Source organism: Mixta sp. Marseille-Q2659 (assembly GCF_940807255.1).
Lineage (GTDB): Bacteria > Pseudomonadota > Gammaproteobacteria > Enterobacterales > Enterobacteriaceae > Mixta.
The window spans coordinates 1-57671 of sequence record NZ_CALNWY010000018.1; the positions used below are offsets into that span (position 1 = coordinate 1).

47 protein-coding genes and 4 pseudogenes (1 of these 51 running past the window's edge) are annotated in these 57671 nt (G+C 54.0%); 22 read left to right on the plus strand and 29 right to left on the minus strand.

The window, feature by feature from the left end:
- On the plus strand, positions 1 to 692 hold a 692-nt coding region (gene add, locus P3C52_RS13435), incomplete at its 5' end, for an adenosine deaminase (RefSeq protein ID WP_275555491.1).
- 70 nt (positions 693 to 762) lie between these two features.
- The gene (locus P3C52_RS13440; protein ID WP_275555492.1) at positions 763 to 996 is read left to right on the plus strand and encodes a hypothetical protein; all 234 of its coding nucleotides are present in this window, start codon (positions 763 to 765) and stop codon (positions 994 to 996) included.
- Positions 997 to 1048: 52 nt separating this feature from the next.
- On the opposite strand, the gene P3C52_RS13445 is transcribed toward P3C52_RS13440, so the two are convergent.
- Both P3C52_RS13445 and malX read right to left on the minus strand, forming a co-directional pair.
- Positions 1049 to 2224, minus strand: coding sequence for a MalY/PatB family protein (locus P3C52_RS13445; protein ID WP_275555493.1), 1176 nt, complete (start codon positions 2222 to 2224; stop codon positions 1049 to 1051).
- Positions 2225 to 2272: 48 nt separating this feature from the next.
- Positions 2273 to 3856, minus strand: a complete 1584-nt coding sequence (gene malX, locus P3C52_RS13450; RefSeq protein WP_275555494.1) for a maltose/glucose-specific PTS transporter subunit IIBC — start codon at positions 3854 to 3856, stop codon at positions 2273 to 2275.
- A gap of 162 nt (positions 3857 to 4018) precedes the next feature.
- On the opposite strand from malX, the gene malI reads away from it, so the two are divergent.
- Entirely contained in the window at positions 4019 to 5041 is a 1023-nt protein-coding gene (malI, locus tag P3C52_RS13455; RefSeq protein ID WP_275555495.1) for a Mal regulon transcriptional regulator MalI, read from the plus strand.
- A gap of 60 nt (positions 5042 to 5101) precedes the next feature.
- Here the strand turns inward: malI and P3C52_RS13460 are convergent, their stop codons facing one another.
- Together P3C52_RS13460 and manA are read right to left on the minus strand one after the other, a co-directional pair.
- Positions 5102 to 6598 (minus strand): YdgA family protein, encoded by a 1497-nt coding sequence (locus tag P3C52_RS13460; protein ID WP_275555496.1) that lies wholly within the window; start codon positions 6596 to 6598, stop codon positions 5102 to 5104.
- A gap of 73 nt (positions 6599 to 6671) precedes the next feature.
- Positions 6672 to 7847 (minus strand): mannose-6-phosphate isomerase, encoded by a 1176-nt coding sequence (manA, locus tag P3C52_RS13465; RefSeq protein ID WP_275555497.1) that lies wholly within the window; start codon positions 7845 to 7847, stop codon positions 6672 to 6674.
- A gap of 201 nt (positions 7848 to 8048) precedes the next feature.
- Between manA and fumC the strand changes: the two genes are divergently transcribed.
- Positions 8049 to 9446 (plus strand): class II fumarate hydratase, encoded by a 1398-nt coding sequence (gene fumC, locus P3C52_RS13470; protein WP_275555498.1) that lies wholly within the window; start codon positions 8049 to 8051, stop codon positions 9444 to 9446.
- Positions 9447 to 9513: 67 nt separating this feature from the next.
- On the opposite strand, the gene tus is transcribed toward fumC, so the two are convergent.
- Together tus and P3C52_RS13480 are read right to left on the minus strand one after the other, a co-directional pair.
- Positions 9514 to 10452: a DNA replication terminus site-binding protein gene (tus, locus tag P3C52_RS13475; protein WP_275555499.1), complete on the minus strand. Its 939-nt coding sequence runs from the start codon at positions 10450 to 10452 to the stop codon at positions 9514 to 9516.
- A gap of 133 nt (positions 10453 to 10585) precedes the next feature.
- Complete coding sequence (locus tag P3C52_RS13480; RefSeq protein WP_275555500.1) at positions 10586 to 11842, minus strand: MFS transporter; 1257 nt, start codon at positions 11840 to 11842, stop codon at positions 10586 to 10588.
- A gap of 94 nt (positions 11843 to 11936) precedes the next feature.
- On the opposite strand from P3C52_RS13480, the gene P3C52_RS13485 reads away from it, so the two are divergent.
- The 3 genes from P3C52_RS13485 (at position 11937) to bioD (ending at position 14998) form a co-directional block, all read left to right on the plus strand.
- Positions 11937 to 12827: a LysR family transcriptional regulator gene (locus tag P3C52_RS13485; RefSeq protein WP_275555501.1), complete on the plus strand. Its 891-nt coding sequence runs from the start codon at positions 11937 to 11939 to the stop codon at positions 12825 to 12827.
- Between the two features lie 139 nt (positions 12828 to 12966).
- On the plus strand, positions 12967 to 14184 hold the full coding sequence (locus tag P3C52_RS13490) for an ROK family transcriptional regulator (RefSeq protein WP_275555502.1): 1218 nt from the start codon (positions 12967 to 12969) through the stop codon (positions 14182 to 14184).
- Between the two features lie 130 nt (positions 14185 to 14314).
- Positions 14315 to 14998 carry a dethiobiotin synthase gene (bioD, locus tag P3C52_RS13495; protein ID WP_275555503.1) on the plus strand — a complete coding sequence of 228 codons (684 nt, stop codon included), beginning with the start codon at positions 14315 to 14317 and terminating at the stop codon, positions 14996 to 14998.
- A gap of 52 nt (positions 14999 to 15050) precedes the next feature.
- On the opposite strand, the gene osmV is transcribed toward bioD, so the two are convergent.
- From osmV to P3C52_RS13515, 4 genes and pseudogenes are all read right to left on the minus strand, one after another.
- Complete coding sequence (gene osmV / locus P3C52_RS13500; RefSeq protein ID WP_275555504.1) at positions 15051 to 16187, minus strand: osmoprotectant ABC transporter ATP-binding protein OsmV; 1137 nt, start codon at positions 16185 to 16187, stop codon at positions 15051 to 15053.
- Positions 16187 to 16834: an osmoprotectant ABC transporter permease OsmW gene (gene osmW, locus P3C52_RS13505; protein WP_275555505.1), complete on the minus strand. Its 648-nt coding sequence runs from the start codon at positions 16832 to 16834 to the stop codon at positions 16187 to 16189. The genes osmV and osmW overlap by 1 nt, the downstream gene beginning before the upstream one ends.
- A 9-nt stretch (positions 16835 to 16843) precedes the next feature.
- Positions 16844 to 17755, minus strand: coding sequence for a glycine betaine ABC transporter substrate-binding protein (locus P3C52_RS13510; protein ID WP_275555506.1), 912 nt, complete (start codon positions 17753 to 17755; stop codon positions 16844 to 16846).
- A gap of 11 nt (positions 17756 to 17766) precedes the next feature.
- Positions 17767 to 18476, minus strand: a pseudogene (locus tag P3C52_RS13515) (ABC transporter permease).
- A 357-nt stretch (positions 18477 to 18833) separates the two neighbouring features.
- On the opposite strand from P3C52_RS13515, the pseudogene P3C52_RS13520 reads away from it, so the two are divergent.
- Positions 18834 to 20279 (plus strand): annotated as a pseudogene (locus P3C52_RS13520) (MDR family MFS transporter).
- A gap of 35 nt (positions 20280 to 20314) precedes the next feature.
- Here the strand turns inward: P3C52_RS13520 and P3C52_RS13525 are convergent.
- Together P3C52_RS13525 and P3C52_RS13530 are read right to left on the minus strand one after the other, a co-directional pair.
- Complete coding sequence (locus tag P3C52_RS13525) at positions 20315 to 20608, minus strand: DUF1161 domain-containing protein (protein WP_275555507.1); 294 nt, start codon at positions 20606 to 20608, stop codon at positions 20315 to 20317.
- A gap of 52 nt (positions 20609 to 20660) precedes the next feature.
- Entirely contained in the window at positions 20661 to 21008 is a 348-nt protein-coding gene (locus P3C52_RS13530; protein ID WP_275555508.1) for a DUF1283 family protein, read from the minus strand.
- 120 nt (positions 21009 to 21128) lie between these two features.
- Between P3C52_RS13530 and P3C52_RS13535 the strand changes: the two genes are divergently transcribed.
- Entirely contained in the window at positions 21129 to 21455 is a 327-nt protein-coding gene (locus P3C52_RS13535) for a YnfA family protein (RefSeq protein ID WP_275555509.1), read from the plus strand.
- A 94-nt stretch (positions 21456 to 21549) separates the two neighbouring features.
- On the opposite strand, the gene ydfG is transcribed toward P3C52_RS13535, so the two are convergent.
- Entirely contained in the window at positions 21550 to 22299 is a 750-nt protein-coding gene (gene ydfG / locus P3C52_RS13540) for a bifunctional NADP-dependent 3-hydroxy acid dehydrogenase/3-hydroxypropionate dehydrogenase YdfG (protein WP_275555510.1), read from the minus strand.
- A gap of 381 nt (positions 22300 to 22680) precedes the next feature.
- Here ydfG and guaD point away from each other — a divergent pair.
- The 6 genes and pseudogenes from guaD to bla all read left to right on the plus strand — a co-directional run bounded on the left by guaD (position 22681) and on the right by bla (position 31721).
- Positions 22681 to 24005, plus strand: a pseudogene (guaD, locus tag P3C52_RS13545) (guanine deaminase).
- Entirely contained in the window at positions 24002 to 25444 is a 1443-nt protein-coding gene (xdhA, locus tag P3C52_RS13550; protein ID WP_275555511.1) for a xanthine dehydrogenase small subunit, read from the plus strand. The pseudogene guaD and the gene xdhA overlap by 4 nt, the downstream one beginning before the upstream one ends.
- Positions 25434 to 27800: a xanthine dehydrogenase molybdopterin binding subunit gene (xdhB, locus tag P3C52_RS13555; protein WP_275555512.1), complete on the plus strand. Its 2367-nt coding sequence runs from the start codon at positions 25434 to 25436 to the stop codon at positions 27798 to 27800. Before xdhA ends, xdhB begins: the two co-directional genes overlap by 11 nt.
- Positions 27787 to 28578: a xanthine dehydrogenase accessory protein XdhC gene (gene xdhC / locus P3C52_RS13560; protein WP_275555513.1), complete on the plus strand. Its 792-nt coding sequence runs from the start codon at positions 27787 to 27789 to the stop codon at positions 28576 to 28578. The genes xdhB and xdhC overlap by 14 nt, the downstream gene beginning before the upstream one ends.
- A gap of 49 nt (positions 28579 to 28627) precedes the next feature.
- Positions 28628 to 30781, plus strand: a complete 2154-nt coding sequence (gene dcp / locus P3C52_RS13565) for a peptidyl-dipeptidase Dcp (RefSeq protein WP_275555514.1) — start codon at positions 28628 to 28630, stop codon at positions 30779 to 30781.
- 73 nt (positions 30782 to 30854) lie between these two features.
- Entirely contained in the window at positions 30855 to 31721 is an 867-nt protein-coding gene (gene bla, locus P3C52_RS13570; protein WP_275555515.1) for a class A beta-lactamase, read from the plus strand.
- Between the two features lie 192 nt (positions 31722 to 31913).
- On the opposite strand, the gene hpxO is transcribed toward bla, so the two are convergent.
- The 3 genes from hpxO to P3C52_RS13585 all read right to left on the minus strand — a co-directional run bounded on the left by hpxO (position 31914) and on the right by P3C52_RS13585 (position 35354).
- The gene (hpxO, locus tag P3C52_RS13575; RefSeq protein ID WP_275555516.1) at positions 31914 to 33071 is read right to left on the minus strand and encodes an FAD-dependent urate hydroxylase HpxO; all 1158 of its coding nucleotides are present in this window, start codon (positions 33069 to 33071) and stop codon (positions 31914 to 31916) included.
- A 156-nt stretch (positions 33072 to 33227) separates the two neighbouring features.
- Positions 33228 to 34151: a glutaminase B gene (gene glsB, locus P3C52_RS13580; RefSeq protein ID WP_275555517.1), complete on the minus strand. Its 924-nt coding sequence runs from the start codon at positions 34149 to 34151 to the stop codon at positions 33228 to 33230.
- Positions 34152 to 34286: 135 nt separating this feature from the next.
- On the minus strand, positions 34287 to 35354 hold the full coding sequence (locus tag P3C52_RS13585; RefSeq protein ID WP_275555518.1) for an SDR family oxidoreductase: 1068 nt from the start codon (positions 35352 to 35354) through the stop codon (positions 34287 to 34289).
- 96 nt (positions 35355 to 35450) lie between these two features.
- On the opposite strand from P3C52_RS13585, the gene P3C52_RS13590 reads away from it, so the two are divergent.
- Positions 35451 to 36356, plus strand: coding sequence for a LysR family transcriptional regulator (locus P3C52_RS13590; RefSeq protein ID WP_275555519.1), 906 nt, complete (start codon positions 35451 to 35453; stop codon positions 36354 to 36356).
- Here the strand turns inward: P3C52_RS13590 and P3C52_RS13595 are convergent.
- From P3C52_RS13595 to P3C52_RS13615, 5 genes are all read right to left on the minus strand, one after another.
- The gene (locus P3C52_RS13595) at positions 36353 to 37525 is read right to left on the minus strand and encodes a nickel transporter (protein WP_275555520.1); all 1173 of its coding nucleotides are present in this window, start codon (positions 37523 to 37525) and stop codon (positions 36353 to 36355) included. The genes P3C52_RS13590 and P3C52_RS13595 overlap by 4 nt on opposite strands.
- Positions 37526 to 37767: 242 nt before the next feature.
- Positions 37768 to 38724, minus strand: coding sequence for a UV damage endonuclease UvsE (locus P3C52_RS13600; protein ID WP_275555521.1), 957 nt, complete (start codon positions 38722 to 38724; stop codon positions 37768 to 37770).
- Positions 38725 to 38978: 254 nt separating this feature from the next.
- On the minus strand, positions 38979 to 39779 hold the full coding sequence (locus P3C52_RS13605; RefSeq protein WP_275555549.1) for a MetQ/NlpA family lipoprotein: 801 nt from the start codon (positions 39777 to 39779) through the stop codon (positions 38979 to 38981).
- Positions 39780 to 39997: 218 nt separating this feature from the next.
- The gene (locus P3C52_RS13610) at positions 39998 to 40681 is read right to left on the minus strand and encodes a haloacid dehalogenase type II (RefSeq protein ID WP_275555522.1); all 684 of its coding nucleotides are present in this window, start codon (positions 40679 to 40681) and stop codon (positions 39998 to 40000) included.
- 59 nt (positions 40682 to 40740) lie between these two features.
- The gene (locus tag P3C52_RS13615) at positions 40741 to 41136 is read right to left on the minus strand and encodes a VOC family protein (protein ID WP_275555523.1); all 396 of its coding nucleotides are present in this window, start codon (positions 41134 to 41136) and stop codon (positions 40741 to 40743) included.
- Between the two features lie 218 nt (positions 41137 to 41354).
- On the opposite strand from P3C52_RS13615, the gene P3C52_RS13620 reads away from it, so the two are divergent.
- Entirely contained in the window at positions 41355 to 42284 is a 930-nt protein-coding gene (locus P3C52_RS13620) for an SDR family NAD(P)-dependent oxidoreductase (protein WP_275555550.1), read from the plus strand.
- Positions 42285 to 42768: 484 nt separating this feature from the next.
- Here P3C52_RS13620 and P3C52_RS13625 read toward each other — a convergent pair whose 3' ends face one another.
- The 4 genes from P3C52_RS13625 to P3C52_RS13640 all read right to left on the minus strand — a co-directional run bounded on the left by P3C52_RS13625 (position 42769) and on the right by P3C52_RS13640 (position 46801).
- Complete coding sequence (locus P3C52_RS13625; RefSeq protein WP_275555524.1) at positions 42769 to 44712, minus strand: CHASE2 domain-containing protein; 1944 nt, start codon at positions 44710 to 44712, stop codon at positions 42769 to 42771.
- 1 nt (position 44713) lies between these two features.
- The gene (locus tag P3C52_RS13630) at positions 44714 to 45295 is read right to left on the minus strand and encodes an OmpA family protein (protein WP_275555525.1); all 582 of its coding nucleotides are present in this window, start codon (positions 45293 to 45295) and stop codon (positions 44714 to 44716) included.
- Positions 45296 to 45307: 12 nt separating this feature from the next.
- Entirely contained in the window at positions 45308 to 45748 is a 441-nt protein-coding gene (locus P3C52_RS13635; protein ID WP_275555526.1) for a FecR family protein, read from the minus strand.
- An 84-nt stretch (positions 45749 to 45832) separates the two neighbouring features.
- Positions 45833 to 46801: a GGDEF domain-containing protein gene (locus tag P3C52_RS13640; protein WP_275555527.1), complete on the minus strand. Its 969-nt coding sequence runs from the start codon at positions 46799 to 46801 to the stop codon at positions 45833 to 45835.
- Between the two features lie 607 nt (positions 46802 to 47408).
- Between P3C52_RS13640 and P3C52_RS13645 the strand changes: the two genes are divergently transcribed.
- Positions 47409 to 49052 carry an SgrR family transcriptional regulator gene (locus P3C52_RS13645; protein ID WP_275555528.1) on the plus strand — a complete coding sequence of 548 codons (1644 nt, stop codon included), beginning with the start codon at positions 47409 to 47411 and terminating at the stop codon, positions 49050 to 49052.
- A gap of 78 nt (positions 49053 to 49130) precedes the next feature.
- Positions 49131 to 49271, plus strand: a complete 141-nt coding sequence (locus tag P3C52_RS13650) for a hypothetical protein (protein WP_275555530.1) — start codon at positions 49131 to 49133, stop codon at positions 49269 to 49271.
- Between the two features lie 19 nt (positions 49272 to 49290).
- Here P3C52_RS13650 and mqo read toward each other — a convergent pair whose 3' ends face one another.
- Positions 49291 to 50946, minus strand: coding sequence for a malate dehydrogenase (quinone) (mqo, locus tag P3C52_RS13655; protein ID WP_275555531.1), 1656 nt, complete (start codon positions 50944 to 50946; stop codon positions 49291 to 49293).
- 202 nt (positions 50947 to 51148) lie between these two features.
- On the opposite strand from mqo, the gene P3C52_RS13660 reads away from it, so the two are divergent.
- Both P3C52_RS13660 and dcuR read left to right on the plus strand, forming a co-directional pair.
- Positions 51149 to 52753 carry a sensor histidine kinase gene (locus P3C52_RS13660; protein WP_275555532.1) on the plus strand — a complete coding sequence of 535 codons (1605 nt, stop codon included), beginning with the start codon at positions 51149 to 51151 and terminating at the stop codon, positions 52751 to 52753.
- The gene (dcuR, locus tag P3C52_RS13665) at positions 52731 to 53444 is read left to right on the plus strand and encodes a two-component system response regulator DcuR (RefSeq protein WP_275555533.1); all 714 of its coding nucleotides are present in this window, start codon (positions 52731 to 52733) and stop codon (positions 53442 to 53444) included. The genes P3C52_RS13660 and dcuR overlap by 23 nt, the downstream gene beginning before the upstream one ends.
- Positions 53445 to 53497: 53 nt before the next feature.
- On the opposite strand, the gene P3C52_RS13670 is transcribed toward dcuR, so the two are convergent.
- Positions 53498 to 54520 carry an LLM class flavin-dependent oxidoreductase gene (locus tag P3C52_RS13670; protein ID WP_275555534.1) on the minus strand — a complete coding sequence of 341 codons (1023 nt, stop codon included), beginning with the start codon at positions 54518 to 54520 and terminating at the stop codon, positions 53498 to 53500.
- A gap of 245 nt (positions 54521 to 54765) precedes the next feature.
- Here P3C52_RS13670 and tyrP point away from each other — a divergent pair, with 245 nt between their 5' ends.
- Positions 54766 to 55977, plus strand: coding sequence for a tyrosine transporter TyrP (gene tyrP, locus P3C52_RS13675; protein ID WP_275555535.1), 1212 nt, complete (start codon positions 54766 to 54768; stop codon positions 55975 to 55977).
- Positions 55978 to 56203: 226 nt separating this feature from the next.
- Here tyrP and P3C52_RS13680 read toward each other — a convergent pair.
- Positions 56204 to 56942, minus strand: a pseudogene (locus tag P3C52_RS13680) (nitroreductase family protein).
- A 125-nt stretch (positions 56943 to 57067) separates the two neighbouring features.
- A protein-coding gene (locus P3C52_RS13685) for a tannase/feruloyl esterase family alpha/beta hydrolase (protein WP_275555536.1) crosses the window boundary here: on the minus strand, positions 57068 to 57671 show its end. 1157 nt of this gene lie beyond the right edge of the window; 604 of the gene's 1761 nt are visible here — the last part of the coding sequence; its start codon lies beyond the right edge, outside the window — the gene reads right to left on this strand; it ends in the stop codon at positions 57068 to 57070.

The window sequence follows — 57671 nt, forward strand, 5'->3', positions numbered from 1 at the left end:
ATATGGCGATGAACCATAATCTGCCAATCGCCGGCGTGGTGGAAGCGGTCATCGACGGCGTGCGCGCAGGCTGCCAGCAGCATGATATTGATGTGCGGCTGATCGGCATTATGAGCCGTACTTTCGGCGATGAAGCCTGCCTGAATGAGCTGGAAGGTTTGCTGGCGCATCGCGACGGCATCACCGCCGTCGATCTGGCCGGTGACGAGCTGGGATTCCCCGGCAGCGAATTCCTGAGCCACTTTAATCGTGCGCGCGATGCGGGCTTCCGTATTACGGTTCATGCGGGCGAAGCGGCGGGCGCAGAAAGTATCTGGCAGGCGATTCGCGAACTGGGCGCGGAGCGTATCGGGCATGGCGTCAAAGCGGTCGAGGATCCGGCGCTGATGGATTTTCTTGCCGAGCATCGCATCGGTATTGAGTCCTGCCTGACCTCAAATATTCAGACCAGCACCGTGGCGCACCTTACTCACCATCCGCTGGTGAAGTTCCTCGATCACGGCATTCTTGCCACGCTGAATACCGACGATCCGGCGGTGCAGGGCATCGAAATTGCCCATGAGTATCAGGTGGCCGCGCCGCAGGCTGGCCTGTCCGGCGCGCATATTCGCACCGCGCAGGAAAACGGCCTGACCATCGCCTTTCTCAGCGAAGAAGAAAAGCAGCGTATTCGCCAGCGCGTGGCGGGTTAAGTCTTCAGCGTGAGGCCACCCGCGTTCAGGCCAGGAGCTTCCTGGCCCAGCGGAAAAAGAAGAGAGCCCTTTGGTCATCAACGGGACTCTTTTCGTTTCAATGGAGCAATATGCTTTAAGCTTTTTGCGTGATAAGTTCGCGAACTCCGCGCTGTGTTTTGACACGGACGGGTTAGGCACCGGCAGGCTGTGGTCGATGGAGGCGTTGCCTGCTGATGTTGTAGCAGATCAGCAACCATTAAATCGCGCCGATGCGCTAATCGTCGTTTTTATCAGCTTAGCAAATAGCTTTTCCAGCCGCTAATCCAGCCGGAATCTGATATTTGAGCCGCTGCGTTTTTGTCACCGTGTGAATGCTATGCCATCAGCGTATTGATACCGGCAATCAGCCGCCGCAAACCTTCCTCAAGTTTTATACGCGGACAGCCCGCATTTAGCCGAATAAAGCCGTTGCCTGCCGCACCGTAAGTTTCGCCCGGCATGATCGCCACCTTCTGCTGTTCAATCAGCACCTGCTGCAAACGCTCTGTATCAAGCCCCAACGGGCGCAGGTCGATCCAGGCCAGATAGGTTGCCTGCGGCGGCTGCCAGTCAAGCTGCGGAAAGGCATGGTTCAGCTGTTGCGCTATCAGCTCAAGATTTTCCTTGAGATACGCACGCAGCGCATCCAGCCAGGGCGCGCCTGCGCGGTAAGAAGCAATATGGGCGGCAACCGCCATCACCGCGGGCGAGGAGAGGCCGTCGGCCTGCTTGATCGCGCGAAACCAGGCCTGGCGATCCTGCTCATCGCTGATAAAACCATAGGCGCCGGTCAATGCAGGAATATTAAAGCTCTTGGAGGCGGAGGTCGCTACTGCCCAGCGGCCACGCGCCACGCGCTGCCACGGCGTATGCGCTTCATCGCCCATCATCATATCCATATGGATTTCGTCGCTAATGACCTTCACCTGATGGCGTTCACAGCAGGCGGCCAGCGTTTCCAATTCCTCCTGCGTCCAGACCTTTCCGGTAGGATTATGCGGGCTGCACAGCAGCAAAATCTTGCAATCTTTTCTGGCCAGCAGGCTTTCAAGCTGGGAAAAATCACAGCGCCACTGTTGGCCCTCCTTTATCAGTGGCGAGGCCAGCAGCTGGCGCTGGTTGGTGCTGATCACCTGATAAAAAGCATCATAGGCAGGCGTATGAACCACCACGCCGTCCCCTGGCTGACTCCAGAGTTGCAGCAAACGCGCCACCATATAAATAACCGAAGGGCTGTAAACGATCTGCTGGCGATCGACCGTAAGGGCGAAGCGCTGTTGATACCAGGAAGTAATGGCGCCGAGAAAGTCCTCATGCTGCCAGCGGCTGTAGCCGAATACGCCGTGATCCAGTCGCTGTTGCAGGGCCGAGCGGATAACAGGCGCTATTGGGAAATCCATATCGGAAATGGTAAAAGGCAGCAGGTCGGCGACGCCGAAACGGTCGGCGACATAATCCCATTGCGTACACCAGCTGCCGTGGCGATCGATCGGGGTATCAAAATCAAACATAGTTTTCTCATACAGGCCGCCGGGCAGTGCCCGACGGCAAACAGGTTATCAGGCCGGACTGACATTCATTAAGGCGGAGAGCGCATCTTTCACCGATTGTACCTGCGGGCCCATGACCACCTGCAGGCTGTGCTGATTGAGATGCACCACGCCGATAGCGCCATGCGCTTTCAGGGCCGCGTCATCAACCAGGCTGCTGTCCACCACCGACAGGCGCAGACGCGTCAGGCAGTTGTCCAGCGCGGTAATATTTTCCGGGCCGCCGAGCGCGGCGAGGATTGCCGGTGTGTTGTAGCCGGAACCGCCACCTGCCGACGCCAGCGTTTTTTCAAACTGCGGGTTGTCGGTTTCTCGCCCAGGAGTTTTGATATTGAAACGGGTAATGGCAAAGCGGAACAGCGTGTAATAGATCGCAAACCACAGCGCCGCGATCGCCGGAACCCAGTACCATTTGGTACTCAGGCCGTGCAAAATGCCGAAAACCACGAAATCGATAACATTGCCGTCGGTATTGCCAATGGTGACGCCCAGCATGGCGATAACGCTGAAGCCCAGGCCGGTCAGCAACGCATGGATGACATAAAGCACCGGCGCGACAAACAGGAACAGGAATTCAATCGGTTCTGTGGTGCCGCCAACGACGCAGGCTACCACGCCGGAAATTAACAGCCCTTTAATCTTATGGCGATTTTCAGGGCGGGCGCAGTGGTAAATCGCCAGCGCCGCGCCCGGTAATCCACCGAGGAAGGCGGGCATCTTACCCTGTGACAGAAAACGTGTGGCGCTCTCGGCGAAGCCGTGGGTATCAGGGCAGGAGAGTTGCGCCTGGAAGATGGTCAGGGCGCCGCTGACGCTATGCCCGCAGACATCCAGCGTACCACCAGCATCGGTAAAGCGAATAATGGCGACCAGAATATGTTGCAGGCCGAACGGCAACAGCAGGCGCTCACCGGTACCAAAAATCATCGGGCCCCAGTCTCCGGCGCCGTTGATGATCCAGCCCAGCCCGCGAATGGCGGCGGCAAATCCCGGCCAGATTAACGGCACCAGCAGGCCCGCGACGCCCGTTGCCAGCAGCGTAACGATCGGCACAAAGCGCGTGCCGCCAAAGAAGGCCAGCGCATCGGGCAGACGAATCGTATGGAAGCGCTCATGCAGATAAAACACCAGAATGCCGATAATCACCGCGCCCAGAATACCGGTATCGATAGACTGAATACCGAGGACGCTCTGAATGTTGTTGGCTTTCAGGATCGCCGCGTCGCTGGTGGGCAAAATGCTTTTTACGGTCAGCCAGAAGTTAATCGCCAGATTCATTACGGCGTAGCCGACAAAGCCGGAAAAGGCCGCGACGCCTTTATTCTCTCGCGCCATGCCCAGCGGAATGGCGATAGCGAACATCACCGGTAAAAAGCTAAAGGCGAATGCGCCGGTTTTACTCATCCAGACAAAAATCAGCTGCAGCCATGGATGGCCCAGGATGGGGATCAGGGTAATCACATCCCGGCTGCTCAGCGAGCTGCCGATCCCCAGCATAATGCCGCAAAAAGAGAGTAGCGCGACCGGTAACATAAAGGTTTTACCTAATCCCTGGAAAAATTCCCACAGCGTAATTTTTTGCTTTCTGGCCATCTTTTGCTCCCGATAAAACAGCCGCAGTATATGAGGTAAAATAAGGTAAAACGTTTTACCGAAGATTAATGCGCAACCTGTCACAATCTAAAACGCAATGCCCATTTTGATTTACGTGGAAAAGATGTAACGTTTTAGCGGTCTATCAGAGGCAGGAGCAGTATGAGCCAGAAAAAAATCACCATTCACGATGTGGCCGAACAGGCTGGCGTATCCGTTACTACGGTTTCGCTGGTGCTGTCGGGCAAAGGGCGCATCTCAGCGGTTACTGCCCGGCGCGTGAGTGAGGCGATTGATACGCTGGGCTATGTGCGTAATCGCTCAGCGGTCAGCCTGCGCGGTGGCGAAAGCGGCGTTATTGGGCTGATCGTGCGCGATATTTGCCACCCGTTTTACGCTGAGATGACGGCGGGCCTGAGTGAAACGCTGGAAGCGCAGGGCAAAATTCTGGTGTTAACCCAAAGCGGAAACACGGGCCAGAATCTGCAACGCTGTTTTGAGTCGCTGCTGGCACAGGGCGTGGACGGCATTGTGCTGGGCGGCGGGGCAGAAAACGCCACCGGCCTGCCGTCCCAGGCGCGTGAGGCAGGCATTGCACTGGTCTGCGCCGCACGCGCCAGCAGTCTCGATGAGGTCGATTCCATTCGGCCCGATAATATGCAGGCAGCCAGGATGGCAACCGAGTTCCTGATTAAACAAGGGCATCATCGTATCGCCTGGGTAGGCGGCTCCGGCGGCTCGCTGACGCGAGCGGAGCGCATCGGCGGCTATTGTGCCACGCTGTTGCAATATGGCCTGCCTTTCCGTCATGAATGGATTATTGAAGGCGAACCGCAACATATCGCCGCGCGCACCGAGGCGCTGTTGCATGCTGCACCCTCGATAACCGCGATCGTTTGTCACAATATGACGGTTGCGCTGAGCTGTTATTTCGGCGCGCTAGGTACCGGGCGGACGCTGGGCCAGGGCGCAGTGGAAAGCTGGTATGGACAGCAGGTGGCGCTGGTGGGATTTGGCGATGCCTCACAGCTACAGATGAGCGAACTGCCGCTAACGCGCGTTTCTATTCCGGCGCGGGAAACCGGGCGTCAGGCGGCGCTGCGTCTGTTGCATCGCCTCAGCCAGCCGGAAAGCGACACGCAAAACATTATTTTGCCCGCCGCGCTGGTGGCGCATCAGCCATAAAAAAGGGCGACTTCATGTCGCCCTGATAGTAAACGCGCCGCCGAAAAGGGCGCGCCTGTTTTACTCCGGCAAATCCTGTGGCGGTGCGCCCAGCATGTAGCGGGAGAGGAAACCGTCGAGCGGCATTTTCTCGCCGTTCATGGTGACCTGCGTGCCGTTGTACTGCAGGCTGGTTACGATATTGTCATCCTGCTGCTGCGTCAGGCGGAACATTTGACCCATTGCCGCCAGGCCTTTTACCTGCTGGTCCGCCAGCTTGTCCGCATCCGACTCCTGATAGCCTTCCGCCATTGCCACCTGTTTCATCATCTCCGTTGCCATCGGCATATTGATGACCAGCTTACCGTCCAGCGTTTTCAACATACGGCTCAGCGCATCGGCTGGCGTTTGCGCCGCGCCGCTGGCGGTGGCCGGATCTTTAAAATGCGCGGCCAGGTTAAAGGTGCTTTCGCCTTTATCGTTTTTCCAGCTCAGCGGAGCAATGGTGACCACCGGATCGCCTTTCAACAACAGCGGCATATTGGCAGACAGGATCTGACGCACGCCTGCCTGGTAGCGCTCTGGATCTTGTTGAATGCCGGGCTGATTCATCAGCGCCTGCATCTGGCTGCGATAGTTATCGGAGAAGGTTTTCAGCGCCTGACCATCCAGCTGTGACAGCTTCAGGGTCATCTTGCCGGAGCCGAAATGACGGTTTTCCAGGGTTACCTTATCTACCGCATAATCCACCTGGCCGGAGACGTTGTTGCCGTTCGCGTCAAACTGCGTTTTGATGTCCATGCCTTCCAGCACGGCGGCTTCCAGGCCGTTTACGCTGGCAGAAAACTTTTTCATCTCGGCATTTTGCTCGCCGATGCGTACGCCCTGCGGGCTGAGATGCGTTTTACCGTTCAGATGCAGGCCGTTCAGCGTAAACAGCACCGGCAAATTGGCTTCGTTTCTTACTGTCAGCGCAACGCTCTCAATATCACTGACGAAATTCACCCGATCGCCGTAAGCGTCACTGTCGATGCCCAGCTTGCCGCCGTTCCAGGCATAGCGCTCGCCGGTTTGCGCATTCTGATAATCCAGCGGCAGCAGACGAATAGCGGAAGCGGTAGCGCCGCTGTAGCCAATACGCGTATCCGCTTCGATCACCGACTGGCCTTTGGTCAGCTCAAACAGCGTTTTCAACGCCGGGGTATTTTCCAGCTCGCTGTGTACCGAAGCCATGCTGGGGATCAGGTTGAATTTTTTCAGCTGGGCGAAAGGGAAAGGCCCGTGATCGATGGTCTCGTTCAGTACCACGCTCTGGCCCGGCTTCAGCAACGCGTTATCTTCCGTTTGGGAGCTGGCCTGGACAACCAGCTGCGTGCGGCTGGTAAACAGGCCGCGCTGATAGTTTTGGTAGCTGACTTTCAGACGGCTGTCCGGCGCGATTTGCGCCAGCTGCGCATTGGCGTTCTGCACAATCTGATCCATATGGCTTTCAATCTGCTTACCGGTAAGCCACGCGGCCCCCGTCCAGATCGCTCCCAGCGCAATCACTACGCCAACCGCAATTTTCGTCTTGTTCATCGATTCGTCCTTTTACCGGCATCAGTGCCTGCTATAAATTTTTGAATAATCATAGCATTCACGGGCCAAACCGTCAGCCCGGCAGGTTATAAACCTGGGCCAGACGTCCCTGACCGGAAACCTGCACTGAGGGTTCGCTGGCGGCGATAAAACAGGATTCGCCCGCGCTGAGCGTCAACTGCTGCGTATCCTGCGACAGCTGCGCCTCGCCTTCAATACAGAACAGGATCGCGGCGCTTTGCTGGCTGAGCGTGATCGGCGTTGCTTTGAGCTGATGCACTGAGAAAGCGAAATCGTCAACCGGCACCGGAAAGTCAAGCGTATCGCCATGCTGTACTGGCGTCGTTAGCAGGCTCTCCTGCGCGCGGGAGGCAAATTTCACGTTCGCCATCAGTTCAGGAACATCAATGTGTTTCGGCGTCAGGCCGGCGCGCAGCACATTATCTGAGTTCGCCATCACTTCCAGCGCGACGCCGTGCAGATAAGCGTGCGGCGTCTCGGCGAATAAAAACATCGCTTCGCCCGGCTGGAGTTCAATCACGTTTAACAGCAACGGCGAGAACAGCCCGCTGTCGTCAGGATACCAGGCGGCAATGCGCTCGATGGTCTGCCAGGGTTCGTCCTGCTGGCCGTGCAGCGTCGCCTTAAGAATATCGATGGCGCGCGATTTCTCCTTCTGCTGTAAGGAGAGCAGGGTAGAAAAGAGCGTAGCCAGGTTAGCTTCATCCGGCTGTTGTAAAAAATGCGCGATGATGGGATGCGCGCCGGCGACTGGCTGGAGCAGTGAAACGATCTCCGTTAGCGGGCGGAAGCCGTTAATCGCCAGGAACGGTGTCAGCGCGTAGACCAGCTCAGGCTTATGATTAGCATCTTTATAGTTGCGCTCCGGCGCATCGATCGCGACGCCTGCGCGATTCTCACGTTCAAATCCCGCTTCGGCGGCGGGTTTGCCCGGATGTACCTGAATGGAGAGCGGCTGTTCGGCGCACAGCACTTTAAATAAAAAAGGCAGCTCGCCAAAGCGCGCCGCCACCTTTTCCCCCAGCAGGCCGGTTTTATCCGCCTCGATAAGCTCACGCAGGCTTTGCGGCTTGCCGTTGATCTCAACGGTAGAACTGCTTTTTGGATGGGCGCCCATCCACAGTTCGGCCATCGGCTGCTGCGATGGATTCTGAATGCCATACAGCTCGGTTAACGCCGTTTTGCTGCCCCAGGCATAATTTTGCAGCGAATTGTTAAGCTTAAGCATTGTATCTCCCTTTCAAGTAGCGGCTGAACGCAGGTATTAAATCAGAAACTTCTACTGAAACCAGGATGCAAGTCAAATAAGGACGACTGGCTCGCATAATGTTAAATTATTGTATGTCACACTATGGCCCACGCCCGCTGTGCCGGATACGCACAGGTCAGGGCTTTTTAAATCATATGTTTGTGCTAAAGGAGAGAAGTAATGGCAGCCAACCGCATTGAAAAAGATTCAATGGGACCCATTGATGTACCGGCTGATAAATTGTGGGGCGCGCAAACGCAGCGCTCGCTGGAACACTTTCGCATCTCTACAGAAAAAATGCCCGTCGAACTGGTTTATGCACTGGCGTTAACCAAACGCGCTGCAGCCAAAGTGAACAGCGATCTCGGTCTGCTTCCGCAGGAGCGCGCCCAGGCGATTATCCAGGCGGCGGACGAAGTGCTGGCGGATAAGCATACCACCGAGTTCCCGCTGGCAATCTGGCAGACCGGCTCCGGCACACAAACCAATATGAATATGAACGAGGTGCTGGCTAACCGCGCCAGTGAAATCCTCGGCGGCGAGCGCGGCATGTCGCGCCTGGTGCATCCGAACGATGACGTTAACAAAAGCCAGAGTTCAAACGATGTGTTCCCGACAGCGATGCACGTGGCCGCGGTGATTGCGCTGCGCGAGCATCTGGTGCCGCAGCTGAATGTTCTGAAACAAACCCTTCAGAGCAAAGCCGAAGCCTTTAAAGACATCGTGAAAATTGGCCGTACGCACCTGCAGGACGCCACGCCGCTGACGCTGGGGCAGGAGATTTCCGGTTGGGTGGCGATGCTGGAACACAACCTGAAGCATATCGAACAGAGCGTGCCGCACGTAGCGGAACTGGCGCTGGGCGGTACGGCGGTTGGCACCGGCCTGAATACCCATCCAGAATATGCGGTACGCGTAGCGGAAGAACTGGCCGCGCTGACCCGTCAGCCCTTTGTCACCGCGCCGAATAAGTTCGAAGCGCTGGCCACCTGCGATGCGCTGGTTCATGCTCACGGCGCGCTGAAAGGTCTCGCCGCTTCGCTGATGAAAATTGCCAACGACGTGCGCTGGCTCTCTTCCGGCCCGCGCTGCGGCATTGGTGAAATTGCTATCCCGGAAAATGAGCCGGGCAGTTCCATCATGCCAGGCAAAGTCAATCCGACCCAGTGTGAAGCGATGACCATGCTCTGCTGTCAGGTGATGGGTAACGACGTGGCGATCAATATCGGTGGCGCGTCCGGTAACTTTGAGCTGAACGTTTTCCGCCCGATGGTGATCCATAACTTCCTGCAATCTATCCGTCTGCTGGCAGACGGCATGGACAGCTTTAATCATCATTGTGCGATTGGCATTGAGCCAAACCGCGATCGCATCACGCAGCTGTTAAATGAGTCGCTGATGCTGGTGACTGCGCTGAACACGCATATTGGCTACGACAAAGCGGCTGAGATTGCGAAGAAAGCGCATAAAGAAGGGCTGACGCTAAAAGCCTCGGCGCTGAAGCTGGGCTATCTGACGGAAGAAGAGTTTGATGCCTGGGTGCGCCCGGAGGAGATGGTTGGCAGTATGAAGCAGTAACTTCTGACGGGGCCAACCGGCCCCGTTTTATTGCCGCCACGCGTTCTTGCTCCTGATAAATCCACTCTTATACCGAACCCACCGGACGATCGCAGTAAAGATGCAGGCGCGGGATCAGCAGCCACAGCTGTTCCGCCTGAGGCTTATAGCGATGGGTAATATTCTCTGCATCGTAATTCAACAACTCTCCTAATACCGGCACCTGCTGACGGTTCGGACAGCGCACCAGCAGTGGAGAAGGGCAGGCCAGCTGCGTCTGTTTCTGCTGCTCTTTATCCCAGATGCGTGCAATAGGCTGAACCTTTACCGGCCGCTTAATTTTCAGTTTCGCCCCTTTCGGTAATGACTGCACCGCAATCAGCTCCTGCTGCACCTTCTCCGCCCATTGTTCGCGCGTCCACGGCGCCTGTGCGCGTCCAGCCTTCAGGCTTTTTTCCAGTTTCTCGGTAATTTCCTGCTGCGTAACATTCTTAATGATATGTTTGTTAGCCCAGCCGAAGCGCACGCTGTCCGGCGCATCAAGCAGCGTTATAGCACGGTAAGCGTTCAGCGTTAGCAGGCCGCGCAGGTGCGTATGGACAAAATCAAAGCGCGCCTCGGCTGGCAGCCCCGATTCAACGGTAATGATGTGTTCCAGCTGGGCCTTAAGCTGATTAATTTTGTCGATCTGCTGGTGGAGAAGGGCGTGCTGGTGGTCGTCCGCTTCAAAGCAGAGCGCGCCCGGCAGCCGAACAGCCGCTTTGGTGCTGATATTCTCTGACTGATGCTGGATAAACAGGCGACAGTAGTGCTGCAACGCCAGCTTGCGCGCTTCTTCGCCCAAATGCTGCGTCACGCTGATTTGGGTTACCGGTTCATGCTCAGCGCCTTTTACGATCGGCGGCAATGAGAAAACCCGTCCAACCAGCAGCGGCAGAGAAAGCAACTGATCCTGAAGCGCGCCCTGTTCATATTCCAGCTGATTCGCGCATTGACGTAAATCTTCAACTAAGTCGTAGCGGGTCATGGTTATCTCCGATAAGAAACATCTAATTAGTTACAACATACATATATCCTCTTAAAATTTCCAGCTCAGCATTGGGGAAATTATCATTCAGGCAGGTAAAAAAGGCCGCCCGGAGGCGACCCGTTATTGATAGCTACAGCTTTTTCCCATGCAGACGGCTGGCGACACCTAACGCAATAACCAGCAGCACAGCGATAAATGCGGTAATACCCGGCCAACCGTAGTTATGCCAAAAAACGCCGCCGAGCGTTCCGGCCACGCTGGAGCCGGCATAGTAGCTAAACAGATACAGCGATGAGGCCTGACCTTTAGCCCGCCGCGCGCGCGGCCCAATCCAGCCGCTGGCAACCGAATGCGCAGCAAAAAATCCGGCGGTAAACAACATCATGCCCGGAAAAATAAGCCACAACGAATTTGCTAAAGTAATCAGCAGGCCGATCAGCATCAGGGCCGTCGAAAAGATCAGCACCGGGCCACGGCCATAACGTGCGGTCATCGCGCCAGCCTTGGGCGAACTCCAGGAGCCGGTCAGATAAACCACCGATAACAAACCGACAATCGCCTGGCTGAGCGACCAGGGCGCGCTTAACAGCCGATAGCCGATATAGTTAAACAGCGTAACGAAAGCGCCCATCAGTAAAAAACCTTCGGCAAACAGCAGCGGTAAACCGCGATCGCGCCAATGCAGGCGAAAGTTAATCATCAGGCTGCGAGGTTTGAGCGAAGCAGGGCGAAAATGGCGTGAAGCGGGCAGAATTTTCCAGAACATCAGCGCTGAAGCCAGCGCAAAACAGCCGATACAGGCCACCGCTACGCGCCACGAGCTGAAATCAGTGATGACGCCGCTAAGCAGGCGACCGCTCATGCCGCCAATAGAGTTGCCGCTGATATACAACCCCATGGAAAAGGCAATCACGCTCGGATGGATCTCTTCGCTCAGATAAGTCATACCCACCGCCGCCACGCCGCTCAGCGACAGCCCAATAAGCGCGCGCATCATCAAAATGCCATGCCAGCTGCTCATGGTGGCTGAAAGCAGAGTACAAATGGCCGCCAGTAACAGCGCGACAACCATCACCGGCTTGCGGCCTATTGCATCGGAAAGCGGCCCGGTAACCAGCAGACCCAGCGCCATCAGCGCCGTTGAAATCGAAAGGGAAATACTGCTGGCCGCTGGTGATACGCCGAACTCCTGAGAAAGCACCGGCAGAATAGGCTGAACGCAGTAGAGCAGGGCAAAGGTCGCCAGGCCCGCTGAAAACAGCGCCAGCGTAACGCGCATAAACTGTGGCGTGCCGCGTTTAATATAGCTGTGCTTAGCCACGACGGCGGGTGAGACGCGCTGAACCCTGTCAGCAGGCAAGGTTGCGGTCTGAGATGAGCGGTTCACAACGGTTCCTTTATTTAAATACAGTCATTTAATTGTGAATTACAGGGATTATACTGTCTAATATATTAATAATCTGAAATGATACTTTTAACCTATGAATATCGAGTTGCGCCATCTGCGTTACTTTATCGCCGTCGCGGAGGAGCTGCATTTTGGCCGCGCCGCGCTGCGCCTTAACATCTCTCAGCCGCCGCTCAGTCAGCAAATCCAGCTGCTGGAACAGCAAATTGGGGCGCGTTTGCTGGCACGTACTAATCGCAGCGTGCAGCTGACGGCTGCCGGACGTCAGTTTCTGCAGGATGCCCGCGCAATTTTGCTGGATGTCGAACAGGCGGCCAGCCGCGCCGCGCGTCTGCATCAGGGAGAAGAAGGGGAAATCCGTATCGGCTTTACCTCGTCAGCGCCCTTTATTACCGCCGTTTCCGATGCGTTGTTTACCTTTCGCCAGCGCTTTCCCCAGGTGCATATCCAGATGCAGGAGATGAATACTCGTCAGCAGCTGACGCCGTTAAGCGACGGACGACTCGATCTTGGTGTTATGCGCAATACCCCGTTGCCAGACACGCTCGCCTGGCAATTGCTGCTGCGCGAGCCGCTCTATTGCGTGCTGCATCATGCACATCCGCTTGCCCGTCAGAAACGTATTTCAGTTACCGCGCTCGCCAACGAGCCTTTTGTTTTTTTCGATGCGCAAAGCGGGACGGCGCTGTATGGCGAAACCATGGCGCTGCTGCATCGTTATCAAATCCAGCCTTATATCACTCAGGAAGTGGGCGAGGCGATGACGATTCTGGGACTGGTTGCTACCGGTCTGGGCATCTCTATTTTGCCGGCCTCTTTCCGGCGCGCGCAATTGGCTGGCGTGGTTTGGCTGCCGCTGGAAGAGCCGGATGCCTGGTCGGAAATGTGGCTGGTCTGGTCGCGGCAGCGAGAAACCACGGCGGTAATGGCGCAGATGAAAGCGCTGTTACTGCACGAAGAATGAGCGTTAATCACGATGAATTTCATGGTTTTTGTGCAGTAAATCACATATCGAATCAAATAGTTGACGCCCATGGATAACTCATCCACCATAGCCTGAGCAGGTTTATTTTGAAGCGCGAAAATAAGTGGGAGCAGGGTGAGTGATAGCGGACAGTCAACCTGGTCATATTGACCAGATCAAGCAGACAAACGCTGGGGCTGTATATCGTCTGATCGACCAGTTTGGCCCAATATCGCGTATTGAACTCTCCCGGCGAGCGCAGCTGGCGCCAGCCAGTATCACCAAAATTGTGCGGGAAATGCTGGAAGCGCATCTGGTGCAGGAAACGGAATATCAGGAGCCAGGCAGCCGTGGCCGACCGGCGGTAGGTTTGATTCTGGACACCGTTGCCTGGCATTACCTGGCCATCCGTATCGGCAACGGCGAGATGACGCTGGCGTTGCGCGATCTCAGCAGCGCGCTGGTGATCGAAGAAACTCGCCCCCTGCCGGTAGACAGCCCAACCCCGCTCCTCAACAGCATTATCCTGGAAGTCGATCAGTTTTTTATCCGTCATCAGCGCCAGCTTGAGCGCCTTACCGCGATTGCCATCACCTTGCCAGGCATTATTCACACCGGACTGGGCATCGTTCATCGTATGCCTTTTTATGAGGTGGCGGATATGCCGTTAGGCCCGGAGCTGGCGGCCCATACCGGCCTGCCGGTTTATATTCAGCACGACGTTTGCGCCTGGACCATTGCCGAATCGCTGTTTGGCGCGTCGCGCGGTGCCAGAGACGTTATTCAGGTGGTCATTGATGATAACGTTGGCGCTGGCGTCATTACCGGCGGACGGTTGCTGCACAATAACCGTAGCTCACTGGTTGAAATTGGTCATACGCAGGTAGATGCGTACGGCAAGCAGTGTTACTGCGGTAATCACGGCTGCCTGGAAACCGTGGCCAGCATCGGCAGCATCCTGGAACTCGCTACGCAGCGGATGCAAACGGCCCTTAGCTCCAGCCTGCATCATCAGCCGCTCACCGTGGATTCACTCTGCGACGCGGCGCTGAATGGCGATCCGCTGGCGCGCGATATTATTACCGGCATTGGCAACAGCGTAGGGCGCATTCTGGCGATTATGGTTAATCTGTTTAATCCAGAAAAAATCCTGATCGGTTCGCCGCTGAACCGCGCCGCCGACGTGCTTTATCCCGCTATCGGTGCTTCCATTCGTCAGCAGGCGCTGCCTGCCTACAGCGCCAATATTCACGTCGAACCCACCGAGTTTCCTAATGTCGGCACCATGCCCGGCGCCGCGCTGGTTAAAAACGCCATGTACAACGGTGAATTGCTTGTCAAACTGTTACAGGGCTAATCATAACGCAGTTATCCACAAAAAATTGCGCTAACGCAATCCGATGAAAAGCGCAATTTTTTACACTAACCGGCACAAACCGATGATTAATGTTTAACTATTCAGGCCGTCAGCCTGCCGGAGTGTTGCTATGCTGAGTCGTCTTTTCATTACCGGTACGGATACCGCCGTCGGTAAAACAGTGGTTACCCGTGCCCTGATGCAGAAGCTGGCGGAAACGCACCCAGCTGTAGTGGGCTATAAACCGGTCGCGAAAAGCAGCCAAATGACAGCGGACGGGCCGCGCAATAAAGATGCGCTGGTGTTACAGCAGGCTTCTACGCTCAATGTCCCCTATGAAGCCATTAATCCGGTTACGCTGCTTGAAGATGAAATCAGTACCCATCGCGGCGAAACCATTAACTATGCACGTCTGAGCAGCGGTCTCCAGCTGTTGGAAACGCAGGCGGACATGGTTGTAATTGAAGGCACCGGCGGCTGGCGCAGCCTGATGAACGATCTGCGTCCGTTATCAGACTGGGTTATTCAGGAGCAGCTGCCGGTCGTTCTGGTTGTCGGCATCAAGCTGGGCTGTATTAGCCATGCGCTGCTGACCGCTCAGGCGATTATTAATGATGGCCTGCCGCTGCTGGGTTGGGTGGCAAACCGTATTAATCCCGGTCTGGCGCACTACGCAGAAATCATTGAAGTGTTACAGGAAAAAATCTCTGCGCCGCTGTTAGGCGAGCTGCCTTATCTGCCACGGGCGGAACAGCGCGAGCTGGCGCGCTATATCGACCTGTCAGCGCTGACGCTGCCGCAAGCGGTGGCCTGACACAAAAAACGCGCCTGAGGGCGCGTTTTCGTTTTCGTATTCAAGGTCCTGTTTAGCGGTTAATTGCACGGCGCGTGCGGCCAGAGCTGAGATAGTCCGCAATATAATCCTGCGAAATCTCTCCACTGTAGCGGCCATCCTCATCCACGATCGGCATCCAGACCAGGTTGTGTTCATACAGTTTCGATAGCACCACACGTAAGTTTTCTTCCGCCTTGCCGGTGACGGTGAAGCGGTGTATCAACTCTTCACAGTTGCCGCTGGCACCGCGCGCTTCACGGCGCTTCACAAAGCCGAGGGGACGGTCGTCATTGTCCACGACAGTAATGGAACGCATATCGTTGTCATCCATAATCGCAAAAGCGTCTGCCAGCGGCGTTGCACGCTGCACGGTAAAGGTCTGCTGCTGATCGGTGACATCGCCCGCCTGCACCAGCAGCAGGCGCTTCAGCGTACGATCCTGGCCAACAAAAGAGCCGACAAACTCGTTGGCCGGTTTTGCCAGCAGCTCATCGGGCGTGGCGCATTGCACAATCTTCCCTTGTCCGAATACCGCAATGCGATCGCCCAGCTTCAGCGCTTCATCAATATCATGGCTCACCAGCATCACGGTTTTCTTCAGTTGACGCTGCATATCAAGAAACTCGTTTTGAATGGCTTCACGGTTAATGGGATCGACCGCACCGAAAGGCTCATCCATTAGCAGTACCGGCGGATCGGCGGCCAGCGCACGAATTACGCCGATACGCTGTTGTTGTCCGCCCGACATCTCTTTGGGATAGCGATGCAGGAACTTATGCGGATCGAGCGCCACCATGCTCATCAGCTCGCTGGCACGCTCGCGGCAGCGTTTTTTATCCCAGCCGAGCATACGCGGCACCACGGTAATGTTTTCCTCAATGGTCATATTCGGAAACAGACCGATTTGCTGGATCACATAACCGATATTACGGCGCAGCGTCACCGTATCCAGCGTGCTGGTATCTTCGCCGTTAATGGTAATCTTGCCGCTGGTCGCCGGGATCAGGCGGTTAATCATCTTCAGCGTGGTGGTTTTCCCACAGCCGGACGGGCCGAGCAGCACGCACATTTCGCCTGCCGGCACGTGCAGGCTGACGTTATCCACCGCGTTCATTGTGGTGCCGTTTTTCTGGGTGAAGGTTTTAGTCAGATTTTCCAGTTTAATCATTAGCGAATCCCCTTCGGTGTCAGCACCAGCTGCAAGCGATGCAGCAGCCAGTCAAGAATAATAGCCAGTAAGCAGATCAGTACCGCGCCTGCGATCAGCATACGAATATCGCTGCCGCTGATGCCATTTAGTAACAGCAGGCCGAGGCCGCCAGCGCCAATAACCGCCGCAATTGCCATCACGCCGACGTTCATTACGACCGCCGTACGGATGCCGCCGAAAATTACCGGCAGCGCCAGCGGGATTTCCACCCAGCGCAGCCGTTGCCAAAAGGTCATGCCGATTCCTTGTCCCGCTTCGCGCAGGCCGGGCGGCAGGCTCTCCAGCGCAGTATGGGTGTTACGCACAATTGGCAGCAGAGAGTAGAGGAATACCGCCGTAATCGCCGGCACCACGCCAATTCCCTGACCGATCAGCGAAAAAACCGGAATCATCAGGCCAAACAGCGCAATAGACGGAATGGTGAGAACAATAGTTGCAATGCCTAATACCGGCGTCGCCAGCCATTTAAAGCGCACAATCAAAATGCCCAGCGGCACGCCCGCCAGAATGGCGCAGCCGACCGCGACCAGCACCAGCCACAGATGCTGCCAGGTGAGGGCGAGAAGATGAGGCCAGTCGTCGATCATGTAGTGAATCGTATCCATAGCGCCTCCTTACAGCATGCCTTTTGCTTGCAGAAAATCGCGGGCGACCTGCTGCGGTGATTGGTGATCGATATCGACGCGCTTGTTCAGTTCGGTAATGGCGTCATCGGTAATTAACGCAGAAAGCTGATTAAGCGCTGCCGCGAGACCCGGATTGGCCTCCAGCACCTCTTTGCGCACCACCGGCGTCACGTTATAGCTGGGGAAATAATGTTTATCATCTTCCAGAATTTTCAGATCGAAGCCTTTCACCCGGCCATCGGTGGTATAAACCAGGCCCGCATCAACAAAGCCGTCACGGACGGCGTTATAGACCAGTCCCGGATCCATCTGACGGATTTGCGGGCGATCGAGCGTTAAGCCGTAGAGTTTCTGCAGCGGCTTCAGGCCATCGGAGCGACCGGCAAATTCCAGATCCAGCCCCAGCATCCAGTTATGCTCTGGATCCGTTTTGCGGATCTGTTCAATGCGCGCCACCAGCTGGGAAACCGTGGTGATATGCTCTTTTTCCGCCCGTTTGCGCTGCATGGCGAAAGCGTAGGTGTTATTCATTGGCGCCGGATCGAGCCATACCAGACCAAGCTTTGCATCCAGCCGCCGCACGGTTTCATAGGCCTGCTTTGCGGACATCGGCTCTTTTATATGGTTGAAGATAATCAGCGAGGAGCCGGTGTATTCCCAGGTCATATCAATCTGTTTATTCAACATGGCGCTGCGGCTGATGGAGACGGGAATATTGGTTTTTGGGATCACCTCGAAGCCTTTTTTAGTCAGCCACATGGTGGTCATGGCGGACAAAATATGCTGCTCGGTAAAGCCCTTGGTCGCCATAGTAACAGGCGCGGCCTGCGCGGCATTGAAGCAGAGCGCCAGCGCCGCCAGCAAGCCACATAGCCTGCGCGTCAGGTTACGAATCATCATTAACGGCTCCTTTACAGCGCGTGCGGGCTAAGCCAGCGGCCCAGCGCCGCCAGCAACATATCGAGAATCAGCGCAAACAGCGCCGTCGCCACCGCGCCCAAAATCAGGACGGGAAAATCGTTCAGGTAGATGCCGGGGAAGATCAGCTCGCCGTAGCTACTGGCGCCAATCAGAAAAGCCAGCGGCGCGGTGCCGACATTAATCGCCATGGCGATACGAATGCCGGAGAGCATCACCGGCCAGGCATTTGGCAGTTCCACCTGGCGCAGCCGTTGCGCTTTGGTCATACCGATACCGTTCGCGGCCTCCAGCAGCGAGTCCGGCACGCCAATTAAGCCAGCATAGGTGTTGCGCACAATAGGTAACAGCGAGGCGAGAAACAGCGATAATCGCCGGACGATCGCCGATGCCGATCACCACCATCGCCAGCGCCAGTACTGCCAGCGGCGGCAGCGTATTGCCAACGTTAAAGATCTGCATAATGTATTCCGCCCAGCGGCGGGCGAAGGGGCGGCTGAGAAAACCCGCTGGGAATGCCGACCAGCAGGGCAAACAGCATCGACCAGCCCACCAGCCAGAGATGCTGTTTACCGAGGTAAAGTAAATCGACCTGGCGCGCCTTAATCACATCCAGGCCCACACCGTAAACCAACAGGGCAGCGACCAGCGCGATCACCAGTAGGGCCAGCGTGATTCGCTTAATCGTGGAAGAAACGTGCATGAACAGGGTTCTCCTGGGGAATGGCTGAGCGCATCCTAGAAGATGGCTCACTTGTTATATTAATCCTTGGGCATCACGGGGCAGAAAACGGTTTCCCACCGCGCAGCCGGACACTAAATATAAATTGCTGATTTTTACGCCTTTATCAGCAAAAAAACATGCGGCGCCTTAAACCTATAGCAGCGCGACGGCGCAGGCGCCAGTTTTTGGGCAAAATCAGCAGGATAGTTTTGGTTGCTGTCGCAGACCTTCAGCCGCTAACAACAGAGCAAGCATTTGGTGACAACGTCACAAAAAATTGCGCTACCGCTGCGTAGCGGGTGCGCTACGCTTAGGGGATTAACAGGAAGGGAAACAATGACAGCACAACATCAGCCGGTCGCGCACCGACCGTGGATTTTAGTCGCCTGTATGCTGGCGATGTTTATGGCGGCGATTGAAGTTACGATTGTCGCAACGGCAATGCCCACCATCATTGCTCAGCTGGGCGGCTTTGCGCAGTTTGGCTGGGTCTTTTCCGGCTATCTGCTGACGCAGGCGGTAAGCGTGCCGATTTATGGTCGTCTGGCCGATCTCTGGGGACGTAAACGCATCTTCTTTATCGGCACCTCGCTGTTTTTGCTGGGTTCGGTGCTGTGGTCTGGCCCAGAGCATGACATGGTTGATTGTGTTTCGTGCTTTTCAGGGACTGGGCGCGGGCGCAATGCCAGTAACCTTAACTATCGTTGCCGATATTTATTCACCACGCGAGCGGGCAGGTATTCAGGGCTGGCTTTCCAGCGTATGGGGCGTGGCGGCGATTATCGGCCCACTGACCGGTGCCTGGATTGTGCAACATTTTAGCTGGGCGCTGGTTTTTTGGGTCAACTTACCGCTGGGCATCATTTCAATGCTGATGCTGGCGCGCTGGCTGCCTGCACACCAACAAACCTCCGCGCAGCGGCTGAATATTTCCGGCAGCGCCTGGCTGATGCTGAGCGTCAGCGCGCTGTTGGTCGCGCTGCTGCAGGCGGAAGCGTTGGGCTACTGGTTGCTGCTGTTTCTGGCAGTAGCGTTGATCGCCGGGTTTATTCTGCTGCGCCACGAAAGAAATGCGGAAGCGCCGCTGTTTCCGCTGGCGATCTGGCGCAGCCGGACGATTGTTGCCGGTAACGCCGGAAATTTAATTATCGGCGCGGCGATGATGGGCATCAGCGCCTTTTTGCCTACCTGGATCCGGGCATTAACGGCGGCTCGCCGCTGCAGGCCGGAAGCGCACTGGCAATGATGTCAATCGGCTGGCCGCTGGCCAGCACGCTCTGCGGCAGGCTGATGTTGCATACCTCTTATCGCTTTACCGCTCAGCTTGGCGCGTTGCTGTTAATTGCCGGCATGGCGCTGTTGCTGATGCTGCATGCCGACAGCAGCCTGATCCAGGCGGGCTTTGCCGCTTTCGTTATCGGCACCGGCATGGGAATGACCAGCACCACCTTTCTGGTTTCGGTGCAGAACAGCGCGGATTTCTCCATTCGCGGCATCTGTACCGCCTCAATTATGTTCAGCCGGATGCTGGGTTCGGCGCTGGGGACGGCCCTGATGGGCGCGGTGCTGAACTATAACCTGCTGCTGCGTCTGCCCGATGCGCACGATCCGGTCCAGCAGATCATGTCGCCCGAACGCCGCCAGGCGCTGGACGGCGGTACGCTACAGCAGATGACGGCGCAGATTGCGGCTTCGCTGCACTGGGTATTTATTGTGTCGCTGGTGATTGCGGTGGGTAGCCTGTTTATTGCATGGACGATGCCGTCGCGCAGGCCGGAATAAAAAAGGCACCGCAAAGGGCGGTGCCTGGAGGAAGATTACTGAGGGGCGTCCTGTGCAGTGCCCGCATCGGCGGGTACATTGGTTTCACTGTCAACGCCGGTGCGTTTGTAGACAATTTTCTGGGAATCGTTTTCACAATGTCCCACAACCTGACCACCGGCGGCGTCAGCCTGATCGTTAGGCACAATATCCAGCGTAAAGCCCGATTCAGGCACGCCGTTATTGATAATCTTCTGGGTAATATCCGCTTTTACCGATTCGCATGACGCCTGGGCAGCCAGCGGAGCAACAACCAGCAGGGCGCTTAACATCCACTTCTTCGCTCTCATCACATCATCCTTTTGCAATAAAACCAGCGGTAACTATAGCAGCTAAGTACGATCAGGGCGCGACCACGCGTCCGGTACGACGATCGAGGCAGCGCAGAGTATTTGCTTCCCAGTAGGCATTGACGTTATAGCTTTTTTCGCAGGCGTCGCGAGAATCAAAAGCGCGATCGGTTTTATCAAACTCTTTCTCGACGCGGCTGTTGACCTTTTTACGCAGCATACGGGTATCATCCCACTGCTCTTTATTCTGACGCGCTTCTTCACTGCTTAACGCATTATTGCCGTTTTCAATAATCAGACGATCGGTACGTGCCTGCGCCGTAGTGGATGACAGTGCCAGCGCGCCGAACAGCGTCAACGGTAGCAGGGCGAGCGCCAGACGTTCAGATAAGGTTTTCATCTTTTCTTCCTTAGCTTTCATGGCGGGCCGCCATGAGGTGACAGTGTTTTTAGTATATCATCGGCAATTATTTGCTCACCAGCAGGCCAAGTGCTTTCGGTTGTTTCAGGCAAGGTTTCAATGATTAAAATCATACTGCTCTTTTTTCTTACCGCGCTGGCAGAAATCATCGGCTGCTTTTTGCCGTGGCTGTGGCTAAAAAAGGGCGCATCAATGCTGCTGCTGATCCCGGCGGCGTTGAGCCTGGCGGCGTTCGTCTGGTTGTTAACACTGCATCCGGCAGCCAGCGGGCGTGTATATGCCGCTTACGGCGGCGTTTATGTGGTTACCGCGCTGCTGTGGCTGCGCTGGGTGGATGGCGTGCGCCTGAGCCACTATGACTGGCTGGGCGCGGCGGTCGCTTTTTGCGGCATGCTGATTATCGTGGCGGGATGGGGCAAAGCGTAGCGTTGAACCTGGTCAGCTACTAAAAGAGTTAAAACGCCGGCTTTCAGGTCGGCGTTTTTAATGGCGCATCAGGCTTTTTATGAGTTTTCAGCCATCACGACTCTTTTGCGACTTTCAGGCCCGCAGTGGTTTGGCTCACCGGCATCATTTCCAGCGTATTAATATTGACGTGCGCTGGCAGCGTCGCCACCCAGTAAACCGCTTCGGTTACATCTTCCGGCGTCAGGGCGGTGGTGCCGGCATAAACATTCTCCGCGCGGCTGTCGTCGCCTTTAAAGCGCACGTTGGAAAACTCGGTGCCGCCCACCAGTCCTGGCTCAATATCGGTCACGCGCAGGGCGGTACCGTGCAGATCGGTGCGTAAATTCAGGCTGAACTGACGGACAAAGGCCTTGGTGGCGCCATATACGTTGCCGCCCATATAGGGCCAGTTACCAGCCACAGAACCGATATTAATAATATGACCAACGTTACGTTTAACCATCGCGGGCAGCAGGGCGCGTGTCATATAAACCAGGCCTTTATTATTGGTATCGATCATGGTTTCCCAGTCTTCAATACTGGCCTGATGTGCCGGCTCCACGCCCAGCGCCAGCCCGGCGTTATTGACCAGAATATCGATCTCCTGCCACTCAGCGGGCAGCGTGGCGACGGCGGCATCAATGGCCGCGCGATCGCGCACATCAAACTGTAGCGTATAGAGGTTTTCTCCCAGCTCCGCTTTTAGCGCGTCCAGACGATCCTGACGGCGTCCGGTCGCGATCACCTTATGTCCTGCCGCGATAAAACGACGGGCGATAGTTTGACCAAATCCGGCGGTCGCTCCGGTAACAAAAATTATCATCTCTCTGTTCCTCAACACATTTTTCAGGTCAGTCACCATAGCATTTCACTTTGCAGCTGCCCAGTGCCGATTAAAGATGCGAGCTAAAGGCACCACGCTGGTGCGCTGCACCACAGAGCTGCCTGTCAAAGGGGCAGTCCAGAGCCGACAGATTTCAGCTGAATAGTATTTCTCTTTTTTATGACTGATAGTGCTGGCGTTTTTAACAAAGCAAGCGGTTGCGCAATCGTTTAAGGAGCTATTATTAAGCCTTTCGCAAGATAACATTTTGATTTAGATGAGAATATTAAAAGTTGATGGCTGGCATAACTCTTGCAATGTTCTAATAACACAATTGCCTGCAATAACAACCAGAGCCCTTTTTGCAGTAAAGGAAGCCTTATGTCAGCGACTGAAAACTATGCCATTCGCAGCAGCTTTTTTGATATAGCCGCCACGGTTAACGATCCCTCGCTGGTCGAGCAGCAGGCGCGTTATATCGAAGATGGCCTGTTAATTATTAATGCCGGACGCGTTATCAGCCTGCGTCCGTGGCAGGAAGCAGAGGAATGCTGCCCGCCGATTGTCTCATTCTCGACCGGCGCGGAAAGCTAATCGTGCCTGCTTTATCGACTGTCATATTCACTATCCGCAAACCGAAATGGTCGGCGCGTTTGGCGAACAGCTGCTGAACTGGTTGGAAAATTACACCTTCCGGCGGAAGCGCATTATCACAATGCCGATCACGCGGCGGCGATGTCCGAATTTTCCTGCAGCAGCTGCTTAGCAACGGCACCACCAGCGCGCTGGTTTTCGGTACCGTGCATCCCGAATCGGTCGAAGCGCTGTTTCAGGCCGCCGGGCGGCGCAATATGCGCATCATCGCCGGTAAAGTAATGATGGATCGTAATGCACCGGATTACCTGCTGGAAACGCCGGAGCAGAGCTATCAGCAAACGCGCTCGCTGATCCAGCGCTGGCATAAGCGGGGCCGCCTGGGCTATGCGCTGACGCCGCGTTTTGCGCCCACCTCATCGCCGGAACTGCTGGAGAAAGTGGCGCAGCTGCATCAGGAATTTCCTGATACCTGGATTCACACCCATCTGGCGGAAAACCAGCAGGAAGTGGCGTGGGTAAAAGCGCTGTTTCCGGCACAGGCGCACTATCTCGACGTTTACCACCATTATCAGCTCACGGGCCCACGCAGCGTTTTTGCCCACTGCCTGCATCTGGAGGCGGAGGAGTGGCACTGCCTGCATCAGAGCGATTCCGCCGTCGCCTTCTGTCCGACCTCCAACCTGTTTCTCGGCAGCGGGCTGTTCAATCTGGCGCGTAGCTGGCAGCAGCAGGTCAAAACCGGCATCGGCACCGACATTGGCGCAGGCACCACCTTTAATATGCTGCAAACCCTGGGCGAGGCTTACAAAGTCAGTCAGTTGCAAAACTATAAGCTGCATGCCAGTGAAGCCTTTTATCACGCTACGCTCGGCGGCGCGCGGGCGCTGAGTCTGGATCATCTGATCGGCAACTTTACGCCGGGTAAAGAGGCGGATTTCGTAGTGCTGGATCCGCAGGCCACGCCGCTGCAGGCGCTGCGCTGGGACAACAGCCGCGATATCTGGGAAAAGCTGTTTGTACTAATGACGCTGGGCGACGATCGCACCATTGCCGAAACCTGGGTCAACGGCCAGTGCGCATGGCGCCAGAAAGATGAGGAAACGGCATGATTCATTTTCTGCTTAATCAGACGCTGGTACGCGAGCAGCACATCGATGCTAATACCACCGTTCTGAATTATCTGCGCCAGCAAAAAGGGCGCTGCGGCACCAAAGAGGGTTGCGCTTCCGGCGATTGCGGCGCCTGTACCGTTGCGCTGGGCAGCGTGGTGGAGGGCAAAATGCGCTATGAAACGGTAAACAGCTGTTTGTTGCCGATCGGGGCGTTGGACGGCAAGCAATTAATTACGGTGGAGGATCTGCGGCAGGGCGATCGGCTACACAGCGTCCAGCAGGCAATGGTTACCAGTCATGCCTCGCAGTGTGGCTTCTGTACGCCCGGCTTTGTGATGTCGCTGTTTGCGCTGCAAAAAAACAGTCAAGGCTGGGATCGTCAGCAGGCCGAAAGCGCGCTGGCAGGTAATCTCTGCCGCTGTACCGGCTATCGACCCATTGTAGAGGCGGCGCGTATCGCCTGTGAGCAGCCAGCAAGCGACAGCTTCAGCCAGTGCGAGGCGGAAACCGTGGCCCGTTTACAGGCGTTAAAGCAGGCAACAATGAGTGACATTGTCACCGAAACCAGCCGCTACGTGATCCCTAAGAGCTGCACGCAGTTGGCCAGTTTTTATCTGGCGCACCCGGAAGCGATATTAGTGGCAGGCGGCACCGATCTGGCGTTGCGCATTACCCAGCAGTATCAAAAATTGCCGTTAATGATTGCGCTGGAAAAAACAGAGGAGTTGCTGCAGTGGCAGGAGACCCCGGATGCCATTGTTATTGGCGCCGCCGTACCGCTGAGCGACTGTCAGCAGCGGCTGCAAGCATCGGTTCCGGCCTTTAGCGAAATGCTGCACCGTTTTGCCTCCCGGCAGATCCGCAATCGCGGCACGCTTGGCGGCAACATTGCCAACGCTTCGCCCATTGGCGACTGTGCGCCGATGCTGTTGGCGCTGGATGCCTCACTGATTCTCCAGCGTGGCGAACAGTTGCGTACGCTGCCGCTGCATCAGTTTTTCCTCGGCTATCGCCGTACCGCGCTGCAGCCAGGTGAATTTATTCGCGCTATTAGCCTGCCAAAGATGACGTTGTCACAAGAGTTTCGCGCCTGGAAAGTCTCAAAGCGTCAGGAAGATGATATTTCCGCGGTATTCGCCGCCTTCACGCTCACGCGCGGCGAGTCACTCATTACTGGCGCGCGTATCGCCTTTGGCGGCATGGCAGAAATCCCACGCCGGGCCGCCGCCTGCGAAACGGCATTAATCGGCCAGCCTTTATCTCCGGCTACGCTGGAACGCGCCTGTCGGGCACTGGAGCAGGATTTCCAGCCACTGAGCGACGCGCGCGCCAGCGCTGCGTGGCGTATGCAGCTGGCGAAAAACCTGCTGCGTCGTTATTTCCATCAGCTTAACGGTGAACTGGCCGTCAGCGAGGTAGCCCGTTATGTCTCATAATCACCCGGCGGTTAATCAGGAAGTGCTGGAAGCGCAATATCTTGCCGGTATGCAGAACGGCGTTGGCCGCAACCAGCGGCACGAAAGTGCGGAAAAGCATGTGACCGGCGAAGCACAATATATTGATGACCGGTTAGCCTTTCCCGGCATGCTGCATCTCTGCCCACGCCTGAGCGATCACGCGCACGCGCGCATCGTGAATGTGAATACCGCCGCGTGCTATGCCATTCCCGGCGTCATTGACGTACTGACCTGGCGCGATGTACCGGGCGAGCTGGATATTGGCCCGCTGGAGCCGGGCGATCCACTACTGGCACGCGACAGCGTGGAGTATGTCGGCCAGATTGTGCTGGTTGTCGCCGCCGAAAGCGAAGAGGCTGCGCGGCTGGGCGCGCAGGCAGCGCAAATCGATTATGCGCCGCTGCCCGCCATTCTGGATGTGGAAGAAGCGCTGGCGCAGCGACATTTTGTACAGGAGCCGCACGTGCATCAGCGCGGCGACGTCGAAACAGCGCTGGCGCGCGCGCCGCACCGGCTTCAGGGCCAGTTTCATATTGGTGGCCAGGAGCATTTCTATCTGGAAACCCAGATCGCGCTGGTTGCGCCCGGCGAGGATCAATCATTCCAGGTCTGGTCATCAACGCAAAACCCAACCGAAGTGCAGAAGCTGGTCGCTTCAGTGATGGGCATCGGCATGAATAAGGTTACTATCGATATGCGACGCATGGGCGGCGGATTCGGCGGCAAGGAGACGCAAGCGGCAGGCGTCGCCTGTCTGTGCGCACTGGCGGCCCATAAAACCGGACGTCCGGCGAAAATGCGCCTGGCGCGCCGCGATGATATGCGCATCACCGGCAAGCGCCATCCATTCTTTGTGCGTTATGAGGTCGGCTTTGATGACGAGGGGCTGTTTTGCGGCGTCAATATCGAGCTGGCGGGCAACTGCGGTTACTCGCTCGACCTTTCCGGTTCGATTGTCGACCGCGCCATGTTTCATGCCGATAACGCCTATTACCTGGGCGATGCACGCATAACCGGCTATCGCTGTCGCACCAACCTGGCCTCCAATACTGCCTATCGCGGCTTTGGCGGTCCGCAGGGCATGGTGGCGATTGAACAGATTATGGATGCAATAGCGCGGCATCGCGGGCTGGATCCGCTTGAGGTGCGCAAACGTAACTACTACGGCCAGCAGAAGCGCAACGTCACGCATTACCACCAGCGGGTTGAGGATAATTTGCTGGCAGAAATGACCGCGCAGCTGGAGCAGAGCGCCGACTATCAGGCGCGGCGCGCTGACATCCGCCAGTTTAACGCCGCCAGCCCGATACTGAAGCGCGGCCTGGCGCTGACGCCGGTAAAGTTTGGCATCTCCTTTACCTCCAGCTTCCTCAACCAGGCGGGCGCGCTGATCCTGATCTACACCGACGGCACCGTACAGCTGAACCACGGCGGCACCGAAATGGGCCAGGGACTGCATACCAAAGTGGCGCAAATTGTGGCGGAAGTGTTGCAGATCGATCTGGCCAGTATCCGCATCACCGCAACCGATACAGGAAAAGTGCCTAACACCTCGCCGACCGCCGCCTCCAGCGGCACCGATCTTAACGGCAAGGCGGCGCAGCATGCGGCGGAGATCCTGCGTCAGCGCCTGACCGAGATGCTATGCCGCCTGCATCAGTGTCATGAACGGGAGGTGAGCTTTAGCAACGGCATTGTACGGGTGAAACAGCAGCATTTCACTTTCCGCGAAGTAGCACAGCTGGCCTGGCTGAACCAGGTGCCGCTGTCGGCGACCGGTTACTACCGTGTGCCGGGCATTCATTACGATCGGGCGGCGGGGCGCGGCCAGCCGTTTTACTATTTCTCTTACGGCGCGGCCTGTAGCGAAGTGCTGATCGATACGCTGACCGGCGAATACCGTCTGCTGCGCGCCGATATTCTGCATGATGTCGGCGCTTCGCTGAATCCGGCGATTGATATTGGCCAGGTTGAAGGCGGCTTTGTGCAGGGTATGGGCTGGCTGACCTGTGAGGAACTGATGTGGGATGGTACCGGGAAACTGCTGACCGATGGCCCGGCCAGCTATAAAATTCCCACTATCGGCGACGTTCCGGCCGATCTGCGCGTCACGCTGCTGGAGAACCGCAAAAATCCACAGCAAACGGTATTTCATTCCAAAGCGGTCGGCGAGCCGCCGTTTATGCTGGGCATTTCCGTCTGGAGCGCCTTGCAGGATGCGGTTGCCAGCGTGGCGGACTACCGTCTTCATCCGCATCTCGATACGCCCGCCACACCGGAGCGGGTTTTCTGGGCGGTCAGTCGGCTGGCAGGAGAAGACTATGTCTCCCCATGAGTGGATTGCCACGCTGAATCAGCTGCAGGCCGAGCGGCAATCGTGCGTATTGATTACCGTACTTAATGAACGCGGCTCGGTGCCGCGCGATCGCGGCAGTAAAATGATCGTCACGGCGGATAAGCAATTCTTTACGATTGGCGGCGGCCATCTGGAGTTTCAGTGCGTGGAAATGGCGCGCGCGATGCTGCAACAGAAGCGCACCGCTACTCACTGTGAGCCGTTTAATCTTGGCGCCCGGCTGGGACAGTGCTGCGGTGGGATGGCGACCATTCTGTTTGAGCCACTGCTCTGTGAGCAGCCGCAGATCGCCGTATTTGGCGCCGGACACGTCGGTCAGGCGCTGGTAAATCTGCTGTCAACGTTACCCTGTCACGTTAACTGGATCGACGAACGCAATGAGATGTTTACACAGGTGCCGCCTGGCGTAACCCTTTGTTGTGAGGAAGATCCGGTGGCGTATGTTCAACAGCTGCCGCCTGACAGCTATTACATCATCATGACGCATCATCATCCGCTCGATCTGGCGCTTTGCGAGGCGGTACTACGACGCGGAGATTATCGCTATGTCGGCGTGATTGGCTCGCAAACCAAGCGCCAGCGCTTTATCTGGCGTCTGAGCGGTAAAGGCTTTAGCCAGCCGCAGCTTGATCGGTTGCGCTGTCCGATTGGGCTGCCGGAAGTGACGGGCAAGCTGCCGGCGGAAATCGCCGTTGCCGTAGCGGCAGAAATTATTGCCGTTTATCAACAGCAGCAGAACGCTGGCACCACCGGTTAACTCCGCTTATGATTCTCTCTTTACAGGCAAGGAACAGGAGAGTAAGGATATGCGGTTATCGATGTTATTTTTCGCCGTGGGCCTGGCCCTGAGCGCCTCTGCTCAGGCCGCCGATGCCACGGCAAATCACGATCGGGAGAAAACCATGTCCGGCGAACAGCAAAATCCCTTTAGCCAACCCAGTACGTTACCGTTTCAGGCGCCGCCTTTTGATCGCATAAAAGAGAGCGATTATCTGCCCGCGATTGAAGCAGGGATTGCGGAAAAACAGCAGGAGGTGGCGCGTATTGCTAACAGCGCCGACGCGCCGACGTTTGAAAACACTTACGTGGCGCTGGAGAAAAGCGGCCAGACGCTTAAGCGCGTCCTCAATGTATTTGGCGCAATGACCTCAGCCAATACCAACGATACGCTGCAAAAAATTGATGAAGAAACCGCGCCCAAACTGGCGGCGCTCGATGATGAAATTCACCTTAACAGCAAACTTTTTGCCCGCCTCGACAGCGTTTATCAACAGCGCGATAAGCTTCAGCTGGATGCCGAATCGCAACGGCTAATCGAGGTGACCTGGCAATCCTTCCAGCTGGCGGGCGCCAGCCTGAACGACCAGCAAAAAAATGAGCTGAAGGCGCTGAATCAGGAAGCGGCCACGCTCAGCACCCAGTTCACCAATCGCCTGCTGGCGGCCACCAAAGCGGGTGGCCTGCTGGTAAAAGGTAAGGCGGCGCTGGCCGGTCTGAGCGAGGGCGAAATCGCCGCCGCCGCCGAAGCGGCAGAGGCGCGCGGCCTGAAAAACCAGTTTTTGCTGGCGCTGCAGAACACTACCCAGCAGCCGGAACTGCAAAGCCTGTCAGATCGCGCGACGCGTGAAGCCTTATTTAACGCCTCCTGGAACCGGGCGGAAAAGGGCGATGACAACGACACGCGCCAGCTGATTGCGCGACTGGCGGCGGTACGTGCGCAGCAGGCGAAACTGCTGGGCTTCGACAGCTACGCCGCCTGGAAACTCCAGGATCAGATGGCGAAAACGCCGCAGGCGGCACTGGATTTTATGCGTAATATCGTTCCGGCCGCGACGGCGCGCGCGCAACGCGAAGCGGCAGATATTCAGGCGGTTATTGATCAGCAGAAGGGCGACTTCAAGCTGGCGCCCTGGGACTGGAGCTTTTATGCCGAGCAGGTGCGTCGGGCAAAATACGATCTTGATGAGTCACAAATCCGTCCGTACTTTGAGCTGAACAATGTGCTGGAAAATGGCGTGTTCTACGCGGCCAATCAGCTCTACGGCCTGACCTTTAAACAGCGCAAGGATCTGCCGGTTTATCAGCCGGACGTGCGCGTTTATGAAGTGTTTGATAAAGACGGCAGCTCGCTGGCGCTGTTCTATACCGACTTCTTTAAGCGCGACAACAAAGGCGGCGGTGCCTGGATGAGCAATTTTGTCGATCAGTCAAAACTGCTGGGCACCAAACCGGTGATTTACAACGTTGCTAACTTCAGCAAACCGGCAGCGGGTCAGCCTGCGCTACTGTCGTGGGATGATGTGATTACCATGTTCCACGAATTCGGCCATGCGCTGCACTGCATGTTTGCCGATCAGCAGTATCCGAGCCTTTCCGGCACCGAAACCCCGCGTGATTTTGTCGAGTTTCCGTCGCAGTTTAATGAACACTGGGCCAGTGATGACAAGGTGTTTAAACATTTTGCCCGTCACTACCAGAGCGGCGAACCGATGCCGCAGGCGTTACACGATAAAATCCTTAAGGCGGACAAGTTTAACAAAGGTTACGATATGACCGAGCTGCTGGCGGCGGCGCTGCTGGATATGCACTGGCACAGCATCAGCGCCGGTCAGCCGCAGCCGGATGTCGATCGGTTCGAGCAGGAGGCGCTGGCGCAGGATAAGGTCAATCTGCCGGAAGTGCCGCCGCGCTATCGTTCCAGCTATTTCCAGCATATCTGGGGTAACGGCTACGCCGCCGGCTATTATGCCTATCTCTGGACGGAGATGCTGGCGGATGACGGTTTCGAATGGTTTAAAGAGCATGGCGGGCTGACGCGTGAGAACGGCCAGCGCTTCCGGGATATGATTCTGTCGCGCGGTAACAGCAGCGATCTGAAACAGCTTTACCACGACTGGCGCGGCCACGATCCTGAAATAGAACCGATGTTGATTAACCGCGGCCTGAAAGAAGTCCCCTAAGGTTTCACCGCACACAATAAGAACAAAAAGGGCAGCAATGCCCTTTTTTACAGCTGTTAAAAAGGACGTTGCAATGCATAAAAGCTGTTTATGGCGCTGTTCGCTGCTGGCTGGATTACTTTCGCTTTGGTCAGCCGGCGCACTGGCTGATGACGCCTCGCTCACTCAAAAACTGGCCGAACTGGAGAAAGCCAACGGCGGGCGGCTGGGCGTTGCCTGGATTGATGGCGATCAGCGTTACGGCTATCGCGCCAGTGAACGTTTTCCAATGACCAGCACCTTTAAAGCGCTGGCGGTGGCGGCCATTCTGGATAAAAGCATTGGCCAGCCCGATCTGCTGGAAAAAAAGGTCATGATTAAAAACGGCGATCGCGTGCCATGGACGCCGGTAACCGGTAATTATATTGGTAAAGCGATGACCATCGCGGCCCTGTGCGCGGCGGCTATCGAGTACAGCGATAACCTTGCAGCTAACTATTTGCTTGATCAACTGGGTGGGCCGCGAGGCGTTACCGTTTTTGCGCGCCAGCTGGGCGATCCCCTTACACGGCTTGATCGTGTCGAACCGGCGCTGAACAGTGCGAGGCCAGGGGATATCCGCGATACCAGCACGCCCGCCGCAATGGCGGCCAACTTAAATAAGCTGGTGCTGGGCGATGCGTTACCGCCGCCGCAGCGTCAACTGCTGATCCGCTGGCTGAAGCAAAACACCACCGGCAATGAGAGCATTCGTGCCGGTGTGCCAGCTGACTGGACGGTGGGCGATAAAACCGGCGCCGGTGATTACGGCAGTACCAACGATCTGGCGGTGATCTGGCCCGCGCAGGGAAAACCTAAAATCCTGGCGATCTACTATACCCAGCAGCAACAGAAAGCGGCCAACAACAAAGCGGTGCTGGCAGCAGCAACCCGCGCCGTTATCAGTGAGCTTCAACCATAAGTTGCCCGTAACAGCGCTAAATTTCCGGTGAACCTGAGTTATAGGCAAACAGGCGAATCTGGCTTATCCGTTACCGTGAATCTGGGCCTTGCGTTTACAGGCGAACCAGGGCTCCATAACAAAAGCCGGGCGCTTTACCCGGTCTTGTTAAGCATATTTCCGTCGCGACGTTCGTTTTACCGCCGCGATGCTTTACCCCAGCGGGCCGCCGAGAATGGTTTCGCACATGCCGTTCAGGATACGCTCGCCGGTTTCCTGTTTTAGCTCTTCATACCAGGCCTGAGTAATGGCTGGCGCTTTGCCATGGGTAACCTCACAGCGCTTGCGCGCTTTCAGCACCAGATCCCTGACCCGATCCGCGCGACGCGCCTCATAACGCTGCAGCGCATCTTCAATGCCCAATGAATGCGACTGCAGGGTTAACGCCAGCACCACCGCATCTTCCATCGCTGCACAGCCGCCCTGACCAATATCCGGCGTGGTGCTGTGTCCGGCATCGCCCAGTAGCGCTACGCGACCTTTAACCAGCTGCGAAAAAGGATCGATATCATGGATTTCAATGCGGTTGGTGGTGTCAGGATTAATGGCAGCGATCAGCTTCTGCACCGGCGCGGCCCAGCCGCTGAAATAGCGGGTTAAGTCCGCTTTGACGCTGCTGCGATCTTCGGCCAGCCCTTTAGCTAACGGCACATCGAAGAAGAAATAGAAGCGGTTGCCGCTGACCGGCATCAATGAAACGCGTTTGCCTTCGCCGACAAAGGTCGTCCACTGATCGGCGGGCGCAATGCTTTCATCGATGGTGACCAGGCCATTCCAGTTAACGTAACCCGCATAACGGCGTTCAGCCTGCTGGCCGGTTACATAAGAACGTATTACAGAGTGAGTGCCATCAGCGGCGATCAGAAAGTCGCCGCGCGCTTCGCTGCCATCGTCAAACCAGGCGGTCACGCCCGCGGCGTCCTGTTCAACATGGCTGACGCGCTTGCCGAAGTTTACGCGCTGCGTACCGTACTGATTAAGCAGCATCGCCTGTAAATCGGCACGCGCGACCGGATAAGGGCGCTCGCCGACATTCTCCACCAGCGGTGCCATTGAAAAGCGGGTCAGGGGCTGGCCGTGTTGAAAATCGTGATAGGCCATAAACGCCATATTGCCGCCCAGCGCCTGAAGCTCTGTTTTCAGGCCCAGAAAGTTCAGGCATTTGACGCCGTTGGGCCAGACAGAGATCGCCGCGCCAACCGGACGCAGGGTTTTTACCGCCTCATAGACTTCGGTCTGATAGCCAAACTTTTCCAGCGCCAGCGCTGCGCACATACCGCCGATTCCGCCACCGATTACGATCGCTTTCATTGCCGTCTCCTTGCTGTTGATAACAGGAGGTTGCAACTTTCGTACCAGCTATAAAGGCGCAAAACCACCGCTTTTAGCGCTGCGGCTGCGCCTTTACAGGGCAAGGGGCGTTAAAAAGGCATCGTCAGAGTGCAAACTGCAACTTTCGTTTCAGCATTAAAATATCGAGCAGCCGAGACGTTCGGAGAGCAATTCCAGCGCCGCGATGCCCGCCAGCGAATTGCCAGAGGCATCGAGACCCGGCGACCAGACGGCAATCGACATCTCGCCGGGAATGATAGCGATAATACCGCCGCCAACACCCGATTTCGCTGGCATGCCGACGCGCCAGGCAAATTCACCGGCGCCGTCATACATGCCGCTGGTGATCAGCAGAGCGTTGATCTGCCTCGTCTGGCGCACCGACAGTATCGGTTCCGCCTCGCCAAAAGGTTTGCCCTGATTCGCCAGGTAGAAGAAACAGCGCGCCAGTTCAAGGCAGCTCATTGAGAGCGAGCAGTAGTGGAAGTAGGTTTGCAGCACGCTCTGTACATCGTTCTCAAAGTTGCCGAAGGATTTCATCAGCCAGGCAATAGCGGCATTACGCGCAGAGTGATCGAACTCGGAACGGGCAACATAGCGGTCATAATTCACCGTCGGCTCGCCGCACAGCTGACGCACCACTTCCAGCATACGCTGACGCGGCGCGGTCAGGCGGGTTTCCAGCATATCGCAGATCACCAGCGCGCCCGCGTTAATAAAAGGATTACGCGGCTTACCGCGCTCGATCTCCAGCTGCACCAGCGAATTAAACGGCTGGCCGGACGGCTCTTTCCCCACGCGCTGCCAGATCTCCTGCTCCTGATAACGCGTTTGCGCCAGCGTCAGGGAAAGCACTTTGGAAATAGACTGAATAGAGAAGCGAACGTCGGCGTCGCCCGCCTGGAACATGCTGCCGTCATGGGTAAGAACCGCGATGCCCAGCCCGTCAGGAGAGACCTGCGCCAGCGCCGGAATATAGTCGGCCACCTTTCCCTGTCGGGTTAGTGGACGCACCTGATGCAGGATCGCTTCCAGTAAGGCATTACTGAGTTCAGCCACGACGATATTCTCCGTTATGTTAGATGGCGCAGCATGATCGGAGGTTGCAGGCGCGTCGTCAACGGCTGAAGAGAAAAAGAGGGCACAGTTACTGGAAACAGCGAAGAACCGCCAGCGCCAGGCTGGCGGCAAGGATCAGGATGGGATAATACGGTTGGCTTTCAGCTTATCGAACAGCGAGAAGAACGCATCACGGGTGGCGCGATAGCCGGTAAAGCCCGCTTTGCGGCTCTTGCTGATATCAGTAAACACTTCCATCGGGCGACCCAGATCGGCATCGGTATGCCACCAGGAGGCGAGGCGATTAACGTCCGCTTCACGTAGCTGGTATTTTTGCGCAATCTGTTGCCAGTCGTGATCGACGCCCACCATCCGGTGTTCCAGCGGCTGCATCTCGCCGGGGAAAGGCGCAGCCTCAATACCAAAGTAATCGGCGATCTGCTGCCACATCCATTTCCAGCGGAAAACGTCGCCGTTTACCACGTTAAAATCTTCATTTTTCGCTGACGGCGACGTCGCCGCCCATTCCAGCTGCTCGGCAAGCAGCCCGGCATCGGTCATATCGGTCACGCCGTTCCACTGCGCTTCTGAGCCAGGGAAGATAAAGGGACGACCGGTCTCTTTACACAAGGTCGCGTAGACTGCCAGCGTCTGGCCCATGTTCATGGCGTTGCCCAGCGCATAGCCGATAACGGTGTGCGGACGATGCACGCTCCAGGTACAGCCATATTTTTTCGCGGCGGCAAAAAGTTCATCTTCCTGCGCGTAGTAAAAGTTATCGACCGGCTGACGGCCTTGCTCCTCGCGGAACGGCGTCATCGGCACACTGCCTTTACCATAAGCATCAAACGGGCCGAGATAGTGTTTCAGGCCAGTCACCAGCGCGACGTGGCTGCCCTGCAGACGTTCGCCCAGCGCTTCCAGCACGTTACGGACCATCGCGCCGTTAACCCGAATATTCTCTTTTTCATTGGTCTGGCGTGACCAGACGCTAAAGAAAACGCTGTCGAAGCGCAGGCCGTCCAGCGCGGTGTTTACCGACTCCGGCGAGGTTAAATCAGCGGTCAGTGAGTGACAGCCCTGCGGCACCGGCGCGCGTCCACGAGAAAGGCCGTAAACGTCCCAGCCGTCCGCCTGTAATTTTTCTGCCAGCGCGCTGCCTACCACGCCGCTGACGCCTACGATTAATGCTTTTTTACTCATTACGCCTCCTGTAACAGATACTAATAAGCATAGTGCGGAATTAAATTCATATCTGAGGTATAAATTCACAGCATTTCGGAACAGGATTCATAAATCATGATCGGCAATGATTTGCTGAAGGGAATTATGCCCTTTGTCGCAACGGTGGAGGCGGGTAGTTTCAGCGCGGCCGCCGAACGGCTGAATCTGACCAGTTCGGCGATCAGTAAAAGTATAGCGAAACTGGAGCAGCGACTGGGTTCGCAACTGTTTGAGCGCACGACGCGCAGTCTGCGTTTGACCGATGCCGGAGAAGCCTATTACCAGACCTGTCAACGCGTCGTGAATGAGCTGAGCGAGGCGGAAACGGTACTGGCGGCGCAGCGTAGCCATGCGGTGGGACGTCTGCGCGTGGCAGTGCCGATGACTTTTGGCCGCACACACGTGATGCCGCTGATTAACGCCTTTTGCCATGACAATCCCGATCTGCGAATCAATATGACCTTTGCCGATCGCTTTGTGGATCTGTTTGAGGAAAATATTGATATTGCGGTACGTATCGGCGGCCCGGCGGATTATCCCGCCTCGCTGGGGATGCGCTATCTCGGCAATGAGCAGTTAGTGTTTTGCGCCGCGCCAGATTATCTGCAGCGCTACGGCACGCCGCAGCATCTGGATGAGCTGGAACAGCATCGGGCGATTGCCTATGAACGCGTTGATGGCACCAACACGCCGTGGCGCTTTATCGCAGCCGACGGCCGCATTGCCAGCCGAACGATTAATCATGCGATGGCTATGGGCGACAGTGAAGCGCAGCTGAGCGCGGTCAGCGCCGGGTTGGGGATCGCGCAGATGGCAACCTGGTTGATCCGCGACGCCGAGCAGGCGGGCAGGGTAAAGATTATTCTGCCGCAGCTGATACTGGATGGGCTGCCGCTTTACCTGGTGTGGCCGCGCAAAAAGCAACTGCTGCCGAAGGTGGATGCTTTACTGCACGCGCTGCAGCACTTATCGATTCGCTAACAGCCGGCAGCAATAAAGTCACCGTTAGGGCTTACCGGCACCACCGACAGAAACAGAATCAATGCAAATAACAGTAGCAGCAGGCCGCCGGTAATACGTATCAGCGCAATAATGCCCTCGGTTCTGGCGGGTGACTCACGTAGCCAGATGGCGGTAACGGTATTCCGCAGGCGGCTGACCGCAATGGAGAGCAGCAGCAGGGAAAGCCCGGTGCCCAGCGCCATGGTCATGACGGCCAGCATGCCCCATTTCACAATGCCGATCGCGTTAGAGAACAGCAAAACAGTAATGGCGCCGCTACAGGGACGCAGGCCAATGGCGATAATCACGCTTAGCAGCTCTTTCCGGCTAGTGGGCGACACCAGCGGAATATGATGATGTCCGCAACCGCAGTGATCCTGCGCGTGCTGATGATAAGCGACGGAGCCAGCCTGCGCCGAAACGGCGCGCAGCGGCGAGGCGGACGCCAGCGTCGCGTAATTAATGGTATCGGCTTTCGCACGATGCGAGGTATCGGCTTCTGCACGATGCGAGGTATCGGCTTCTGCACGATGCGAGGTATCGGCTTCTGCACGATGCGAGGTATCGGCTTCTGCACGATGCGAGGTATCGGCTTCTGCATGATGCCTGGTTTGGATTGGGCCTGGTTGTGTTTGTGGCCGGAGGTGACGCAGCCCGCGCAGCAGCATCCAGCCGCCAAAGGCAGCGATCAGCAATGCGCTGACTTTTTCCATGTACCAGCGGCCCAGGCTGAGATCGCCGGCCGCCAGGTTAAAGCCCACCGCCAGAATAAAGACAAACAGAATGGCGCTTAGCCCCTGTAACAGGCTGCCGGCCAGCGGAACCGCACGCAGCGCGGGCGGCGAGTTCTGCTGTTGCGTACTCAGCCAGGTGGTGACCACAAACTTGCCGTGGCCTGGGCCAACCGCGTGCAGCACGCCGTAGATAAAGGTAAAAAACAGCAGCCACAGCCCGCCGCTGTATTGCCCGTTGTTGATTTGCAGCAGATGCAGCACCAGGTAGCGATGCAGCGTGATCTGCGTCGCCAGGCTCCAGGCAAGAAACTCGCTCCAGTGCCACCAACAGAAAGCAGCCAGCAACGCAAAAAGCGTGGCGAGAGCGCCAAGGCGTAATCTGTTGGAAGAAAAGGAAAGGGCGTAAGTAGACATAAGCGTTCCGCTTCAGAAAAATCTGTCTTTATTATACAGGCTGAGCAGCAGAGGATACCCATAAATCATAGCGAGCAGCACGCAAAAAAGCGCAATGACGACCCCCGATGTTTAAATTGTTAATTTGTAAAAGTTTCTATATCACTGCATCAACACAAAGATAAACAGGCTGAGCGGTCAGCTGTACGCCGAAGCAGCACTATTATCGGTGCGCGATAAAGGCCTGCCGGCCTTTATCTTCATTACTGTGCCTGACGATAATAATACAACCGATCTCTGGCAATATTTTTCATTTTCACTTCACACATAATATCAAAATCAGTAAAAGATAATGCCCAATCATTCAGCGTCTTATTAAAATAATAATCTGAGTGCGCGCGAAATTTCATTTTAGATAAACCTAAAACAGTTTGATCGGGAAAACCGTCTTCAGGAATTAAACCTTCCTGGGAAATGGAATAGTGCAGAACCGGCCTGACGCCGCGCCATGACGCTTTTATTTGAGCAATGCGCGGGTCGTCCGGTTTAATAAATTCATTTTCTTTTACCCAATGGTGATGAATATCTACTACGACGGCACATAATTCGCTGGCCTGTAAAACATCATCAAGGGAACAGGAGACTTCATCATTTTCTACCGTTAGCATACGTTGGGTCTCAGGGCGCAGCTTACCAAACGACTCCTTAAAACCAGCGAAACCTTTTTTCCCATTCATATGAATGTTGATTTTAAAATCCTGAAAGGTCTTGCCGTAACCCATCAAAACCGCACAAAGCGCATGATATTCAACGTCTTCGATCGACCTTTCCACCACCGAAGCATCTTCCGAAGCCAGTACGGAATATTGCCCTGGGTGGAAAGATAACCGGATATTATTTGCTCTGGCAAAATCTCCGCATTGGCTAAACAGAGGATACAAATCCGGCAGAAATTCCCGGTATAAAACCATCGCTTCAGGAACGGTATATAAAGGCAACAGATCGCTGCCTATACGCATCATCCGTAAATCGTCTGGCAATAAAGCCAATTGCTGAAAGGTTTGCTGAAGATTCACCAAATTGTTTTTAGAAATTTCATAAATGAGCTGGACTCTTTCATCATTATTCAGGCTCAGAAAGCGCTTTCTGGTCGTTGCCCTGAACGGAAAAGGCTGCTTTAAATCCGCATTAAGATATTTACATGCAAAGCCCAGTTTCATAATTTCTCCGGTTAAAGGGGTTTACCTAAGTGTAACAGTTAACTGAGAAACCGGTAGGAAAGGAGGCTGACATCGGCCGAATCGCCAAAATTTATCGGGAAGCGGGCGCGGCTATATAATGTGGGGAAATTTGAAAATGCCAATCAAGAATAGTAACTTTTTAAGCAAGCAGAAGCATAAGATAAAAATTTTAAATACACATTAATAAATAAGCCGCGCATCTTTAGAGATGGCGCGGCCATAGCTAACAGAACTTACCAGCCTTTAATAATATCGCCTTTATAAAGCTCATTGGCTTTATCAAGAACTTCCTGCGACTGGAAGGCTTCTTTGAGTTTCTGAACATTCGGGCTGTCTTTGTTATCTTCACGCGCCACGATGGCGTTTACATAAGGAGAGGCTTTGCCTTCCATAAACATACCGTCACGTGAGGCGGACAAATTAACCAGCGCCGCAAAGTTGTTATTGATAATAGAAATGTACACCTGCGGATCGTCCAGCGTACGTGCCAGTTGCGGCGTATCCACTTCTACGAACTTCAGTTTTTTCGGGTTGGAAGTAATATCCAGCGTAGTCGGCAGCAGGCCAGCTTCCGGTTTCACCTTAACCAATCCCTGCGCCTGCAGCAGCAGCAGGCTACGGCCCAGCGTAGTGGCTTCGTTAGAAATGGTGATGGTTGCGCCATCCGGCAGCTCGTTCAGCGATTTGATTTTGCGTGAATAACCTGCAATCGGGAACACAAAAGTATGGGTGACCACCGCAAAATGATAGCCGCGCTCTTTTGATTGCATTTCCAGATAAGGCAGGCTCTGGAACGCGTTGGCGTCTACATCTTTATTAAAAAGCGCTTCATTTGGCTGCACATAATCGTTAAATGCGATGACATCGACATCCAGCTTATATTTATCATGCGCCACCTGCTTAACGGTTTCCCACAGTTGCTGGTCCGGGCCGGTGTTGATAGCGACTTTGATTTTATTATCTTTATCGTTATCGCAGGCGCTAAGCAGCGTAACGGAAGCGGCCAGCAGAAGAGTGAGTATTGTGTTTTTCATCATATCGATCCCTTGTGTAGATCCCTTATTAGTATGGGAAAAGCACTATAATACACATCCAGACGTCTGTACATCCGTACGGATGGGATCGTGTTAAATTTTTGCTCCCTTTATAACAAAAGGGAAACGCAGGGAGCCGTATCGGCCAGTATGGATTTTGTAACAGAGAACAGGGCGAAAAAGCATTAGTATCCCGGCAACTCGGAATGGCTGAGGGTTCAGCCTGCGTAACGGGAGATAAGTTGCCTGCTGATCTCCGACAAATCATTACCGATAAGCGTCGGCTGAGGACCCAGCGACAGCGGTGCATTATTCGGACGTAAAACCAAAGCAGCATCCCAGCCAGCCGCTCTCGCGCCAATAATATCCCAGCTATGACACGCCACCAGGCAAAATTGTTGTTCCTTATCGCCGATCATTAACGCGATGTCCCGATAGGTTTTTAAGGCGGGTTTAAAGGTTTTGGCACGCTGGTCAACGCTGAAGGTTTCCTCAAAAAAATGTGCGATACCGGCATGTTGCAACTGAGCGTCCTGAGTAGCTGCTGCATTATTTGTCAGAGTAAACAAACGAAACCCTGTGTCCTGCAATTGGGTCAACGCTGCGGTAACATCCGGATAAAGCGGCAGCGTTTTCATTACATGCTGAAAACGCGCAATTTCCCGTTCTGTGCATGCAACATTAGCGATATCAGCCTGCATTTTCAGCGTAGCGACCCCCAGTTCACCAAATGGCTGATAATGATCGATCAGTGAAAGCGACTGAGAATAAAGAATCGTTTGTGCAAACCAATCCCGCATCGCGCGCGGTGTGCCAAATATTTCGGTAAAAAAGGGCGTTAATGCCTGGATATCCAGCAGAGTTTCATTAACATCAAAAACTAACGCAGGCAGCGTTTTCATTCAGTACTCCTGACAGCAAATTTAATGACGATCGCTGATTCCAAATCAAACCGCGCGTCTTATTTAGCGTAGTGCATGCCTTCCAGTTTCATACCGTCCGGGTCGAAGAAAAAAACCGCGTAATAGTCGGGATAATAGTAGCCTGCAGCATCAACAATGGTGACGCTGTTCTCTTCCAGCCAGGCCTGTAAATGATCCACATCCTCACGATTATTGAGTGACCAGGCATAGTGATGAAAGCCGGGGTTACCGAGTCGATAGGGATTTTTCAGACCCTGTTCATCGGCCTGATAAATCCATAAGCGGGTGGTGCCGTCAGTCCAGCCCATCGCCTGGGGTTTCTCATCCAGTACCTCAAAACCAAGAAAAGTCATCAATCCATGATAGAAGGTTCGCGACTGAGAGAAATCGCTGACCGATAACACAATATGATCCACGGCCCGTACACGTGACATGGTTTACCTCCGCAAACGCGCTACGTAAAACTTAAGCGTAGACAACGGTTGATGATCCTTCCTGAATCCACGGCTGACCGCAGGTTCGTCCTGTGCCGCAACCGGGGAAAAATGCGGTGAGTCGCATTGAAGCACATGAAATCGACCCGTTGGTTTTTCTGCTACGGCTTATAGTTAACAGAGAAATCACACACGCTAAAAAGGTGAGGGGAAATAATATGGCAGGTGGAAAAAAAAGCGTCGCAGGTACCACCATTGTTATCACTGGCGCGTCCAGCGGTTTTGGTCGCGGGGCTGCGCTGGCGCTGGCAAAGCAGGGCGCGCAGGTCGTGCTTGCCGCCCGACGCGAGGCCGCATTGACAGCGCTGGCGGCAGAGATTAATGCGGCGGGAGGAAAGGCCCTGGCCGTGCCTGTCGATGTCAGCAATGCCGCAGATATAGCGCGTTTGGCTGAGGATGCTCAGCAACACTTTGGCCATATCGATACATGGATTAACAATGTCGGCGTCGGGGCGCTTGGATATTTTTGGGATATTCCTGTAGAGGATCATGCGCGCCTTATCGATGTTAATCTCAAGGGTTTGCTCTATGGTGCCCATGAGGCGCTGCGTCGTTTTATTGCCCAGGGCTATGGCACGCTGATTAATGTAGGCTCAGTCGACAGTAAGCTGCCGTTGGCCTTCCAGAGTTCCTACGCCGCCTCCAAAGCAGCGGTTCTAAGCCTTGGCCGAAGCCTGAATGAAGAATTGCGGCTCAGCGGTCAGGGCGAAAAGATAAAAGTCGCGACTGTTATGCCCTGGGCGGTGGATACGCCATGGTGGACACACGCAGCCAACTATAGCGGACAGGCGCCTCGCATGGCGGCCATGGATGATCCTTCAAAAGTTATTGAGGCGCTGGTTGCTGCCTGTATCCATCCAGAAGAGGAAATATCCGTGGGCTGGAAAGCTCACGCCGCGAAAATCTCACATAATTTGTTTCCTGATTTAACCGAGCGGATGTCAGCCAACATTGCCGGACGCGAGATTGACAAGGCATCTCCAGTTGCGCCAAACAGTGGTGCCATTTATCAGCCGATGCAAAATACCACGACCATTGATGGCAATATTCGGGCGCGAATGAAGCAGGAAGATAGCGAGAAAAAATAACCGATGGTCTGGTGGCAACGTCTTTATAGTAAAGCGCGCGTTTGAGCCCGGCATGCCGATAGCAAGGAAGTAGGATCCGCGCATTTTACAGGGGGATCGTGAGCCACCATTTTTATGCCAGCGCGACGTCATGAAACGCGCCCAGTTTTTAAAGACAGGCGTCGCGCCAAAGACGCCATTTTTACGGCAAGATGGATGCCTGAAAGAGGCCTGATTTTACGCTCCGCAATCTTGGTTCGCATAATGTATATTATGTTAAATTAAGGAACTGATACAGAAGATGGTCTGATGTGGATGCCTCATCATGCTGATTCTTCGCAGCCCTTCTCCAGGTACAGGCCCCCGCCAACTGGGCTTTGTACTAATGGCAAACGTGATCAGTAATCATTTTTTTATCCGTTCTCCCGGCGAAGAAAATCTGTGTGACCACTCGCAGCCAGGCATTTCAGTTCATTAAAGGTTCGCATCCGGCGCTTATGACTACCTATTCATCCATAAATAAAGTAGAGATGCGTTGAAACGTTTCTCCGTTGTGTAGAAATGCTGTAACTACGGAAGGATCAAATTGTAAACCTGAATTTTCAGCAATGATGGCCGCAGCCTGTTCATGCGACATGCCTTCTTTATAAACTCTGTTGCTGATCAGTGCATCGTACACGTCAGCGACAGCCATCACTCGGGCGCTGAATGGAATATCTGTGCCTGTTAAACCTTCAGGATAGCCCTTCCCGTCCCAGCGTTCGTGATGGCTGCCGGCAATATCTATCGCGCAGCGCAAAAAAATCCCGGGCTCACGTAGCTTATCCGCCGTATCCGACAGTAGCCTTTTGCCGATGGAGGTATGAGATTTTATTACATTGAATTCTTCAACCGTTAAACGTCCCGGCTTGAGCAAAATCGAGTCTGGAATAGCAACTTTACCTACGTCATGCAGCGGCGCGGCATGAAATAAAGCATCAACAAAAAAAGGAGATTGGGCTTCTGGGTGACCTTGCTCATGTAGCCATTCCGCGAGGCATTTAACATAATGCTGCGTTCGACTAATATGCCCTCCTGTTTCTGGATCACGGGTATCACATATGGCTGCCATAGCGTGCAGTAGCGCATGGTTAGTATTTTCAAGATCTTCCTTCCAAATACTTAGATTTTTCCGCAGCACAATATATTCAATGATTTCATGAATAAAGGTCAGAATTAGCATGCCTGGAATGCAATAGATAACTGGTAGCCATATGTTATAGAAATAAAGCGCCCCGACCATCACCGCAAAAGCCAGCAAAACAGACAGCAGCACGGTAAAGGTACGCTGTGCAAAACTTACACTCTTAAAATAGAGAATATTGGTCAGGCCTAGTAGTAAAATGCACGTTAGCTCATGCCAGTTCAAAATCCAAACTGGATGTATAATTAACTGATTATTAATGATGTTATTCAGTAAAGTGGCATGTATCCCTACCCCCGGCGTATTTCGATGTGAGGGGGTCATTACGTTGTCATGCAGTGCCGCTGCGGTAGAACCGATAAGAATAAACGGCTCAGGTAACGTTATTGGCGTGCCTGCGAGGATAGCAGCCGCAGGTACGCTGACGTAATTATTATCGTTGGGATAAAAATTCAGCCAGGCCCGCCCTTCATTATCAATTGGAATTTTATACTGGCCGACATTGATTACGCAGCCCCAGAAAGAATCTTCAATCTTTATTTTGCTGACATGCTCTTTTTCCATCAACATCGCCAACGTAAATGAAGGCAGCACCCCTTCCGGGGTGTCGATTAACATTGGGATACTGTGTAAAATACCATCCTGATTGTTGAAGAAATTTACAAACCCGTTGCGGGTCAACGCGTCATTAATGATGGGGATATTTTTTATAATACTTTCAGCCTGCGGCACAATATGATTAGCCGTAACATAAGGCGGGATAAGAGTGGTGTCGTGATGATGAGCCAGCTTTAATTGCACGGAACCGACTACCGGCCTTTTATTCCGTAACACACTCGCCAGGTAAGCATCATTATCCAGCATTCCCTTCGGCACGCCAATATAAGACATATCTATGCCAAACTCGGTTTTGTAGCGCTGTCGTATATAGTCTAATGAAGTTCGATCACTTTCTGAGAAGAGAATATCCAGCCCAATGACCTGTGTCGAATGACGCCTGAGGGCATTAAGCAGATTACCTAAAATATAACGGGGCCACGGCCACTGGCCAACAGTATGCAAGCTACTATCGTCAATATCTACTACCGCCACCGATGGCTCGCCAGGTTGCACAGGAAGCATAATGCTTATCAACGACTGCAATCGATCTTCAGCGTTGATAAACAAATTTTTCGATAGCGGAATAAAGACCAGCCAGGCGACGGTGAAAGCGATACCGGCAATATACTGCGCGCGATTTTTTTCTTTAGAGCGAGTAACCGGCATATCAATGCACCATGATTTCAACCCGCCTGTTCTTCGGTTGGGGTTTTCCTGCTGATGTTTTAATCAAGGGATCAAAAGGCCCATGATAACGGACGTCAATTGCCTCCTTCTGAAACCCTCCCCGGAGAAGTATTCTTTTTACAACCAGTGCCCGACGCAATGAGAGATCCATGTTATAGCGGTTGCTTCCCATACTGTCGGTATGACCTATAATGGTGATTTGACAGGGTTCACGCTGAAGGCAATCGTTTTTAACACGGTTAATGATCTGCGATCGGGAACTCTGCGGCTTAACTGAATCGTTATTAAACCAGACAGTCTGACTGGTCAGGGGCGCGGGCTCAGCTGCAAACAGCGCCGGTTTTTCCTGGCGAGCTTCCTCGGGCGATAATTCGCTCTCATGGACTCCCAAAATGGAATCACCAATGGTTTGCCCTGATTTTACGAGCGTAACCGGCAGCCCACCGTCGTTTTTAACTATCACATTACCGACATGCCCTGTCATATCAGGTAAGAGCGTCACTTTGGTACTGCTGCAGCATGTCAGTAACATGACGACAGGTAATAAAATGATCTTTTTCATTCAAATTACCCCTTAATTTACGGTCACGAGAAAACGGGTGCCTCTGACGGCAATAATCGTTGTAGGTGTCTTAAATTTTACGGAGGATGGCGATAATTTTCCTAATCTTCCGGAGGCATAAATAGCCGAGCCCCGACTTAATAAAACATCAAATGAATAGGTGTTTTTTAGGGGGGTGTAGGTATATTTATTAATTTTAAACTGACTGTTAGCATCTAACGCAACCGTCGTACCATCGCTAAAGCTTAAACCTGCATAGCCATTTTTCCCGGTCTGTAAAATATCCCCTTCAAATACGCTGGATCCTGAACTTAGTAACTCGCATGTACTGGCCGTAACCCGACACGTATGCTCTGTTTTTTTAACCACAGCGACCTTTTCCTGAGCGGCATTAACCCCGGTTGCTAACAGCATTAGCACAAGGAAAATAAATAATTTCATTATGTTAATCATATAATCTCCGGTATTTAAGCAGTTCAAAATCAGCTTCGGTCAAACAGATTTTGTACAGGAGGACGAATAAAACAGAACGGATGCTTACTGCTCAGCCTTCAGGCCATTCTTACCGGCTTTTTTTATCTGATATACATAGGCATCTGCTCTTTTAATCGTATCTTCAAGCGAATCTCTAAACTTAGCTAAACCCGCAGAAAAACCTGGCAGGTCAAGTTTTTTTCCGCCATCGAAAATAATGCTTTTATGAGAGCCAGAGCGCAGCCGGTTAATCAACGCTTTTGCATCCTCAAATTTAATGTTATGGAGCATAATAATAAATTCATCGCCGCCAAAACGAACGATAACATCCGTCTCACGTAAAAACTGACGTAGCATTTCAGTGAATGCAATAAGAATCCTGTCACCTGTCAGGTGGCCATAGGTATCATTTATCTTTTTAAAATCATCCAGATCCAGCATAATAAGATAATCAGGCTTCTCTTCCTTAATCGCCTGTTCCAGATAACGCCGGTTATAGGCTCCGGTCAGTAAATCGATATAGAGCTTTTTTCGCTCGTGAACCAGCCGGATATAAATGACGGTACGCCAGATAGCAAACGTTAACGGTATTAGCAGCAGGAAGACTAAATTAATTCCCTGCAAAATATGAAGGTTACTTTCCAGTTCATTTATATCAGCCTCACTCTCATGCTGGGTTTTGTCTACCTCGCCGTTTTGTACTTTTATGTTGCGGCAGAGGTTTTGGTTATTCTGTAGCCCTCTTTTTTTCAACAAATTCGGACTATTTTCCTTGAGTAGGTCGGGCGTAAACCTCCCCTCTGTGTTCGGAATGGAATTCTGATAGTCAGGAATACCCTTATCATTAGCGCAAAGAATAAGTAAGCTTCTGGAGATTTCCTGTTCCAAAGACCAATGCTCAAGAAATCTTGTTTTCAATAATTTATTAATCCTCTCATGCTCACTTGCATTCAAATAAAATACGCACAATAGAGAAAGCGCCGAAATAATCAGCACGATATAGGATATAAAAATATCTTTCTGTTTTTTCATAGAGACTGAATACCATGCATTATCGTCAGCGAACCCCGACAGCCCATTTTAACGCCGCATCAAATGCAATTTACATATTTATTAATATGGTGCCATGCAACATTGATAATATTAACCTAAAGTTTTAACACCCCCATAATATTTATAGGATCTTCTTTTTTCTTATGTTTTTTAATTGCAGTATTGTAAAGCTTATAACCTCTTTTACCAGTAAAATAAGATAGTCCGCCCCTAGCTATAACCCTTTGAATAAAAAGATAAAACATGAGTATATTATTATGCACTAATGATGGATGCCAAGTTGAGCAGGTATATCCGGTTTTTTAATCTAGTTAAATTGCAATATTTGGCTTTTAATTCTAAAATTTAGCGCTCTTAGCCATATTAAACTCCAGATATGGCCATTTTTCTTTCAAGCTTGTTCTGATATTGTAAAAACCCATTATCAACACTCGAAAAAATTGTAAAAACATTAACACAACGCCATTAAAAGGCTGCGAGATATCCCTTAACGATTGTTTACCTATATTGAGCGCCATACTATAGCGGTAACATATAATTAACTTTTTATGTAAAACCCGAAAGCAACATTTATAAAGGTACCTTCGTGATTGAGCCAACCACTTCCACCAGGAAAAATACCCACTTAGTACGTTTAGCACGCCAGTACCAAAGGCTTCTCAAACAATATAAAAACAGACAAAACGAAGTATTACTACAGGATGTGGCTGATGTGCTTGCCTGTACACCGCGCTATGCACGTACTCTGCTAAAAGATATGAAACAGATGGGGTGGATTAGCTGGGCTTCTTTACCAGGGAGAGGCAAACTAAGCCAGCTACAGTGTCGACTGGATGATAATGCCCTTCAGGAAATGACGACCGATCCGGTACAACCTCTTATCAGCGCATCCTTTTCGGCCCCGCTGGATTCTGTTTCATTCCCGGAGGGCGATAGCTTTATCCTCTCCTATTACCGTTCTTTGCCTGCAATTGTCCCCTCTTTTTCTGCCATGCATGCCAGTCGCCATTTAATTCGTATGGTCCATGCAGGTTTAATGAAATACCAGGATGGCAATACCCATCTCATATTTGGACTGGCGCATCACTGTAAGACGTCCGCCGACAGGCTGACCTGGCAGTTTTATCTGCGATCCGGTCTGATTTGGCATAACGAAGAAAAAGTAAGCGCAAATCAGCTTTTGCACGGGCTGAATGCACTAATCGGGACGCCGGTTTTACCCTATGTAAAAAGCATTAGCGCAGACGAACAAAGTATTCTGTTCCATTTAACACAGCCGGATGAAATGTTAATTCATCGGCTCGCGCATCCAGCCTGTTCGCTACCTCACCCTGTTTATCCGACCGTAGGTCTTGGGCCGTTCAGAGTAGTTGAACATAGCGATCAACAGGTAAAACTGTCGCGCTTTCCATTCTGGTATAGTGAAATGCCCCTGGCGGCTACCATTACGCTGGAAACCCGGCTGCGTAAAATAGCGGACTGGGGCATGATTAGCCTGGAAACGCCACAATCAAAACGGCGTGATGAACGCATAAAAACCATTACTCTCGCCGATACCTTTTCTTTTATGGCGTTTAATCAATGCAAGAGCAATGCACTGACGCGGCATCAGCGCATGATGGTGATGGAAGTTGCACGAAGCGTCGCTCGTAGAATGATTTTGAAACAGGCGGATCTCCTCCCGCTCCCGGAATGGCTCACCATGCCTATGGATAATCCCGATCCGGTAACACTGCCGCCCACTCTTGCGATGGCCTACTTTAGTACACCCGGTACCGATAGGTTTGTCCGGTTACTGGTAAAAAACCTCAAGCTTATGGGCTGCCAGTTATCCGTGACGCCGATACACAACGCTTACTGGTTGTCGCCTGGTAAAAATTGGGAACAGATGGATATTTCCCTTGGCTATCTGAATAGTCGCCAGGAAGCGGCCTTTACCTATGAAGAACGCTGGCGTCACAGCCAAATGGCGCGGGCATTCTGGCCAGCGGAAATTCAACATCGCATTTCGGCGCTGTTAAACCGCTCGGTCAGGAGAAGCTGTGCAGACCACCAGCAATTCATAATCAATCTGATGCGTTATGCAATTCGTCATAAGCTGATAAATCCGCTTTATGAAAAAAACCACACTCTCCATTATCCTGCGTCCGTACGCGGTATTAAATGTCATCCTCAATGCTTTCCAGACTTTACCTCACTGTGGATCGATAACGCAGATCAGCGCGATTAAGTGACGGCGTCACTTAAAGATAATGGCGCATAAATTTGCAAGTAATAAACAATTGCACGAAACAATTGATAAGTGACAGTGTCACAAGAAGAGCAGCAATTTCCAGGCGAGATGTCAGAAAATGAGTTAAATGCACAAAAAGCTATCAATAAAAAGGCTGGTTTCTTACCAGCCTTTTCACCTGTGATTTCAATGATGACAAGCAATACCTATCATTGATTCACCTTCGCCGCCAACCTTACAGCGCCATATCGTGCTGAGGTTCAGCCGCTTTCTGCGCCTGTGGCTGAGCCGCCGGCGCTTCCGTGGTTTTGCCTGCCATGTTGATCACCGGCGGTTTAGTCAGCTGCAGCGTAGCTGCGGTGTCGTTCCAAACCTGCTGCGCCAGCGCCGGATCGTCATTCAGTTTCTTACCGTAGCTCGGTACGAAATGACGAATTTTCGCCTGCCATTCCGGGGTCTTAAATTGCTCCGGGAACAGCTGCTTGACGACATTCAGTGCAATCGGTGCTGCGGTTGATGCACCTGGTGAAGCGCCTAACAAGGCCGCCACGGTTTTCTGCTGATCGGTCACAATTTCCGTTCCCAGTTTCAGCACGCCGCCCTTCTCTTTATCTTTCTTGATGATCTGTACGCGCTGGCCAGCCTGGATCAGTTTCCAGTCTTCTTTCTTCGCGTTCGGATAATACTCATTCAGCGCGGCGAAACGGTCGTCATCGCTCAGCATCACCTGACCAATCAGATATTTGACCAGGTCAAAGTTATCCATACCCACATTCGCCATCGGCACCACGTTTTTGGTGGTCGTCGTACTCAGCAGATCGAACAGCGAACCGTTTTTCAGGAATTTGGTTGAGAAGGTGGCAAAAGGTCCAAACAGCACAACCTGTTTGCCATCCAGAAAGCGGGAATCCAGATGCGGAACAGACATCGGCGGCGCACCAACGGAAGCCTGGCCATAGACTTTCTGATTATGACGTTTCGCAATCTCCGGGTTTTCTGTAACCAGGAAAGAACCGCCGACCGGGAAGCCTGCATAGTTATCCGCTTCAGGAATGCCGGTCTCCTGCAGCAGCTTCAGCGCCCCGCCGCCTGCGCCGATAAAGACATATTTGGCATCAACGGCACGGGTTTCGCCGTTTTTGGCATCTTTAATGGTGACATGCCAGGAGTTATCGCCGTTACGTTTAAAGTCAGTAACTTCAGACGAGGTTTCCAGCTTGAAGTTGTCGTTCTTCTTCAGGCTGCCAATCAGCTGACGGGTAATTTCACCATAGTTAACGTCAGTGCCGACCGGCGTCCAGGTCGCGGCCACCTTCTGCTGCGGATCGCGGCCTTCCATAATCAGCGGCGACCATTGTTCGATCTGCTTATGATCGGTAGAGAATTTCATGCCCTGGAACAGAACGGTTTTCTGCAGCGCCTGATAACGGCGGCTCAGATAGTCCACGTTCTTATCGCCCCAGACAAAGCTCATGTGTGCGGTGGAATTGATAAACGAGTGCGGATTATTCAGCACGCCGTTTTTAACCTGCGCCGACCAGAACTGACGGGAGATCATAAAGGCTTCGTTAATTTCCAGCGCCTTCGTCACGTCGATTGAACCGTCTGCACGCTCTGGCGTGTAGTTCAGTTCCATATTTGCCGAGTGCCCCGTCCCCGCATTGTTCCAGCCGTTAGAGGATTCCAGCGCGACGCCGTCGAGTTTCTCAACCATGATCTGTTTCCAGTCAGGCTGCAGCTCTTCAAGAAAAGTACCCAGCGAGGCGCTCATGATGCCACCGCCGATCAGCAGGACATCGGTTTTTTCTGGTGCAGTTTCAGCGTGCGCAGCAGGAGCCACTAATAAAGCCAAAAGGGAAAGCGAAGGCAGAACTTTTGTTGATTTAATCATGCTTAATCTTCAATATATCGCGTGGTGGTTAAAAAAAGACGGCTAATATTAAAATATTGTTACTTGTTAGTTGATTTATTTTTAGTTTTTTAATTTAAAAAACAGCGCTGCCACTTTCTTTAGTTTCAAAACCTACTGCATTGAGAATTAAAGCAATCTTGTGAACCCGTCCCGGCAGTTAAAATCCGCGTCGAAGCGCCCAATGAAACTCAGCATGTTGACCGCGTTAATGATGAGCGCGGTGATATTTACCGTACTGCTTAGCGTTCATTTCCTCTATTTTATTCAGATTGATGATTTCACCCATTCGCACGTAAAAGATAAGGCCCTGGCCGTCGCGCGCACGCTGGCCGAAGATCCGCAGATTCAGCGCGGCCTGACGTTGCCCGCTACTGAGGGGCTGATCCAGCCTGTTGCCAGGGCGGTGCAAAAGCGCAACGACCTGCTGTTCGTCACCGTTACCGATATGCGCGGCATTCGTTATTCCCATCCGAACAGCCAGTTAATTAATAAACGTTTTATGGGTGACGATCTGCAGCCTGCACTGGCCGGACATGAAAACATTTCCTATAACCACGGCACGCTGGTTGAAGCGTTGCGCGTGTTTACGCCGGTATTTAACGCCCATCATCAGCAAATCGGCGTGGTGGCGATCGGAATTTCACTCAGCGATGTTACGGCGCAGATTGGTAAAAGCCGCTGGAACATTTTCTGGAGCATTCTGTTAGGCGGCTCGGTGGGATTGCTGGGCGTGCTGATGCTGGTGCGACGGTTGAAAACCATTCTGCTTGGCCTCGAACCCCATGAAATTTCCAGCCTGTTTGAACAGCGGCAGGCCATCCTCGATTCGGTTAAAGAAGGCGTTATCGCGGTTGATGCCGACGCGCGCGTCACGCTGATCAACCAGGCCGCCCAACAGCTGCTGCTGGAAACGGCGATCAAAGCCCCTGTCAGCGGCGAGCCCATGCCTGAAAACGCGCTGTTGCTGCGTTCCCTGCGCGAAGCGCTGCATGAAGGCAAAGCCCGCTACGATGAAGAACTCAACGTGCGCGGCCGCATTATGATCGGTAATACGGTGCCGGTGCGCAGCCGCGAGCAGATTATCGGCGCGGTCTGTACCTTTCGCGATAAGACAGAAATCAGCCAGCTGATGAAGCGGCTTGACGGCATGGTCAGCTACGTCGATGCGTTACGTGAACGCTCCCATGAATTCATGAATAAACTGCACGTTATTCTTGGCCTGCTGCATATGAAAAACTATGCCCAGATGGAAGCTTACATTTTAAAAACCGCCAATAATTACCAGACGGAAATTGGTTCTCTCCTGCAACGCATCAAGCCGCCGGTTATTGCCGGATTTTTATTAAGTAAAATCAACCGGGCCTCTGATAAAGGGCATCGTTTAATTCTCAGCGACGCCAGCTACCTGCCCGATAACGGCAGTGAACAACAGGTTGCAGCGCTGGTTATTATTCTCGGCAATTTAATTGAAAATGCGCTGGAGGCGTTGGATCAACAGCCGGGAGGCGAAATTCACCTTTTATTGCATTACCAGAACGGATGGCTCTCCTGCGAAGTGAGCGATGATGGCCCGGGCATTCCTGCCACGCTGGAAGCGGATATCTTCAGGAAAGGCTTTTCTTCAAAAGGCGATGAGCGCGGGATGGGACTGTTTCTGGTCAGGCAGCAAACAGAAAGTCTTGGCGGAAATATTAACGTCGAATCAGAACCGGGCGTATATACCCAGTTTTTTGTACAGCTCCCGTGGGCAAAGGAAACAGCGCATGATGAATGTATTGGTGGTTGACGATGACGCGATGGTCGCTGAGCTTAACCGCTGCTATATAAACCAGATTTCAGGGCTAACCTGCTGTGGTACAGCCTCAACGCTCCAGCAGGCAAAAGAGCGTTTACAGCAGGAGCCGCCGGTCGATCTCATCCTGCTGGATATTTATATGCAGCAGGAAAACGGACTCGATCTACTCGCTGAACTGCGCCACTCGGCTTATGCCGTTGACGTCATTATTATCTCGTCTGCGGCAGATGCAGCCACCATCAAAACCTCGCTTAACTATGGCGTGGTCGATTATCTGATCAAACCTTTCCAGTTTTCCCGCTTTGAAGAAGCCTTAACCCACTGGCGGCAAAAACGGTCGCAAATGGATAACCAGCAGTATTATCAGCAGGCGGAGTTGGATCGATTGATTCATGGCCGCGCAGCCGACGCCGGTGAACAGAAACGGCTGCCCAAAGGATTAACGCCGCAAACCCTGCGTACATTATGTCAGTGGATTGAGGCGCATCCCGACAGCGAATTTTCTACCGACGAGCTGGCCGCCGAAGTGAATATATCGCGCGTCTCCTGTCGCAAGTACCTGATCTGGCTGGCTGAAATAAACATCCTGTTCACTACTATCCATTACGGCGCAACCGGAAGGCCGGTTTACCGCTATCGTTTGCAGGCGGAATATCATTCTTTGCTGAAGCAGTATTGTTAACACGCTTACTGCCGGTAAGCCTCGCGACCTGCCGGCAGGCACACTATCAGCAACTAGCGCCAGCCCAGTTCAGGCGCAACCTGGGTCAAAATCGCTTCCAGCACATGCGCGCAATAATCGACGCCCAGCTGATTGGGAATGGTCAGCAGCAAGGTATCCGCTTCGGCAATCGCCTCATCCTGTTTCAGCTGCGCAATCAGCTTCTCCGGCTCCGCCGCATAGCTACGGCCAAAAATCGCGCGCGTTTTCTCATCCAGATAACCGACTTGATCGCCCTCCTGTCTGCTGGCGCCGAAGTAAGCACGATCTTGTTCATTCACTAACGGGAAAATGCTGCGGCTGACCGACACGCGCGGCTTACGGGCGTGCCCCGCTTCCAGCCAGGCGGCGCGATACGCGCGGATCTGTTTTGCCTGCTGAATATGAAACGCCTCGCCGGTTTCGTCGTCTTTCAGCGTGGAGCTTTGCAGATTCATCCCCAGCTTCGCCGCCCATTGCGCCGTGGCATTGGAGCCGGATCCCCACCAAATGCGGTCGCGCAATCCTTCTGAAAAAGGTTCCGGCCTTAGCAGTCCCGGCGGGTTCGCAAACATCGGCTGCGGATTCGGTTTGGCAAATCCCTCGCCGCGCAATACATCAAGCAACACTTCGGCATGACGTCGGCCCATATCCGCGTCGCTTTCGCCCTCCTGCGGCTGATAGCCAAAATAGCGCCAGCCGTCGATCACCTGTTCCGGCGAGCCGCGACTAATGCCCAACTGTAGACGCCCGCCGGCGATCAAATCCGCCACGCCCGCCTCTTCTGCCATATAGAGCGGATTCTCATAACGCATATCAATCACGCCGGTGCCGATCTCAATACGTTTAGTCCGCGCGCCTACCGCCGCCAGCAGCGGAAACGGCGCGCTGAGCTGACGGGCAAAATGATGCACGCGGAAATAAGCGCCATTGGCGCCCAACTCTTCCGCCGCCACCGCCAGCTCAACGGATTGCAATAACGCATCCGCTGCGGTACGTGTTGCCGACTGGAATGATGGCCCCCAATGACCAAATGAGAGAAAACCAATTTTTTTCATAGCGTTGCCTTTTCTGATGCCGCCGAGCCATACCGGAACCCGCTCCGGCTTTATGATTAACTGTAGCGTATCAGGCAAGCACTTTTCATCAACCTGTCTGCGCCCTTTTCATTACCGCTGTTTAACAGTAAGCCGAGGCTTACAGGCGCACGCAAACAACATGTAAGCCACATTTGACGCGCTGTAAACTTTCCCTTACCCTTCGCGCATCTTTTATAAGCGGAACCGTAAATTCAGGGGAAAGCGTGAAAAACCGCACTTTTGGCAGTGTATTTATCGTTGCCGGCACCACCATTGGCGCCGGTATGTTGGCGATGCCGTTGGCTGCCGCAGGGATTGGACCGGGTTTTACCCTGTTATTGCTGGTCGGGCTGTGGGCGTTAATGTGCTATACCGCGCTGTTGCTGGTTGAAGTCTATCAGCACGCGCCGGCAGATACCGGACTGGGCACGCTTACCCGCCGCTACCTGGGGCGTCCGGGCCAGTGGTTAACCGGATTCAGCATGCTGTTTTTGATGTATGCCCTGACCGCTGCCTATATCAGCGGTGCGGGCGAACTGCTGGCCGCCAGCCTGAGTCAGTGGTTCTCAACGCATATTTCCCCAGGCAGCGGCGTGCTGCTGTTTACGCTGATTGCCGGCAGCGTGGTCTGCATCGGTACGCATATGGTCGATATGTTTAACCGCATACTGTTCAGCGCCAAAATCATTTTGCTGGTAGTGATGCTGGCGCTGATGATGCCGCATATTCATCACACCAATCTGCTGACGCTGCCGCTGGAAAAAGGGCTGATGCTCTCCGCGATTCCGGTGATCTTTACCTCGTTCGGCTTTCACGGCAGCGTGCCCAGCATCGTCAATTACCTGCATGGCGATCTGCGCAAGCTGCGCTGGGTGTTTATTACCGGCAGCGCTATTCCGCTGGTGGCCTATATCTTCTGGCAGCTGGCGACGCTGGGTGCGATTGAGCAAAGCACCTTTCTCGCTCTGCTCGCCAACCATGCCGGGCTGAACGGACTGCTGCAGGCGATTCGTGAAGTTGTCGCCTCTCCGCACGTTGAGCTGGCAGTCCATCTGTTTGCCGATCTGGCGCTGGCGACCTCTTTCCTCGGCGTATCGCTGGGGCTGTTTGATTACCTGGCGGATCTTTGCAAGCGTAACGCTAACGTTACAGGCCGGATGCAGAGCGGTCTGATGACCTTCCTGCCGCCGCTGATGTTTGCCCTGTTCTATCCGCAAGGTTTTGTGCTGGCGCTGGGTTACGCGGGCGTCGCGCTGGCGGTGCTGGCGCTGATCATTCCCTCAATGCTGGTCTGGCGTAGCCGTCAGCAGCACGGTACAGCGCAATATAACGTGGCGGGTGGCAAGCCCTTACTGCTGGTGGTTTTTCTGTGCGGCATCGGCGTGATCGTGATTCAGATGCTGCTGGCGCTGGGCTGGTTGCCTGAAGTGGGATAATCCTGTCTCACTCAATCAACTCACCTGAAACTGACCCGCGACGGGCTTTTGGTCCCGCCCGCGGGTTAAGCAAACTGGCGCAAGCGCGCCCTCCGCGTTGCCCTGAGAAAGCTGGCGACGGGCACGCAACCATAAAAAAAGCGGCCCGCAGGCCGCTTCTTCAGGCTATCTCATGCTATCGGCTAATGACGTACCGGAACGCCGCCGCCGTGCGTGATGAAAGCGCTTATTTATCTTTGCCGAAACCCTGCTTCAGCAGCGCAGGCAAGACGTCAGGGAAATAGATGTTTTTGTAGTAGTTGCCGACGGTGTGGCTCCAGTCCTCGCCGCCGTCGCGGTTAATGGTTTTCCAGTGCTGCTCCAGCTCCACGTTGAATGCCGCGATGCTTTCTTGCAGGCCCGCCTGCTGATATTTCTCTTCATGACGGAAGGTTGAGATCGGCAGACGTGGCTTAATGTCGGCAGGCTGATCGACATAGCCCAGCGCCAGACCTACCAGTGGGAAAGTCAGCGGCGGCAGCTCAAACAGCTCGATAAACGCTGCCGGATCTTTTCATGCCGCCGATCGGCACCACGCCCAGGCCCTGCGCATGTGCGGCGGCCATGGCCGAAGCCAGCGCAATGCCAACATCGGTGCTGCCGGAAACGATACTTTCAATACTTTCATGGGCAATTTGCTGCTGATCGATCAGCGTCATCGCCTCGCGCGTTTTGTGCATATCCAGCACAAAGGTGATGAACACAGGCGCCTGTGCGATCCACGGCTGGCCGCCCGCCAGTTCGGCAATTTTCGCTTTTGTCGCCTTATCACGCGTCACAATCACCGAAACCTGCTGTGAGTGAACAGAGGTCGGCGCACGGTAAGCGGAAAGGATAATGTTATCCAGAACGGCGTCAGGGATCGCTTTATCAAGATAGCTGCGGTCGCTGCGGTGATTAATCAGTGTTTCAATAACCGGATTCATGCTCTTTCCTTTGCGATAAAAATTCGGGTGAAGTGTAGTGGAGCGCGTTTTCAACGGCTTGCCACTCTGTGCCGCACCTGTTGCAGGCCCGAACGTGCCTTCCCTGGCGCGGCTGTCAGACATTGCTATTGCACGAGTTTTTCGTCGCGCACCTGGTACATTTTTTGATTATCGGGGCCGATAAAGTCGCTGGCCGGTTGGCCGATGGTCAGATTATCAAAGGCCGTCGATTTGTCCGGCTGATAATTACTGGCGTCATCCACCGATCCTTTACCGCTATAGCGGGCGATATAAGGATACGGGAAGACCGGACGAGTCGCTTTCAGCGCGACGGCGGGGGTGGCAAACGGCTGGCTGGGTTTCTGCATGCCATGGAACTGCTTCTCAGCCGACGCGCCCGGCGCCGGAGGCATCATCACTGACTCTTCCGCCTGCGCGCGCTTGCCGGTAATAATTTTTTCCGGCGCGCGGCCCTGCTCGGTCCAGGCCATTAACGGCGTCAGCAGATCGATCTGATCGTAGCCTTCGCCGTTGCCGCAATGCGCTACGCCAGGCAGCAGGAAAAGACGCAGAAACTTATCGACGGCGGCCTCGCCCAGCGTTTTCTGTACGCCGCGATAGTAAGCGATGGAAAACGCCGGACTGATAGAGTCATCCGCCAGACCGTGCCAGATAATCAGCTTGCCGCCGCGTTTCAGATACCCGCTCAGGTTGGTATTCGCGGCGTTA

Coding starts and splice junctions, on each gene's coding strand:
- mqo (WP_275555531.1), bottom strand. CDS start 50,946: ATGATTAAATCAACAAAAGTTCTGCCTTCGCTTTCCCTTTTGGCTTTA.
- ydfG (WP_275555510.1), bottom strand. CDS start 22,299: ATGATAATTTTTGTTACCGGAGCGACCGCCGGATTTGGTCAAACTATC.
- P3C52_RS13445 (WP_275555493.1), bottom strand. CDS start 2,224: ATGTTTGATTTTGATACCCCGATCGATCGCCACGGCAGCTGGTGTACG.
- P3C52_RS13485 (WP_275555501.1), top strand. CDS start 11,937: ATGAATATCGAGTTGCGCCATCTGCGTTACTTTATCGCCGTCGCGGAG.
- osmW (WP_275555505.1), bottom strand. CDS start 16,834: ATGGATACGATTCACTACATGATCGACGACTGGCCTCATCTTCTCGCC.
- P3C52_RS13615 (WP_275555523.1), bottom strand. CDS start 41,136: ATGTCACGTGTACGGGCCGTGGATCATATTGTGTTATCGGTCAGCGAT.
- dcuR (WP_275555533.1), top strand. CDS start 52,731: ATGATGAATGTATTGGTGGTTGACGATGACGCGATGGTCGCTGAGCTT.
- hpxO (WP_275555516.1), bottom strand. CDS start 33,071: ATGAAAGCGATCGTAATCGGTGGCGGAATCGGCGGTATGTGCGCAGCG.
- P3C52_RS13625 (WP_275555524.1), bottom strand. CDS start 44,712: ATGCCGGTTACTCGCTCTAAAGAAAAAAATCGCGCGCAGTATATTGCC.
- P3C52_RS13460 (WP_275555496.1), bottom strand. CDS start 6,598: ATGAACAAGACGAAAATTGCGGTTGGCGTAGTGATTGCGCTGGGAGCG.
- P3C52_RS13670 (WP_275555534.1), bottom strand. CDS start 54,520: ATGAAAAAAATTGGTTTTCTCTCATTTGGTCATTGGGGGCCATCATTC.
- osmV (WP_275555504.1), bottom strand. CDS start 16,187: ATGATTAAACTGGAAAATCTGACTAAAACCTTCACCCAGAAAAACGGC.
- P3C52_RS13530 (WP_275555508.1), bottom strand. CDS start 21,008: ATGAAAACCTTATCTGAACGTCTGGCGCTCGCCCTGCTACCGTTGACG.
- xdhC (WP_275555513.1), top strand. CDS start 27,787: ATGTCTCCCCATGAGTGGATTGCCACGCTGAATCAGCTGCAGGCCGAG.
- malI (WP_275555495.1), top strand. CDS start 4,019: ATGAGCCAGAAAAAAATCACCATTCACGATGTGGCCGAACAGGCTGGC.
- P3C52_RS13660 (WP_275555532.1), top strand. CDS start 51,149: ATGAAACTCAGCATGTTGACCGCGTTAATGATGAGCGCGGTGATATTT.
- fumC (WP_275555498.1), top strand. CDS start 8,049: ATGGCAGCCAACCGCATTGAAAAAGATTCAATGGGACCCATTGATGTA.
- P3C52_RS13605 (WP_275555549.1), bottom strand. CDS start 39,779: ATGAAAAACACAATACTCACTCTTCTGCTGGCCGCTTCCGTTACGCTG.
- xdhB (WP_275555512.1), top strand. CDS start 25,434: ATGTCTCATAATCACCCGGCGGTTAATCAGGAAGTGCTGGAAGCGCAA.
- P3C52_RS13510 (WP_275555506.1), bottom strand. CDS start 17,755: ATGATGATTCGTAACCTGACGCGCAGGCTATGTGGCTTGCTGGCGGCG.
- dcp (WP_275555514.1), top strand. CDS start 28,628: ATGCGGTTATCGATGTTATTTTTCGCCGTGGGCCTGGCCCTGAGCGCC.
- manA (WP_275555497.1), bottom strand. CDS start 7,847: ATGCTTAAGCTTAACAATTCGCTGCAAAATTATGCCTGGGGCAGCAAA.
- P3C52_RS13535 (WP_275555509.1), top strand. CDS start 21,129: ATGATTAAAATCATACTGCTCTTTTTTCTTACCGCGCTGGCAGAAATC.
- P3C52_RS13525 (WP_275555507.1), bottom strand. CDS start 20,608: ATGAGAGCGAAGAAGTGGATGTTAAGCGCCCTGCTGGTTGTTGCTCCG.
- P3C52_RS13595 (WP_275555520.1), bottom strand. CDS start 37,525: ATGTCTACTTACGCCCTTTCCTTTTCTTCCAACAGATTACGCCTTGGC.
- xdhA (WP_275555511.1), top strand. CDS start 24,002: ATGATTCATTTTCTGCTTAATCAGACGCTGGTACGCGAGCAGCACATC.
- P3C52_RS13640 (WP_275555527.1), bottom strand. CDS start 46,801: ATGAAAAAACAGAAAGATATTTTTATATCCTATATCGTGCTGATTATT.
- P3C52_RS13590 (WP_275555519.1), top strand. CDS start 35,451: ATGATCGGCAATGATTTGCTGAAGGGAATTATGCCCTTTGTCGCAACG.
- malX (WP_275555494.1), bottom strand. CDS start 3,856: ATGGCCAGAAAGCAAAAAATTACGCTGTGGGAATTTTTCCAGGGATTA.
- P3C52_RS13620 (WP_275555550.1), top strand. CDS start 41,355: ATGGCAGGTGGAAAAAAAAGCGTCGCAGGTACCACCATTGTTATCACT.
- P3C52_RS13635 (WP_275555526.1), bottom strand. CDS start 45,748: ATGATTAACATAATGAAATTATTTATTTTCCTTGTGCTAATGCTGTTA.
- P3C52_RS13630 (WP_275555525.1), bottom strand. CDS start 45,295: ATGAAAAAGATCATTTTATTACCTGTCGTCATGTTACTGACATGCTGC.
- tus (WP_275555499.1), bottom strand. CDS start 10,452: ATGACCCGCTACGACTTAGTTGAAGATTTACGTCAATGCGCGAATCAG.
- P3C52_RS13610 (WP_275555522.1), bottom strand. CDS start 40,681: ATGAAAACGCTGCCTGCGTTAGTTTTTGATGTTAATGAAACTCTGCTG.
- P3C52_RS13585 (WP_275555518.1), bottom strand. CDS start 35,354: ATGAGTAAAAAAGCATTAATCGTAGGCGTCAGCGGCGTGGTAGGCAGC.
- bla (WP_275555515.1), top strand. CDS start 30,855: ATGCATAAAAGCTGTTTATGGCGCTGTTCGCTGCTGGCTGGATTACTT.
- P3C52_RS13600 (WP_275555521.1), bottom strand. CDS start 38,724: ATGAAACTGGGCTTTGCATGTAAATATCTTAATGCGGATTTAAAGCAG.
- bioD (WP_275555503.1), top strand. CDS start 14,315: ATGCTGAGTCGTCTTTTCATTACCGGTACGGATACCGCCGTCGGTAAA.